Below are 55,085 nucleotides of genomic sequence, written 5' to 3'. Positions count from 1 at the left end.
GGAGCGCAACAGCGCCGCCCCGGTGAGGTTGGCGCTGCCGGTGAGCGCCCACCGCCCCTCCCCCACCGACCACTCCACGAGCTTGCCGTGTCGGGGCACCTTCTCCTCCAAGAGGCGGAGCTCGGCGTCGGTACCGGCGAGCGCCCGAGCGAGGGCGTCACCGTCGTAACTGCCTGAGGACTCCTGCACCCCCAACACCACCCGGACCGGGTCAAGCCGCTCCACCAGGGCCCGCAGCGCGCGGGCGCCGGGGTCGACGAACGGCGCGTACAGGCACAACTCGTCCACTGGACCCGCGTCCAACTGTGCGATCAGCTCCAGGTCGAGGTTGTGCACCACCCGGGCCCCGGTCTCGTCCGGTTGGCCGGACAACAGCAACTCCTCCAGTTGACCGGCCACCTCCGTCAACCGGTCCCCCAGGTACCCGGGAAGGCGCACGGCGTCCGATCCGGCGCACCCGCGCAACCACGCGGCCAGTTCGGTCAGCTCCCAGGGCATCCCGTCGGGGCCGCCGCGCAGCACCGTCCACAGCTCGTCGTTGTGCCCCCACCCGGCCAGGGTCGGGTTGCCCGAGCCGATCGCCGCCACCACCTCGTGGTCGCCGAGCAGCAGCGCCAGCTTGGGGTGGAAGGCCGAACCCCCGCAGGAGGCCAGGGCGTGCGTGTAGTCGCGTCCGGCCCTGCGCACGTCCACGGGGTCGTGCCTGCTCTGGGCGGCGTCGCCGACCAGGGTGACGGCCGCGCCCAGGCCGCGGGCCATGGGTACCGCGGCGCGTTCCAGGAAGGGCAGGTCCATGGTGAATCCGGTGAGCAGGAACTCGCGCAGCGGAGCGCGGTCGGTGCGCTCATTCCACTCGTGGAGCAGGCTCAGCGGGGAGTACAGGCTCATCCGGCCACCTCCAGCAGGCTCGCACCGGTGTCGGTCAGGGCTCCGGCGGGTCCCCGGTCCTCACTGATCAGCCCCAGTTGCAGGGCCAGACCGGCCATCTCGTTGATTCGTGTGGCCGGTTCACCCCGCCCCTCGTCGCCGGTGCTGTAGTACCTGCCGTTGCGCTCGTGGACCTTGGAGAACACGGTGATCCTGCCGTCGTCCCCGATCCTCGTCTTCTCCCGGGCGACCCTCTGGGACTGGTGGAGCATGTCCGAGACCAGCCCGGCGGCGAACTCGGCGACGGGCCGGTCCCACAGGTCGTCCCGGCGCTGGGCCACCCACAGGGGGTTCAGGAACTCCTTGGCCTGCCCCAGGAAGGCCCGGTGGACGTCCCCCTCCAGCTCCCCGGCTCTGCGCGCGCCCAACAGCAGCAACTCCACGTTGAGCCGCGGTTCGTCCCCGTCGCCGGTGTCGAGGAGGCCCTCCTCGGCGGCGACCGGATGCCCGCCCCCGGTGGTGTCGGCCAGGTCCCGCGCGAACGCCCGCACACTCGTGTCCGGCATCAGCGACGCCACCCGGTCACGGAGTTCGTCCTCGGTCGAGCCCGACCCGGAGTCCCCGTCGTTCATGCAACCGGTCACGAACGACCACAGCCGCCGCCAGGCCCCCACCGAGAACCGGCGCAACAGGGTCCCGCGCCAGCCCAGGACCTGGGGGTGGGCGCCCAGGACCGGATCGGCCACCGCGGTGTCCCCGTAGGCGACGGCGGCGCGAAAGGCCCGCTCCCAGTCCCACTCCCAGGACCAGTCCGTGCGCACGCGGTAGAGCGCGGCGGTACGTCCCAGGATCCGCAGGGCGGCGCGCCGGTGCAGATCCTCGTGCTCCCAGGAGTCGGGGTCGTGGACTCCCTGTTCGGAGGCGGTGAACAGGCCCGCCAGCCACGGGACCTCGGCTTCGGTGAGGTGGTGCGCCCCCACCTCGGCCAGCGCGACCAGGCGGTCACGGGACAGGTGGTCGTGCGCGGTCGCCTCGAACAGCGGGGCGAACACCTCACGGATTGGTTCGGGGCACGCGTGCCGCCCGGGCATGGGGAGGGCGTCGCCCCCGGCGGCCACTCCCAGGGACAGGCACGGGCCCCGGTAGTCGGACCAGAACCCGAGCCTGCGCGGCGAGTAGCTGCGGATCGGCGCCTCGGCACTGTGGGCCGCCGCGCAGGCGGCCAGGTCCAGCCCGTCGTCGCCCAGGTGCGGCCGGACCCCGTCTGTGCCGTGCGGTTTGCCCCCGGCAACGCGGTCCTGGACGTGCCCGGCGTCCTCGCAGGCCGCCGTGACGGCCGCCATCAGTACCTCGCCCCGACGCAGGAGCAGGATCCGCTGTTCCTCGTCGGCGTCCACACGTTCGCAGTGCTCGGCCAGAGCCGCGTAGAACGCGTAGGGGCGGGCGAAGTGGGTCAGCGTGGAGACTCCCGGAAGCAGCCGGTCCACGGTGTCCAGAACGGGACGGGCCACCCGGAGCGGGTCGATCCCGCCTCGTTGGTCCAGTCCTCTGCCGGCCCAGACCGGGCCTGTGACGGTCGCTGGCACGAAGGCCTCTCATACGGGGGAACAGGGGGTGCTGGCCGAGTCTAAAGGGGTGGTTCAAGGGCCGCGGGACCGCTGGCGGGGCCCTCAGTGGTAGAAGCCGACGATTCCGTGGTTCCGTTCGGCCGCCGTACGAACCCACCCCAGGACGGTGTGCACGGACTCGCGCATGGAGTGGTCGTCCAGGGCGTCGACCTGTTCGGTGGTCACCCGGGCCGCCTGCGAGGCCGCCGTGCGAACCGCGTCCTTGCTCCACTCCTCCCCGGACTCCTCACCCATCCACAGGTCGTCCATCCTCACCGCGGTGACGCCCAGCTTCCGCAGGACGGCGTCCACCTCCTCGAACCACCAGTGGTACACCGGGCAGAAGGGGCGGTTGTCGAGGAAGGTCCCGTGGAGTTCGCACTCCCCCCGGGTGTACTCGGAGGAGATCCTGTCGAGGTCCACGCTGTAGGCCATCAGTCCAGAGCTCATGACCGGCAACCTACGGTGCTCCTACGACATCGCGGTGCACGGGAGACTCGACCTGCGACCGTTGCCGGGTGATCGGATTCATCGCCCGGAGTAACGGTGCGACCGGCAGACGCGAATCCGCCCCTCTCGCCTGTGCCGGGACAAGCCTTGTAACCGGGCACCGGTTCCACGGAGAGGTCTCGTCTTCCCCCTCGTCGCAGCGGCTGGTCGCCATCGAAGCTCCCGTCCGTGAGGCGGTTGTCCCTGTTCCCGGAACGCCGTACCGGTGCTACCTCTGGACAGGCCGACCGGCACGGAGCGTGCCGGAGGTTTCGCACTCGCGCTCATGCTGCCCGGCGTGTTCGGGGATGCGCAGGGAGAACGCGACGGACACGAATGGCGTTCTCTGTACATCTCAGCCGGGCCTGAACGCGGGCCGATGAGTTCTGTCACTCCGGACGGTCACTATGGGCAGGAGACGACAGCGTTCTCGGAGAGGACACCTGATGACAGAGACGAAGACGCACACCCTGGACGTGCCGGGCGCCGTTCTGCGCTACGACGTTCGGAGCGGCTCGTCAGCCGGATCGCCCGTCCTGCTGCTGATCGGCTCTCCGATGGACGCCAGCGGGTTCACCACCCTGGCCCGGCACTTCACCGACCGCACGGTCGTGACCTACGATCCCCGCGGGGTCGGGCGCAGCGAGCGCGCCGACGGCGGGGCCGGGGGCACACCCGAGGAGCACGCGGACGACCTGCACCGGCTGGTCTCGGCCCTCGGCGCCGGGCCGGTGGACCTCTTCGCCAGCAGCGGCGGCGCCGTCAACGCCCTGGCCCTGGTGGCCCGGCATCCGGAGCAGGTACGCACCCTCGTGGCGCACGAACCGCCCGCCGTCCAGATGCTGCCGGACCGGGAACGGGCACTGGCCGCGAGCGTGGACATCCGCCGAACGTACGAACGCGACGGCCTGGGCCCCGCGATGGCGAAGTTCCTCACGCTCATCAACCACAAGGGGCCGCTTCCGGCCGACTTCACCGACCGGCCCGCTCCGAACCCCGCCGACTTCGGTCTGCCCGCCGAGGACGACGGTTCCCGCGACGACCCGATGCTCGGGCAGCTCATCCCGTGCACCCACTTCCAGCACGACGTCGACCGGCTGCGCGCGGCGTCGACGCGCGTCGTCGTCGGCGCCGGGGCCGAAAGCGGGGGTGAGCTGTGCAACCGGGCGGCCGGGGCCGTGGCCGAGCGGCTCGGAACGTCGGTCGTCACCTTCCCCAGCCACCACGCCGGTTTCCTCGGCGGCGAGTTCGGCATGGAGGGCGAACCCGACGCCTTCGCCGCCGTCCTGCGCCGTGTCCTGACGGAGGGTGCCTGAGGCCCGGCGCCGGATCCGGTCCGGCGCGGGGCGGGTCGGCGCGGGGCGGGTCGGCGTCGAGCCGTGCGGCAGGGGCGAGGAAACCCTGCGGCACGGGCGTAGAAGCCCTGCGGCGCGGGCGAACCCGACGCCCGCCCCGCGCGTCCGAAGGGGTGGCCGTGTCCCGGCGGACCGGAGGCGGCGGGGAGGGGCGCATGGGCTGGCGGAGGGCTTGGGCAGGAGACATCGGACTTCTGTCACCGGGGAAGGCGTTCGTCGTGTTCCTGGCCAGCGCGGCGCTGGCCTGCGTGCTCATCCCGCTGTCGGTTCGGTTCTCAGGCCATGAGCTGCGGGCTCTGGGAGCCGCCTACGGCTGGACCGGTCAGGAGGGCGTCCTTGAGGTCACCGAGTCGGTGCCCCTCTCGGAGGGAGGCTCGCTGTGCCTGGGTGTCTTCCGTTCCGCGGACGGCGGCCCCGTGCGGACCGGCGTCCACCTGTACCTGTCGGGACCCTGTGGGGCGGGGCGCGTGGAGGCGGCCCGCCTCGTCCCCGGCGAGCCGTCCTGGATACTGACCGCGGAGCGGGACCGCGCCTACGCGGACACGGGGTTCGGGAGCGGCGTCGCCATATCGGTCCTCGTGTTCGTCCTCGTCAACCTCTTCTTCCTCGGACTGGGTCTGGTGTTCGCCCAGGGCGCGTCGGCCCTGGGCACCGCGCTTCTGAGGAGGGCGTGGCTGCGGCGCCGCCGGGGCGCGCCCCCGAAACCGTGAGACCCCTGTGAAAGGGGCGCGGGTGTCAGTCGTAGGAGCAGCGGGGGTGCGGGATGATCCCGCGTTCGGGCCTGCGGGGGCGCGGGCAGCGGCCGCGCACGCGGTCGCGGAGGGCCTTGCGGCGCGGGTCGGCCTCCGCGGCGGGGGCGGTGACGGGCGTGGTGTGCGCGGGAGGGGCGCACGGCGCGAGGAGTACGTGGGGGTTTCCCAGCGCGGCGGTGAGGGCGAGTGCGAGGAGTCCGGAGCAGGGGCGCAGGAACCGACGGTGTCGCTCGGGCATGGGCACCAGCCTGACAGCCGTCGCCTTGTGTGGTGATCCGATCACGCAAAGAGAGGTGTCCGGTTCAGGCCAGGGACTGCACGTGTGAACCGTGTTGTGCCCGGGTAACCGGTTCGGTCGGTGAGGCGGGAACACACGGTCCCGGGACGAGCCGGGGTGGCGCTCGCCGCGGCCCGCAGCGTGGCGCGCCCGGAGCGGGCGCGGGCGGAGCGGGCGCGGGCGGAGCGGGCGCGGGCGGAGCGGGAACAGGCGGGGTGCGGGCTCAGCCCCCGGTCGAGCCCTCCATGCCGCTCCCCGTCGGCTCGAACTCGGCCGGGGCGTCCGCGGGCGGGCGGCGGGCCCAGTAGGTGGCCACGAGCGCGCCGGAGATGTTGTGCCAGACCGAGAACAGGGCGCCGGGCAGGGCGGCGAGCGGGGCGAAGTGGGCGGTCGCCAGGGCCGCGGCGAGCCCGGAGTTCTGCATCCCCACCTCGACGCTGACCGCGCGGCGGGCGGTCTCGGGCAGCTTGGTGACCACGCCGACCAGGTAGCCGAGCGTCAGGCCCAGGGAGTTGTGCAGCACCACGGCCAGGGCGACCAGGAGGCCGGAGGAGAGCACGGCGTCGGCGTTGGCGCCCACCACCGCGGCGACCACGACGACGATGCCGAGGACGGACACCAGCGGCAGGACGGGCAGGACCCTCTCCACGAACCGGCGCGCGGCCATGCGCAGCAGCAGTCCGGCCAGGACCGGGACCAGGACGACCTGGAGGATGGAGACGAACAGGTCGCCGGCGGCGACGGGCAGGGTGGAACCGGCCAGGGCCAGGACCAGGAGCGGGGTCAGCACCGGGGCGAGCAGGGTGGAGATCGAGGTCATCGCCACCGACAGGGCCACGTCGCCGCGGGCGAGGTAGACGATGACGTTGGAGGCGGTGCCGCCGGGGGCGGAGCCGACCAGGATCATGCCCACCACGAGCAGCGGCGGCAGGTTGAGGACGTGGGCGATCCCCCAGCCCAGCAGCGGCATGACCGTGTACTGGGCCAGGACGCCGAGGATGACGGCCTTGGGATGTCTGGCCACGATCGCGAAGTCCACGGGGCGCATGGTGAGCCCCATCCCGAACATGATCACCCCGAGCAGCAGGGAGATGTAGGGGGCGAGGAGGGCGGCCTGCCCGGGGGCGGCCAGGCCCACGATCCCTCCGGCGAGGACCAGCAGGGCGAACCACCTGCCGACGAAGTCGGCGACGCGCGTGAGAACTGACATCGAAGGACTACTTCCCGTGGGTATCCGGGGGCGGCGGAGCACCGCTCCCCGGACGGTCGCCGCCGAGAGGGTCGGCCGCCGCGCGGCCATGGTAGTCCCCGCGTTCCGTGCGAGCGGTGGTCAGGGCGGGTCCCGGACCGGAAACGGCTCCGCGTCGTGGGGTTCCCCACAGGGCGCCGCCACCGGGGCGGGTGACGAACCGCCCGGACGGGGAAGAGGCAGTCCATGACCGACATCTCCCCGGACGACGCGGCCGAAGACAGGACGTACCCCGACAGGACGTATCCCGGCGAGGGCCGGAGAGGCCCCCGGGAGTGGCGGTTCGTGTGGCGCCACCGGTACGCCCTCGTGCTGGGCCTGGTCGTGGCGCTGATGGTCGGCGCGTGGGTGGCCCAGAGTTCGGCGCGGCCGCTGCTGTGGGCGGTGGCGGCGCTGGGGGTGGCGGCCCTGCTGTGGTGGTGCCGCATGCGGCTGCGCCTGGCCCGGGAGAAGTGGCGGGTGGCGCGGGTCGACCTGTCGGAGGTCGACCGGATGACCGGTGTGGAGTTCGAGGAGCACGTGGCGGGGCTGATGCGCACGCACGGCTACACCGCCGTGACGGTGGTCGGCGGGGCCGACGACGGAGGGGTGGACGTGCTGGGCCGGGCGCCGGACGGGCAGGCCGTGGTGGTGCAGTGCAAGCGGTGGAACAGCCCGGTGCCCCCGAACGAGGTCCGCGCCTTCCTCGGCGTCCTCGCCACCAGTTACGAGGGGTACCGGGGGGTGTTCGTGGCCTCGAACGGCTTCACCGAGGCCGCCGCCCGTGAGGGCGAGGGGTACATGACCCTGGTGGACCGGGAGCGGTTGGCGCGGTGGATGGGCGGTTCGGGCGCGCCCGAACCGCCTCCGGCGTGACCGCCCCGTTCCCGGCGGCCGCGGTACCCGGTCAGTCCCACCAGAACTGCCAGACCGGACGGTCGACGAGTATCTCGGCGTAGGCCCCCAGGTCGCGGTAGGAACCCTGCCAGAGGTTGTCCGGGCAGAACGCGAAGTGCTCGGCCGCCACGCGCAGCGCCTGCCCGCTGTCGGTCGGCGGGGCGCCGACCGCCAGGGTGAGGCTCGCGAACCCCATGCCCAGCACGCGCGCTCCGAAGCGGCGTTCCCAGTCGGCCACGACGGCCGCGAACACGGCGGTGTCGTTGTCGTAGTTGAGCGGCCCCGCCCACCCGGAGGCGGCGATGGCCTCGGCGCCCGAGGCGGCCGGGACCAGCCCCATCCGCATCCCCGGCACGTGTTCGACGAGGAGTTCGGCGCATTCGGCGGCGGTCCGCTCGGGCGCTCCCTCGGGCACGTCCGCGGCGGGGGCCGGGCCGGGCCACGACGCTCCGTAGGGAGCGGTGGTCGACCGCGGATCGTTGCCCGGATCGGTCTCCTCGCCGGAGGCGTGCTGTCTCCACCACCGGGCGAGCAGTTCCGCCGGGTCGTGGTCTCCCGGTGAGGAGATCCAGCCGGGGAACAGCTCCTGGGACTCCCAGGGCCGTACCGGGTCCCCGTACATCCCTTCCAGCAGCAGCGGCCACAGCCCGGAACGGTGGTGCTCGGACAGGAGCTCGGACCACAGTCCGGCCGGTGCGGAGTCGTGGCTCAGCCACAGCAGCGGCGTACCGTCCTCCGAGGACACCGTGTGTCCGGCCGGAAGCTGTACGGAGAGCGTCTTCTGGGGGTCGTCCATGCCGCGATCGTAGGCGTCGCCGGTGACGGTTCGCGGCGGCGTGGGCGGGCCCGCGCCGCTCCCGGTCGAGGCGCCGCGGGCGTGACCGCTCCGGCTCCGGACGCGGCGGCGACGCGCGGACCGGTACCGGTTCGGACCGCCCCCGGTTCGTCCCCGGTCGGTCGAGCGGTGCGTACGGGCCGGTCAGGTGGCGAGCGCGCGCAGGGGTCCGTCCAGTTCGCGCCGGTAGAAGTCGACGAACCCGTCCGGGTCGGGCCCGGCGTTCTGCATGACCAGGCGGTCGAAGCCCGCGTCGACGTACTTGCGGACGGCCTCGACGTAGCGTTCGGGGTCGGGCCCGCAGACGAAGTGCCCCAGCACGTCCTCCTCCCGGACCGTGGTGGTGGCGGCCGCGAAGTTGACCGGGTTGGGCAGCTCGCTCATGACCTTCCAGCCGGTCAGGGCCCAGCGGGAGGTCTCCAGGGCCGCCCGCGCGGCGGTGTGCTCGTCCTGGGCCCAGGCCATGGGCACCTCGGCGTAGCGGGGGCCGTCTCCCCCGGCGTCGCGGTAGTCCCGCACGATCGCGGACTTGGGCTCGGTGGCGAACAGCCCGTCTCCGTGTTCGGCGGCGAGTCTGGCCGACTGCCCGCCGCTGGCGGCGACGGCGATCAGCGGCGCCTCCTCGGGCAGGTCGAACACCCGGGCGTCCTCCAGCCGCAGGTACTCGCCCTCGTAGGACTGGTAGCCGCCGCCCCACAGGAGGCGGATGATCTCCAGGGCCTCGCGCAGCATGTGGTGGCGCACCTGGACGGCGTCGGGGAACTCCTGGCCGACGACGTGTTCGTTGAGCCGCTCCCCGGAGCCGACGCCGAGGACGAAGCGGCCCTTCGAGAGCAGGGCCAGGGTCGCGGCGGCCTGGGCGATGATCGCCGGGTGGTAGCGCACGGTCGGGCAGGTCACCCCGGTGGCCAGGCCGATCCGCTCGGTCCTGGTCGCGATGGCGCCGAGTACGGTCCAGGCGAAGGGTGAGTGGCCCTGGTTGTCCAGCCAGGGGTGGTAGTGGTCGCTGATCTCCACGAAGTCGAACCCGGCGCGCTCGGCCAGCTCCGCCTGCCGGACGAGTTCCTCCGGTCCGAAGGCCTCGGCCGCCAGTTTGTACCCGATCTGCATGCGTCTCCCCTGTTCGGTGGTGTCGGGCGCCGACCCGCGCACCGCAGGGGCCCGCCCCCGACCGGACCGGTGGGCTGCGGACCCCGGACACCATTCACCCAGGGCACCCATACAACTACCGTCCGGGGTCGCGGGGAGGTTGCGACACACCCGCCGCCGGGTCAGGACCGCGTGACCGCCGGCCCGGGCGGGGCACAGCGCGGAGCCGCCCACGGAAAGGCAGTCAGGCGATCACGGAGAGCAACGGAGAGGGGAAAACGTCTCCTGCCATTATCAATCTATAGCGCACCCCGGGGCTTGCGGCAAGACCCGGGTCGTGCCGCACAATTTCCCTTCGAAACCGGAATCCGCGCGAATTCGGGACGCGCGAAAAACGTGTGCCGTTGTCGGCGCACCGATCACGTACCGACGTCCCAGCACTGGTGGGGCCCGTGGCGCTCTCACAGGCGTCCGTCGCGGGAACGCGGACGTGCGCCCCGACAAAACATGCGGAACCGCCGGTGGAGAGCGATCTCTTCGAACGGGGAATACATGATTGACGTGACCGTGGTCGGCGGCGGACCGACCGGCCTGATGCTCGCCGGCGAGCTGCGGCTGCACGGTGTGCGCGTGGTCGTGCTGGAGAGGCTCACCGAGCCGACCCGGCAGGCCCGTGCCCAGGGTCTGCACACGCGCAGCGTGGAGGTGATGGACCAGCGCGGTCTGCTGGAGCGGTTCCTCGCGGTCGGGAGGAAGTTCCGGGTCGGCGGCATCTTCGGCGGCATCACCAAGCCGTGGCCCGACGGGCTGGACACGGCCCACCCGTACGGCCTGGCCATCGAGCAGCCGGTCACCGAACGCCTGCTCGACGAGCGCGCCCTCGAACTCGGCGCCGACGTCCGGCGCGGCCACGAGCTGGTCGGGTTGAGCCAGGACGAGGAGGGGGTGAGCGTCGAACTGGCGGACGGCACGCGTCTGCGCTCGCGCTACCTCGTCGGCTGCGACGGCGCCCGCAGCACGGTGCGCAAGCTGCTCGGCGTCGGCTTCCCCGGCGAGCCCGCCAGGGTCGAGACGCTGCTGGGCGAGATGGAGGCGACCGAGGATCCGGAGTCGATCGCCGCCGTCGTCGCGCGGGTCCGCAGGACCCATCTGCGGTTCGGCCTCGCCCCGCTCACGGGCGGAGACGGGGACCGGAAGGGGGTGTACCGCGTCATCGTGCCCGCCGACGGGGTGGCCGAGGACCGCACGAGCGCGCCGACCCTGGAGGAGTTCAGGCGGCAGCTGCGGGCCCACGCGGGCACCGACTTCGGTGTGCACTCGCCGCGCTGGCTGTCCCGGTTCGGCGACGCCACCCGGCTGGCCGAGCGCTACCGGGTCGGCCGGGTGCTGCTGGCCGGGGACGCGGCGCACGTCCACCCGCCGACCGGCGGGCAGGGGCTCAACCTCGGTGTCCAGGACGCGTTCAACCTCGGTTGGAAGCTGGCCGCCGAGGTGGGGGGCTGGGCGCCGGAGGGGCTGCTGGACAGCTACCACGCCGAACGGCACCCGGTGGCCGCCACCGTGCTGGACAACACCCGCGCGCAGATGGTGCTGCTGGGCACCGAGCCGGGCGCGGTCGCGCTGCGGGGGCTGCTGTCCAGGCTGATGGACTTCGAGGAGGTGAACCGGTACGTGACCGGGCTCGTCACCGCGACGGACGTCCGCTACGACTTCGGCGAGGGGCACGCGCTGCTCGGCAGGCGGATGCGCGACATCCGCCTGACGCGGGGGCGCCTCTACGAGTTGACGCACGGCGGACGCGGGCTGCTGCTCGACCGGACCGGTCGGCTCTCGGTGGCGGGCTGGGCGGACCGGGTCGACCACGTCGTCGATACCGGCGAGGCCTGTGAGGAGCTGGGCGCGCCCGCCGTGCTGCTGCGGCCGGACGGCCACGTGGCCTGGGCCGGTGGGGACCAGCGTGAGCTGCTCGACCGGTTGCCGAGGTGGTTCGGCGCCGCCGCGGGCTGAGCGCGCCCCCGGGCCCGTCAGCGCCCGCACCTGGGAAAACCGGTTGCGGGCGCGCGTCGCGCCGTGGAAACCTGCCGGGGCGCTCGCGGAGGTAACCGGGCGTCTACGGCGAAACCCCTGTGGAGAGCGGTCTTGGGCTACATCGACGTCAACCAGGTCAGCCACACCCTGCCCGACGGCAGGGTCCTGCTGGACTCGGTGTCCTTCCGCGTCGGCGAGGGGTCCAAGGCGGCGCTGGTGGGCGCCAACGGCGCGGGCAAGAGCACCCTGCTGCGGATCGTGCGCGGCGAGCAGCGCCCCCAGGGCGGCGCGGTCACCCTGGACGGCGAACTCGGCGTGATGCCGCAGTTCATCGGGCACGTGCGCGACGAGACCACCGTCCACGAACTGCTGGTGTCGGTCTCCCCCGCCCCGGTGCGCGAGGCGCACGCGGACCTGGAGGCGGCCGAGGCGGCCATGATGGTCGACGACGGCGAGAGGACGCAGATGCGCTACGCCGCGGCCATCGCCCGCTACGGCGACGCGGGCGGCTACGACGCCGAGGTCGTGTGGGACCAGTGCTGCACGGCGGCGCTGGGCGCCCCCTACGAGCGCTGCCGGTGGCGCGAGGTGCGCACGCTGTCGGGCGGGGAGCAGAAACGCCTGGTCATCGAGGCCCTGCTGCGGGGCCCGGCGCCGGTGCTGCTGCTGGACGAGCCGGACAACTACCTCGACGTTCCGGGCAAGCGCTGGCTGGAGGAGGCCCTGCTGGCCACTCCCAAGACGGTCCTGTTCGTCTCGCACGACCGCGAGCTGCTGAGCCGGGTGCCGGACCGGATCGTCACGGTCGAACTGGGCGCGGCGGGCAACACGGCGTGGGTGCACGGGGGCGCGTTCGACACCTACCACGACGCCCGCCGGGAGCGGTTCGCGCGGCTGGACGAGCTGCGGCGGCGCTGGGACGAGGAGCACGCCAAGCTCAGGGCGCTGGTGGCCGCCTACAAGCAGAAGGCCGCCTACAACTCCGACATGGCCTCGCGCTACCAGTCGGCGCGGACCCGGCTGCGCAGGTTCGAGGAGGCGGGGCCGCCGCAGAAGCTGCCCCGCGAGCAGAACCTGCGGATGCGGCTGCGCGGCGGCCGGACGGGCAGGCGGGCGCTGGTGTGCGAGGGGCTGGAGCTGACCGGGCTGATGCGCCCGTTCGACCTGGAGGTCTGGTACGGCGAGCGGGTGGCGGTGCTGGGCTCCAACGGGTCGGGCAAGTCGCACTTCCTGCGGCTGGCGGCCGGGGGCGGCAGCGATCCCCAGTCGTCGGTGCTGCCGGAGTCAGTGCTGTCGGAGGAGGGCAGGGCTAAGGTGCCGCCGGTGGAGCACAGCGGCACGGCGCGGCTGGGCGCGCGGGTGCTGCCGGGATGGTTCGCGCAGACCCACGAGCACCCCGAGTTCGCGGGGCGCACGCTGCTGGACATCCTGCACCGGGGGCAGGGCACCCGCCGGGGCGTGCCCCGCGACGAGGCGGGGCGGGCGCTGGACCGCTACGAGCTGGCGCCGGCCGCGGAGCAGACCTTCGACACGCTCTCGGGCGGTCAGCAGGCGCGGTTCCAGATCCTGCTGCTGGAGCTGTCGGGGGCGACGATGCTGCTGCTGGACGAGCCCACGGACAACCTGGACGTGGTGTCGGCGGAGGCGCTGGAGTCGGCGCTGGAGGCCTACGACGGCACGATCCTGGCGGTGACGCACGACCGCTGGTTCGCGCGCGGGTTCGACCGGTTCGTGGTGTTCGGCGCCGACGGAGGCGTGTACGAGGCGCCGGAGCCGGTGTGGGACGAGGGGCGGGTGCGCCGCGAACGGTAGGGGCTCGGAACCGGGAGCGTGTCACACCGAACCGGTGAGAACGCCGACTCGACGTGTGGGCGCCGCCGAGGAGCACCGGAAGCGCCGCGGGTGGGGATCGGGGGTCGCACAGCGTAAGGGCTTCTTGACACGGGGCGGGGACCGCACGGCGCGGGAACCGACCACGCGCCGTGCGGCCCGCCGGTCAGGGGCGCAGCACGACCGGGAACTCCCTCAGGCTGGTGACCGAGAGCGCGGACTGCACCCGCAGCTCCTCGTCGGGGACGGCCAGCCGCAGGTCCGGGAAGCGCTCGAAGAGCATCGGCAGGATGATCCCGGCCTCCAGCCGCGACAGCGGCGCCCCGGGGCAGATGTGCGGGCCGTACCCGAAGGTGATGTGGCGCCCCTTGGTGCGCTGCGGGTCGAAGACGGACGGGTCCGGGTCCTCACCGAACTCCGCGCGGTCGCGGGTGGCCGCGCCGTAGTGCGTCATCAGCGCCTCGCCCTTGCGGATGGTCTGCCCGCCGACCTCCACGTCCTCGGTGGCGAAGCGGAACATCATGACGTTGTTGGGCGGGTCGTAGCGCAGCGTCTCCTCGATCACCTGCTCCCACGTCACCTTGTCCGCCTTGAGCAGGGCGAACTGGTCGGGGTGGGCGAGCAGGGCGCGCACCACGTTGTTGAGCAGGTTGACGGTGGTCTCGTGCCCGGCCGCCACCACCGTCAGCAGGGTGATGGTGACCTCGGTGTCGCTGAGGGAGTCGCCGTCCTCCCGGGCCCTGAGCAGGTCGGCGGTGAAGTCGTCGTGCTCGTCCAGGCTGGCGCGCTTGCGGGCGACCATCTCGGAGAAGAACTGGAACAGGGCTCCGTAGATCCGCAGGTGCTCGCCCTCCTCGGTCGTGCCGGAGAAGAGCTTGGCGTACATCTCGCCGAGCTGGGCGTACTCGGCCTCGGCCACCCCGTACAGTTCGCCGATCACCCCCATGGGAACCCGGAAGGTGAACTCCGACTTCAGGTCCAGGGGTTCGTGCGCGCGCGGCTCCAGGGCGTCCAGCGCCCGGGCGGTGATCTCCTCGATGCGCGGGCGCAGGCGCTCCACCCGGCGCGCCGAGAAGGGGCTGGCGGTGAGCCTGCGCATGCGCCGGTGGGCGGCGCCGTCCTGGGCCAGCATGTTGGAGCTGTCGGTGGGGATCGTGCCCATCAGCGGCCAGCCCTCGGGGACCCGGCCGCTCTGGTAGTCGTCCCAGTGGTCGACGCTCTTGACGAACCGGGGGTCGTTGAGGGTGGCGCGGCTGACCTCGTGGTGTGTGGTGGCCCAGGCGCGGACCCCGCCGGGGAGTTCGACCCGGGTGACGGGTCCGGCCCGGTGGAGGCGTTCGCGGTCGGCCTGCACGTCGTCGGGCACGGCGTGCACCAGCGGGACTCCGTCGGGGGTGTGCTGGACGGGGCAGGGCATCACAGGACTCCTTGTGGGGGTGTGGGGGTGAAGGTGACCGGCAGTGACACGACTCCCCGCACCCAGGGCGAGGGCCGCCAGCGGACCTCCTCGGCGGGGATGGCCAGTTCCACGTCGGGCAGGCGGTCCAGCAGCACCTCCACCGCCGTGACCGCCATGACCTCGGCGATTCCCTGCGCGGCGTGGGGGCAGCTGTGCTCGCCGTGGGAGAAGGACAGGTGGGCGTGGTTGCCCCGGACGGCCGAGGAGCGCTCGCCGGTGTGCAGCCGGGGGTCCTTGTTGGCCGCGGCGTAGCCCAGCAGGAGCAGGTCGCCCCTGCGGATGACCCTGCCGTCCAGCTCGACGTCGCGGGCGGCGAAGCGCCCGGCGTTCATCTGGGACGGGGAGTCCTCCCACAGGACCTCGGCCAGGGCCTCGCGGACGCTGCTGCGGGCGCCCGCCATGGAGGCGGAGAAGCGGTCGTCGGTGAGCATCAGGCGCAGCGCGTTGCCGATCCACTCGGAGGTGGTCTGGTGGGCGCCGCCCAGGACGGCGACCAGTTCGGCGACCAGGTCGGCGTCGTCGTAGCCCGCCGGGTGGGCGATCATCCGGGACACCACGTCGGGTCCGGGGTCGGCGCGGCGGGAGGCGACGAGCCGGGTGAACTCGGCCACGATCTCGACGTGGGCCCCGACCGCGTCGGGACCGGCGTCGAACATGGTGCCCATCAGGGTGGTGACCGCCTCGCCGCGGTCGTCGTCGAGGCCGTACATCCAGCACAGGACCAGGGACGGGAGCCGCTGCGCGTAGTGCGTGCGCAGGTCGGTGCCGCTGGAGGCGCAGAACCCATCGACGAGGCGGTCGGCCAGGCGTGCGGTGACCGCGCGCAGCTCGTGCGGGTCGGCCCCGTTCAGGGCGTCGTTGACCGCGGCGGTGCGGCGCCGGTGCTCCTCGCCCTCGGCGGACAGCAGGTTGGGCTGGGGCGCGAGCACCGGCAGCAGCGGCCAGTCCCGCGGCACCCGGTCCCAGGCGTTCCAGCGGCGGGGGTCGCGCGCGAACACCTCGGGGGTGTTGAGGACGTGGTGGAGCTCGTGGTAGCCGATGACCAGCCACGCGGGGACGTCGCCCTCCATGAGCACGGGCACCACGGAACCGTGTTCGGCGCGCATGGCCCGGTAGGAGCCCTGGGGGTCGGCGTTGAAGCTGGGGTCGTACAGCCGGACGGGTTCGGCCACTCTCGGTCCTTTGGGAGAAGGGGGCGGGCGGCCGCTCGGCTCGGCCGTCGGGAACGGGATCGGAAGTCGGGGCTGTGGAGGCGGACCGGGCAGGCGAGCAGTCGGCTCACCGGGCGGCTTCCGTGACCAGGGCGCGGACGTGGCCGACCAGAGCGATGAGGACCTGTTTGGCCGAGTCGCGTGCGCGCGCGTCGCAGCGCAGCAGCGGTACCGAGGCGTCCAGGTCCAGGGCGGCGCGCACCTTCTCCAGGCTGTGCTCGGCCTCGCCGAAGTCGTTGTGGGCCACGACGAAGGGCGTGCCCTGGGCCTCCAGGCGGTCGATGGCGTAGAAGGAGTCCTCCAGGCGCCGGGTGTCCACCAGGACCACCGCGCCCAGGGCTCCGGAGAAGAGGCGGTCCCACAGGAACCAGAAGCGCTCCTGGCCCGGGGCGCCGAAGACGTAGAGCACCGAGGCGGCGTCCAGGGTGATGCGGCCGAAGTCGAAGGCGACGGTGGTGGCGCGCTTGCCCTCCACCCCGTCCACGTCGTCGACGCCGTGCCCCGCCCGGGTCATGGTCTCCTCGGTGCTGAGCGGGCGGATCTCGCTGACCGAGCGGACCAGGGTGGTCTTGCCGACCCCGAAGCCGCCCACGACCGCGATCTTGAGGGCGTACTCGGCGGTGTCGGGCAGGGGGACGCGGGCGGCCTCGCGGGTGCGGTCCGCGGCGGCGTGCGGGGGGTCCGGGGGCGGGGCCGAGGGGGGATCAGAGGTTGTGGAGTGCAACGAGCACCTTCTCCAACACGTCCGGGGAGGCGAGGGGGTGGGCCGGTGAGGGCGCGGGGCGGGGGTGGCGCGCGGTGGCCAGGCCGGTGTCGAGCAGGTCGGTGACCAGGATGCGCACGATCGCCACGGGCAGGCGCAGGTGGGCGGAGATCTCCACCACCGCCGTCGGGCCCCGGCACAGCCGCAGGATCCGGGCGTGCTCGGACTGCATGCCGGGGGTGGGCGCGCTCTCGGCCACGATGAGGGTCACCGCGTCCAGGGAGTCGTCGGCCCCGCCGCTGCGGCCCGAGGTGATGACGTAGAGGCGGTCCGGACCCTCCTGCTGGTGCGGGCGCGTCATACCGGTCCGGCTCCGGCGCGGGGCGGGGTGGTCAGGTGCTCGCCCATCTGCTCGACCAGCTCGTTCATGTTGTGGCCGACCAGACCGGGTTCGGCCTCCTCGGAGGTGATGACGGCCAGGTGGGCGCCGTGTCCGGCCTCGACGATGAACAGCAGGCCGCCGTAGAACTCGGCCATGGCCTGGCGGACGCCGCCCGCCCCGTCGCCGAACTCCACCGAGGCGCTGTGCGCCAGGCTCTGCACCCCGGCGGCGATCGCGGCGAGGTGGTCGGCGCTGTCGGCGCGCAGACCGGAGCTGTGGCACAGCTTGAGCCCGTCGCGGGAGAGAACGAGGGCGTGCCGGGTGCCGGGCGTGCGTTCCAGGAGGCCTTCGAGGAGCCAGGTCAGCGTGTCGAGGTCCATCATGCGTCCTTGTCGTTCGGGCCGCGCACCGCGGAGCGGAACTCGCCGAAGCCCCTCGCCACGGCGGCGGGGTTGCTCCTGCGCGGTGCGGGCCTGGTGTTCTCGACCGCCGCGAGGGTCCGGCCGCGGCGGCGCCGGGGCAGTCCGTCGACGTCCTCCGCGGCGCTCTCCGCCGCGGCCGGGGGGACCGCGACGGGCGTGGGGGCGGTGTCGGGTTCCCGGGCGGCCCCGGGCGGGGACGCCGGGGAGTCGGGGGCCACGGGCTCGGGCAGGGGTTTGACGAGCTTGCGGGGCAGCAGGAGGACGACCGCCGTGCCGCCGCGCGAGGAGGAGCGGAAGGACACCGACAGACCGTAGCGGTGGGCGATCTGGCCGACGACCGACAGGCCCAGCCGGGTTCCGGAGATGGCGGCCAGGTCCAGGTCGTTCTCGACGGCGCGGCGGGCGCGGCGCAGGGCCTCCTCCCCCATGACCAGGCCGCCGTCCTCGACCATGACCGCGATTCCGGCCTGGACCTCCTCGACGTGGACGTGGACCTCGGCGGTGGGCGGGGAGAACCTGGCGGCGTTGTCCAGGATCTCGGCCAGGGCGTGGATGACGCCCTCGGCGGCGAACCCGGCGACCGCCTGCGTGGAGGCGTTGTGCACGCGGACGCGCTGGTAGGCGCCGATGCGGGCCATGGCGCCGCGGACGACGCTCTCCATGCCGATGGCCCGGCCCCAGCGGCGGCCGGAGCGGGCCCCGGTGAGGACGGCGATGCTGTCGGCGACGCGTCCGACCTGGGCGGTGCTGTGGTCCAGGTGCATGAGGTCGCCGAGGACGTCGGCGTTCGCGTCGCCGTCGCCGTGGCGCTCCTGCATCCGGCGCAGGTCGGCGAGCATGGTGGTGCTCAGGGCCTGGACGCGCCCGGCGGCGGTGGCGCAGGCGGCCATGGCGGCCGAGCGCCGGCGTTCGGCGGCGGCGATCTCGGTGGCGGCGGCCCGCAGGACGGCGTTGCCCCCGTGGTCGGCGGGGAGGGGCAGGGCGCGCAGGGCGGTGTCGGCGGAGTCGCCCGCGCGCAGGCGCCGGGCCAGGAGGGGCAGGTGCTCGTCGGCCAGGGAGGCGGTGTCGGCGCGCAGCGCGTCGAGTCGGGCGCCCAGGTCGTGGATCCGCCGGTCGCGCCGGTCGAGCAGTACCGCGAGGGCCAGCAGGAGCACGAGGGGGACCGCGGAGGCGGCCAGGACGGGCAGGGTCCGGGCCTCGGGCGCGGCCCACGGGAGCACGGCCCAGAAGGGCAGCGCCGCGAGGGGGAGGAGGAGCCAGCGCGGCGCGGACGGCCGCGCGGGCACGACTCCTCGGGGGAGGGGGGTCTCAGCAGTCATGGGGCTCCACGTCCGGCCGCGCCGTCGCTCCTGGTTCCGGCACGTGAGGACGCACCGAAGGGGACGTTTCCGGCACGATCTGCACACCTAAAGGAAGAGGATTAATTTCCCCGACCTACGCTTTTCGGTGTACGGCGAGTCAACATACCACCAGACACCTCGGGCGGCCATGTCGGCATAATGGAGTCTTTATCGCACACGGGGGACGTGGAACCGGATTCCCTACCAGAGCGCGGATTCCGGAGAGTGATAATCAGCGGGCCGAGAAGGTCCGACCTTTTCCGGAAGCCATTGTCGAGCGTCCGGCTTTTCCAGTCGTGAACTGCGGGAACCGTGCGGCGGCGGGTTCGGGGGGAAGCGCGGTAAGGGTGGACACAGTGTGACGGGCGGGGCTGACGCGGGACAGACCCGCGGCCCCGGGTGGCCGGGAGCGGCCGCGGGCGGCGGCGCGGAACTGGCCTGAGTCGGCCACGGGTTCCACCGGGGACGGACGCCGACCCTCCGGGGCGCGGCGAGCGCGGCCGACGACGGGACCCCGCCGCTGTTGATTCGGCCCCGGAGGCGCGGCGCCTCCCCCACCAGGCAGGAGGGTGCGCCGGGAAGGCGAAAACGGGGCTTAGCGGATGTTTTTCGCCCCTGGCGGGCGTATATAGAGACACACCCGAAACAGCCAGCCTGGAGTGCCCCAGGTCACATGTGCCACACTCGGCGCACCGGACGATGTTTTGGGATCGGGGTGGCCCCTGGACGCCGGAGGTGGTTCGACCTCAGGTCAGCGGGGAATCTTGACGTGGACCGACGCGTTACACCCCGCGAGACCGCACAAGCGCCTGGAGGCACCCACACGATGGCCGAGCGAGCACTTCGCGGCACCCGGCTCGGGGCGACGAGCTACGAGAACGACCGCAACACCGACCTGGCTCCGCGGCAGGAAGTCACCTACGACTGCACCCGGGGCCACCGCTTCTCGGTCACCTTCGCGACCGAGGCAGAGATTCCCGCCGAGTGGGAGTGCCGTTTCTGCGGCGACCGCGCCCTGCGGCGGGACGGCTCCGGCGAGGAGCCCAAGAACGCCAAGCCCACGCGCACCCACTGGGACATGCTGCTGGAGCGCCGGAGCATGGAGGACCTGGAAGAGGTCCTCGCCGAGCGTCTGGCCCTGCTCCGCGCCCGCCGCCGCGAGGAGGCGGCCAAGGTGGAGGAGATCGCCAGGCAGCGGCAGAGCGCCTGAGGCACCCCGCGACACCCGGGGGCGGCGGACACGGTCCGCCGCCCCCGTCGTCGTGTCGGCTCCCGGGAACACCCGGGCCGCAGGGGTGATCCTGCTCCCAGTGCCGTTGTGGGACGCCCACAGCGGCACTGGAAGCAGGATCACCGCGAGAGGGCGATGTGCGCCCCTCCGCGGCGTCCCCGGCGGGGACGCCGGTCCCGCCGAAAGCTCCGGTCCCGCCGGAAGCGCTAGTCGCGCTGGAAGGGGTCGCGGGTGATGCCCACCAGCTCTTTGACCGACCCGATCACACGGGTGGGGCGGTAGGGGAACTGCTCGGCGGTCTCGCGCTCGGAGATGCCCGAGAGCACCAGCACGGTCTGCAGGCCCGCCTCCAACCCGCTGAGCACGTCGGTGTCCATCCGGTCGCCCACCATCAGGGTGTTCTCCGAGTGCGCGCCGATCCGGCGCAGCGCCGACCGCATCATCAGCGGGTTGGGCTTGCCCACGAAGTAGGGGCGGCGGCCGGTGGCCTTCTCGATCAGCGCGGCGACCGCGCCCGTGGCGGGCAGCGGCCCCTCGGCGCTGGGACCGGTCTCGTCGGGGTTGGTGGCGATGAACCGCGCGCCGCCGCGGACCAGCCGGATCGCGCGGGTTATGGCCTCGAAGCTGTAGGTGCGGGTCTCACCGAGCACCACGTAGTCGGGGTCGCGCTCGGTCATCACGTAGCCGACGTTGTGCAGGGCGGTGGTCAGGCCGGACTCGCCGACGACGTAGGCCGACCCGTTGGGGCGCTGGGTCTGGAGGAACTGGGCGGTGGCCAGGGCCGACGTCCAGATCGACTCCTCGGGGATGTCCAGGCCCGAGCTGAGCAGACGCGCCCGCAGATCGCGGGGGGTGTAGATGGAGTTGTTGGTCAACACCATGAACGGGATCCCGTTCTCGCGCAGCTCCGCGATGAGCTCGTCCGCGCCCGGGATGGGGTGCTGCTCGCGTACGAGCACGCCGTCCATGTCGAATAGGTAGTTCCACTCGTTGCTCACGTGCCCCATTGTGCCGTCAGGGGCAGGGAGCACGCCATTCCCACCCCCTGGTAGGCGAGCACCCTCACACCGGTCCGGCCCCGGCCGCGGGCTCCTCCTCGGGGAAGCGCCCGTCCAGGTGCTCGCGGAAGACCGCCCGCAGGTACTCCCCGTCGCGGCCGCGGGCGGAGTAGCCGACCGCGCTGCCGTCGAGGTGGTTGAGGGTCACGGTCACCCGTCCGCCCCGCTGGGTGAGCCGGGCGGAGCAGATCCGGGACAGGCGCACGGGCTCGCGGAAGCCGTCCGCCCCGCGGCCTCCCCCCGCCGCCGCGGCCTGGTCCCGGGAGTCGGTGGTCCGTCGCGCCCACCGCCGCACCCGCGGCAGGAGCAGCAGGGGGAAGCACACGACGAGCAGCACCGGCAGGGCGTGGAGCGCGAGCGTGGCGAGGATCTCCCCGGCCCCGTAGTAGAGCCCGGTGAGCAGGAGGACGACGAGGCAGACCGCCACCGGCAGGAAGTAGGGCAGCGCCTCACCGCCTTCGATACCGCGTGCGTTGGCCCACCAGACCGGGACGAAACGCGGGAAGAGGCCGATGAGGGCGGTCGTTCCCGTCCACCGGAAGGCCGGTTCCACGCGGCCGTGCACGCTCAGGGGCCGGGTCGTGTGCCCCCGCACGTCCAGGCGCAGGGTGACCAGTCCTCCGGGCCTGGCCCGCACGCGCTCGATCTCCGCCATGGGGTTCCCTCCCGCCGGTGCCGCCGGGTCTACGACGTCCCCGGAGCGGCTCGGGTTCGCGACCGGCGGGCGGAAGCCGGGCCCGGACTCAGATCGGCGGCCAGGGCACCGCCGGCCAGTCCGGCGCCGGGTAGGGGTGGACACCGTGCTGGATGAGCAGGTCCACCCGGCTGCGCACCGCGTAGGCCTCCGGTCCGGTCAGGTGCCGCGCCAGCTCCTGGGACAGGGCGCTGTCCGCGTCGGCGAGCTGGTCGCGCACCGACCCCAGTGCCTCCAGGGCGTCCTGTGGCAGCGGCTGGCCCTGCCACTGCCACAGCACGGTGCGCAGCTTGTAGTCCTCGGCGAGGGAGACCCCGTGGTCGCAGCCGTACAGGTGCCCGCCGGGGGTGGGCAGCAGGTGGCCGATCTTGCGGTCGGAGTTGTTGATGACCGCGTCGAACACCGCCATGCGGCGCAGGTCGGCGTTGTCGGTCTCCCGCGCCAGGGCGACCAGGTCCACGGTGGCGTCGCCGTGCACCCACAGCTGCACCATGCCCTCGCCGAACGGGCCGTCTCGGTGCACCGTGGGCGGGACGATCCCCCAGCCCAGGGCCTCGGAGACGGCGTGGGCGCTGACCTCGCGCCCGGCCAGGGTTCCGTCGGGGAAGTCCCACAGCGGCCGCTCCCCCGCCACCGGCTTGTACACGCAGGCGGCCGAGCGCACGCCGTCGGAGACGGTGCAGTACAGGGTGGCGTTGGAGGCGGCGGTCAGCCGCCCCTCCACGGTGATCTCGCCGGTGCGGAGCAGGTCGAGCCCGACGGCCGGGCTGAGGCCGTCGAACGCGTCGGCGGTGTCCCTCATCGCGGGCCCCCGGGTCTGCGCGCCCGGCGGCCCGCCGGTGGTGTGCTCATCGGCGCGCTCAGACGAGGCTGTCCGGTCGGTAGCCGTTCTGGCGTACGCAGATGTGTCCGCCGGGGTCGAGCGGGCGTCCGCACAGCGGACAGTCCGGGCGTCCGGCGGCGACCACCTTCAGCGCGCGTCCGGCGAAGGAGCGCGCGGCGCCGGGGGTGAGGTAGACGCGCAGGACGTCGCGGTGGGCGGGGGCCTCCTCGGCGAAGACCTCCAGCTCCTCCTCGTCGTCCTCCAGCAGGTCCTCACCGGCGGTCTCGTCGATCTCCTGGGCCTCGATGATGACGCGGGCGGCCTCGGCGTCCCAGGCCAGGGCCAGGGTACCGACCCGGAAGTCCTGCTCGATGGGCTGCTCCAGGGGAGCGTCGTCCTCGGGCGGAGCGGTGTCCTCCGGCGGGGAGCCGAAGCGCCGGTGCACCTCTTCCAGTAGTTCCTCGATACGGGTGGCGAGCGCCTCGACCTGCGCCTTCTCCAGGACCACGCTGGTGATGCGCCCCTCTCCCACGGCTTGGAGGAAGAAGGTGCGGTCTCCCGGCTGGCCCACGGTCCCCGCGACGAACCGCTCCGGCGGATTGAACTGAAAGACGGGCATGCCAAGAACCTTACGGGATGCGGGCCCACCGTTGCCAAACCCGCCGGACGCGCTGGTGGGCCGGGTGGGGCCGAGGGGCCGGACGGGCGCGCGCCGCGCCACGGCGCCGTGGCCCCGATGACTGTCGAGTTCGTCGGTCCGTCCCAGAGGAACGGGCCACCGCACCGGCCCCGGTGGGCCGCCGGGGTTCCTCCGCGGCCCACCGGGGCCGGACGGGGCGCACGGGGGCTTCAGGCCCTGGGGGACCCCTCCGGCCCGCCGGGCCGGAGGAGGGACCGTCAGGGGGCGTCGGCGGGGGTCTCCTGGGAGCCCGCGCCGCCGCCCACGGCCGCGTCGCCGCTGGCCTCGGCGGGGGTCGGCAGGCTCGCGGTCAGGCTCTCCCCCGTGTCGTTGAGCTTGTTGAGGAAGGGACGGGTGCGCGTGTAGGTGATGGAGGTGACCGAACAGGGGTCCACCCGCAGGCGCTGGAACAGGTCCAGGTGCATGCCGAGGGCGTCGGCGACGATGGCCTTGATGATGTCGCCGTGGCTGCACACCACGTACACGGGCGGATCCTGGGGCGCGGACGGGACGCCCGGGGCCGATGCCTCGGACGGGACGCCCGGGGCCTGGGCCTCGTGCGGCGCCGAGAGCAGGCGGGCGTTCCAGTCGCGCACGGCCGCGACCGCGCGGGCCGAGGACTCGGCCAGGGCCTCCCCGCCGGGGAAGCGCGCGGCGCTGGGGTGGTCCTGCACCACGCGCCAGAGGGGTTCGTCGGACAGTTCACCGAGGCCGCGGCCGGTCCAGGAGCCGTAGTCGCACTCCACGAAGCGCTCGTCGGTGGTGACGGGGACGCCGAGCTGCGCGGCGACGGCCTCGGCGGTCTCCTGGCAGCGTTCGAGCGGGCTGGAGACCAGGGCCGCCGGTCGCAGCCCGGTGAGCCGGCCGGCCAGGTGCGCGGCCTGGACGCGGCCGGTGTCGTTGAGGTGGACGCCCTCGGCGCGCCCCGCCAGACGGGGGCCGGTGGCGTCGGTCATCCCGTGCCGGATGAGGAGGAGGGTGACCGCCTCGGGTGCGGGCGGTGGGGGCGGAGTGTCCTGGGGTGCTGCGGGTGTCGCCATGGTCACAGGGTAGGCCCGTGGCGGACGGGAGGGCGGGACCCCGGCCGCGGTCGCGGGACGGTCTGCCGCGGCGTGAGCGGCGGATCCGGGCCACCAGGTTCGAGGAGCCCGTTCCCGGAACCGGAACACGGGCGCGGGCACCGCGAACGCCCCGGTCACGGCCGCGCCGGAGGGGAGCGGCGGGGGTGTGCCCAGGGACGGCGTCGGACGGACGCGGTACTCTCCGCCGCATGGAACAGCGACAGGTGGGCAGATCAGGGCTCTGGGTCTCTCGTACCGCTCTCGGCACGATGACCTGGGGCAAGGACACCTCCGAGGAGGAGGCCGGGCAGCAGCTCACCGCGTTCGTGGACGCGGGCGGCACGCTCGTGGACACCGCGGACATCTACACCGGCGGCCAGAGCGAGCGGATCCTGGGGCGCCTGCTGCGCGCCTCGGTGCGCCGCGAGGACGTGGTGGTGGCCACCAAGACCGGCCACACGCCCGACGGCTACCGGCCGGTGGACGCCTCCCGGCGGCACCTGCTGGCCTCCCTGGACGCCTCGCTGCGACGCCTTCAGACCGACTACGTGGACCTGTGGCAGCTGCACGTGTTCGACCCCTCCACGCCGCCCGAGGAGTCGCTGGCCGCGATGGAGGCGGCCGTGGCGGCGGGCAAGGCGCGCTACGTGGGCACGGGGAACCTGGAGTCCTGGCAGTTCGCGACCCTGGCCACCTGGCAGCGCGCGCACCCCGGACGCGTGCCCCTGGTGAGTGCGGGGAGCGAGTACTCGCTGCTCAACCGGGGCGCCGACCACGGCCTGCGGCCCGCCGCGGCGGTGGCCGGGGCCCACCTGATCGCGTGGTCGCCGCTGGGACGCGGCGTGCTCACCGCCAAGTACCGCAACGGGACGCCGCCGGACTCGCGGGCGGCCTTCTCCCACATGGCGCCGTACGTGGAGCCCTACCTGGACGACCGCAGCCGCCGGGTGGTGGAGTCGGTGTGCACGGCGGCCGAGGGCCTGGGCGTGTCGCCGCTGGCGGTGGCGCTGAGCTGGGCGCGCGACCAGGAGGGCGTGGCCGCGGCGGTGGTCGGTCCGCGCACCCTCGCGCAGCTGGAGGAGATCCTGGGTGTGGAGGGCGTGGAGCTGCCGCCCAAGATCCGCGACGCGCTCGACGACGCCACGGCGCGCCCCGAGCGCTGACGCCCCTCCCTCGCCGGTGCTCCCCGGGGTCCACGGAAACGGGGGCGCGACCGTCCTCGGCGGCTGCGGGGCGTTTTCTCCCCCGGGCCGCGCGAACCGGCGACGCCCGTGCGGTGACCGCGCCCGCCCCACCCGTGCGGTGCGCCCGCGAACGGTTTCACGGAGGGCAAGCCCACAGGCGGGCCCTCTCCCCGGAGCCCACGCGCGGGGAACGCGCGGAGCGGTACCGACCGGCGGCGACGCCCCCGGCGCACGCGCACACGGGGCCGCGCACACGGGGGCCGCGGATCGAGCGCTGAAGGGTCGGCCGTGGCCGCCCCCGGCACCCGCGCACGCGGGGGACGCACCACCGCCCGCCCGGTTCCGGCCGGGCCCGCTCAGCCCCGGGTCGCGGGCGGGATCGGGAAGTTCTTGTCGAACACGTTGTGCGGGTCGTACACGGCCTTGAGGGCCCGCAGCCTGTCCAGGGTGGGCTCGGGGAAGGCCTGCGCCAACACCTCGGGCCCGGTGCGGGTGTCGAAGCTCAGGTACATGCCCTCCAGGTGCTTGTCCAGGTCCGCCCACCGCTCGTCCATGCGCACGGCGCTCCGGGTCGCCGTCATGGCCGCCAGCACGAAGTTCTGCGACCGGTGGGCGTAGGCGGTGGCGTCGGCCGCCAGGTCGTTGACCGCGCCGCCGACCTGTCTGAGCTGCATGAACATGACGTCGCCCGAGGTGAGCAGCCCGGCCAGGCCCTCGGCCGCGTCCGGGGTGACGTGGCGCAGCAGGCCCGAGCGCGCCTCGGGCAGCCCGTGGCCCTGGTGGGGCCCGTCGGGGCGGGCGAGGATCGCGGGGTAGGGCGCGAGCTGGGCGCGCTGGTCCAGGACGGGGCCCACGGACAGGAAGGGCTCCAGCGCCCGCACGGCCAGGTCGGTGTCGTCCCCGGCGTAGACCACCATGGCCTGGGCCGCGGGGCCGCGTCCGCCGCGCGCGGGGCCGGTGGTGAGGAAGGCGGTGACCTCGCGCGGCGCGGCCTCGGCGACCTCGCCCCAGGCCCGGAGGAAGGCGGCGGTGTCGGTCGCGTCGTAGACGAACTGGCCGAGGACCACGTCGCGCACCGGGGCGGCCGTGGCCTCGACGGCGGTGAGCACGCCGAAGTTGGCGCCCGCGCCGCGCATGGCCCAGAACAGGTCGGGGTGGTGGTCGGCGTCGGCGCGCACGGGGGTTCCGTCCGCGGTGACGAGCTCGACGGCGGTGACGTTGTCGATGGTCAGGCCGTGGGCGCGGGACATGTAGCCCACGCCGCCGGTGGTGGCCAGGCCCCCGACGCCCACTCCCCCGTGGTCGCCCGAGCTGAGGGCCAGGCCGTGGAGGGCGAGGGTGTCGGCGACCTCGCCCCAGCGGGCACCGGCCCCGAGGCGGACCAGGCCGGAGTCCGGGTCCAGGACCTCGACGCCGTTCATCCGCGACAGGTCCACGACGACGCCGCCGTCGCCGGTGGAGCGCCCGCTGATGCCGTGGCCGCCGCTGCGCACGTGCAGGTCGGCGTCCTGGGAGCGGGCGTGGGCGAGGGCCTCGGCGACCTCCTCGGCGCTGCCGGGGCGCAGGACCAGTCCCGGTGAGCCCTTCTGCATGTAGCCGTGGCGGACGCGGGCGTAGGCGCGGTCGCCGGGTTCGACGGCGTGCTCGCGCAGGTTCTCGGGGACGCCGTCGTAGTCGATGCCGGAGCGGCGCGCGGCCAGGGAGGCGGCGGCGCGGGCCGGGCCGGTGTCGGTGCCCGCGTCGGCGCGTTCGCGGTCCACGGCCTCGCGCAGGGCGGGGGCGACCTCGGCGCCGAAGGTCTGGATGGTGCGCGGGTCGTCGGTGCCCACGATGAACGTGGAGTAACCGTGTTCGAGGACCAGGGGCAGCAGGTCGTCCACCCACTGCTCGGGCGGGCCCTGGAGGAAGTCCTTCCCGGTGGGCAGGAAGGCGATCTGGGCGAGGTTGAGCATGCGGCGGACCTGGCGGGGGTCGCGCCCGGCGGCCTGCGCGGCCTCGTCGATGGTCCGGTGGGCCTCGGCCATGTCCTCCAGCTTGAGGTAGCCGAGGCTGGGCAGCCAGCCGTCCGCCTTGGCGCCGACCAGGCGCAGCATGCGGGGCTTGTAGGCGCCCAGGCTGATGCCGATCTCGTGGGCGGGCTCGGGGCCGCGCTTCATGCCGCGCACGCGGTGGTGCTCTCCGTTGACGCGGACGCCGCCGCGGGCGTCGGTGTCCCAGGCGGCGCGGATGACGTCGATGCCCTCGCTGAGCGCGTCGACGGCCTGGCGCGGGGTGAGGCGCTTGCCGCCCATGCCCTCGATGCCGTCCCAGAACGCTCCGGCGCCCAGGGCGAGTTCGAAGCGGCCGTGGGAGAGCAGGTCGAGGCTGGCTGCGGAACGGGCGAGCATCGCGGGCGGGCGCAGGGGCAGGTTGAGGACGTTGGCCGACACGCTCAGGCGCGTGGTGCGCGCGGCCACCCAGCTCAGCAGGGTCCAGGTGTCGAGGAAGCCGGGGTTGTAGGGGTGGTCCTGGAAGGTGGCCAGGTCCAGTCCGGCCGCCTCGGTGAGTTCGGCGAGCGCGACGGTGCGGTCGGGGTCCTGCGCCGCGGGTGTGATGAAGGTGCCGAACCTCAGGGGGTGTCCGTAGTCGGGCATGGGGTTCTCTCCTCGGGAGGAAGCCGAAACTAGTTTGTCGAACCAACGATGTTGGCAACAACTTATCTTGTGTGCCACCTATTCCTGGTAGCCTCGGAGCATGGCACTCCCCACTCCGAAGCCCGGCCGGACCCCGGCCGGGAACGCGGACCCGGACACGGGCACGGCCGCCGACACGGGCGCGGCACCGGAAGCGGGCACGGCCGCGGGCCCGGCGCCGGGACTGAGCACGGTCACGGGCCCGGGACCGAACACGGTCGCGGGCACCGCCGCCGACACGAGCACCGACGCGACCGCGGACCCGGGCGCGGGCGCAGGTGCGGAACAGGGCACGGCCTCGGGCACGGCCTCGGGCACGGACCCGGCTCCGGCTCCGGCTCCGGCTCCGGCTCCGGCTCCGGGACAGGACACCAACCTGGGGTGGTCGCTGGCCGTGCTCCTGCGCCGGTGGCACGAGCGGGTGGAGGCGGTCCTGGACGGCGTCCCGCACGGCAGCCGCGGCTACCACGTGCTCACCGCGGTCTCACTCGACGAGCCCCCCACCCAGGCGGCCCTGGCCGAGCGGCTGCTCATCGACCGCAGCGTGATGACCTACCTCCTCGACGACCTGGAGGAGGCCGACCTCGTGCGGCGCCGGGTGGACCCCGGCGACCGGAGGGTGCGGCGGGTGTGCGCCACCGCGCACGGCCGCGAGGTGCTGGCCTCGCTCAGCGAACGCGTGCGTGAGGCGGAGGAGCACATCCTGGCGGGCCTCGACGCGCCCGCGCGCGAGCTGTTCCGCCGGATCGCCCAGCACGCGGCCGTGGCCATCCAGGAGTCCTCCCCCACGACCGACCCGTGCGCGGCCGTGCGCCAGGTCGTCGGTCCGGACGACCCGGTCGGGAAGCCGGGGAAGCGGGAGGGGCGGCGCGGGCGCGGCAACCGGACGAAGCGGGAGTAGCGGGCGGGCCGGGGGCGCTCCCGGGCTCGGGGAGGTTTCCGATGCCAGGGCGGTTCCGGGACGCGTCCGGAAGGCGTGCCGGGTTCGGGCGACGGCGGGCGGACGGGGAGCGTGGCAACGGGCGACCGGGACGGGCTGCGGCAGGCGACCGGGGTGCATGGTGGCGGGCATCGGCGGGCAGACGGCCGGAAGCGGGAACCGAGCGTCGTCGCCAGTCGATAGGCTCCCCCAGAGTCCGTGAACCGTATGACGAGGGGAACCGCCCGAGGTGTCCGAGGCAGAACAGGTCAGTGCCGTCCTTGACCGGATGGGCGCGCCGGGCGCCCTGGCGCCCCGGCTGCTGGGCGTGCTGGGGCCGGGGGCCGCCGCCGCGCTGGACGCGAACCCGTGGCTGCTGCTGCGCCTGCCGCAGGTGACCCCGGAGCAGGCCGACTTCTGCGCCCGCAGGCACCTGGGCGAGGGCGCGCGGCCCGGCGACCCCCGGCGGCTCGCGGCGCTCACCGGGCACGTACTGCGCATGTCCGCCGCGCGCGGGCACACCGTGGTCGAGGAGAAGAAGCTGGCCTCGGTCGTGGGCGGGTTCGGGGTGGCCGATCCGGCCGCCGCGCTGGAGGCGGCCGTGGCCGACGGGAGCGCGGTGGTGCTGGAGAGCACCGACGAGGACGACGACGAGGACTTCGACTTCAGCGAGGGCGGGGTCCCGGACCTGCCCGACACCGAACTGTTCTACGCGCTGCCCGAGGTGGGGCACACCGAACAGCGGCTGGGCGAACAGCTGCTGCGGCTGATCGGCGGCAACGAGCCGATCATGGACTCGATGACCGCGGGTGAGACGGTGGACGCGGCCGTGGAGCGGGGCGGGTTCACCATTTCGGACCGCACGCGCGAGGCCCTGGTGACGGCGACCCTGCGCCCGGTGACGGTGCTGCGGCACGGCCCCGGCGACGCCGCGGAGATCGCGCGGGCGCTGGTGTGCCTGGACGCGATCGCCACCGACAGCCAGGTGGGGATCGCGGTGGCGGCGCCGACCGCGCAGGCCGCGGCGGCCGTCAACGCCGACCTGGCGCGGGTCCGCGGGGAGCGGGCCGCGGGCGGGGGTTCCGAGGGAGCGCGGGCTTCCGGGGATGGCGAAGGAGCGCCGGAGCCCGGGACCGGGGCCGAGTCCGGGGTCGCCGAGGAGACCCGGGGTGCCGGGGAGGACGGAGCGGCGCGGGGGGACGAGGGCGCTGAGGCGGCCTCGGGCGAGCAGGGGGCTCCGGAGGCACAGGTGGTTTCGGAGGCACAGGAGGCTCCGAACGTGCAGGGGGCTCCTGGCGCGCAGGGGTCCGAAGAGGCTGTCGAAGCGCGGGAGGACCGAGAGCAGCCGGAACAGCCGAGCCAGCAGACGCAGCAGGGCCAGGAGGGACAGCAGGACCAGCAGGGGCCCGGCGAGGACGTTCGGCCCCCCGTGCGGGCGGTGTCGCTGCCCGCGCTCCTGGCGCAGGCCCCATTGAAGGCCGGTCTCGTGGTGCTGTGCGAGGCGATGTCGGTGGGCGCGGCCCGAGCCGCCGAGCTGGCTTCGGTGTGCGCGGACGACGCCCACCTGGTGCTGCTGGCCGACCCGAACCAGGCGCCCTCGGCCACGCCGGGCCAGGTGGTGGTGGACATCGCCGCGTCGCGGACCGCGCACGTGGCCGAGGTGGCCGACGACGACGCGCCGGGGCCGATCGCGGAGCTGGCGGCGGGCGTGGCCTCGGGCGGGGTTCCCGAGGTGGAGGCTCCCGGACGCGAGGTGGTGCGGGTTCCGGCGGCGTCGGCAGAGGAGGCGGTGCACCGGGTGGTGCAGCTGGTGACGGACTCGATTCCGCGCGCGTTGGGGATCGGGGCCGAGCACGTGCAGGTGGTGACCGCGCGGGAGGACGGCCCGGCCGGTGCGCGGGCGGTCAACGCCGCGTGCAAGGAGAGGCTGAACCCGGGGCCGGGTGCGCACGGCGGGTTCGACGTGGGCGACCGGGTGCTGTTCACGGCGGAGGGCCCCGGCTACGGGCCCGGTGACACCGGTCATCTGCGCGAGGTGGGCGGCAGTGCCGTGGTGGAGCTGGTCGGCGGCGGTCGGGTGAAGGTGACCGACCCGGCGGCGCTGCGCCCGGGCTGGGCGGTGACGGTGGCCGCCGCGCACGGGGGCCGGTGGCCCGCCGTGGTGGCGGTGTTCCCGCCGGAGGTGCCGGTGTCGCGGCCGCAGGTGTACACGGCGCTGACCCGCGCGACGCGGCACGTGTCGCTGGTGGACGCGACCGGCGGCGGGCTGGAGACCGGTGTGCGGGAGAACGCGGCGAAGGAGCGGACGACCCGCCTGGTGAGGATTCTGCGCGAGGGATAGGCCCGCGGTTCGGGAAGCACGGTCACCGCGCACGGAGGCTCCCGGCCGACCGGAGTGGAGTTGGAACCGCCGGGCTCCGGTCCCGACCCGTTCGCCCTGCGCGCGAATGGCGGTTGGGCGATGCTGGAGTGCAACCGTTCCTGAACAGTGATCAGAAGTGGCCTCGGGGGTCACGCTGGCACCGCACCCATCCCGAACGGTGCTGGATGGGCTGGGTCACCGCGTTCCTGCTCCGTCCGGCCACGCGCATCATGTGCACGCTCCGTGACGGGTGGGCGGTTTCCCTCACGCCCGGAACCACCCGGTGCGGCCTGGACGGTCCGATGCTCCACACCATCACTCCGGTGGTGTGGGGGCGGTGCCGTCCGACGCCGGACCGGGTGGCCCTGAGCGCGCCTGCCGACCGCGATGCTGGCCGCATCGTGCCGGGAGACCTTCCTACGTTTGGTGGATAGGGGTTTTTGCCAGTGCTGGGCGCCCCACCTTGATGTATACGCGGGGTCCACGGCGATGACCGCCACCCCCAGGGTGTGGGCCATCGACACCAGCCGGGACCGCAACCGAGCCGTGGGAAAACCATTGACCAGCCGCCGGAACTTCTTACGCCGCCCGTGCTTTTCCCGAGTCTTCTCGCGGGCGAAGTCCAGGTCCTCCACGGCGATGGCCCGCACACCGCTCGCGGTGGCCCAGCGCAGCAGCCGGGACAGGGCATAACGCACCTGCGCGTCCCGGTGGGACGCGCTGCCGGACAGGTCGAACTCAAAGCGGTGTGGGTTCCCGATCGGGTTGCCGCAGGTGTCCAACCTCCAAGCGGCCAGGTGGTCGGCGTTGGCGTCCACCCCGATCACCCCGTGGGCCAGCGCCGCTTGCATAGGCAGGGCAGGCACCGCCTGCAGGGTCCAGGACGCGCTCACATACCACCGGCTCCGATCCGTATCCAGGTGGATGCGGTAGGCCACCGCCCCATCGGCCTCGACCCGGTCGACCCACTCGGTGCCCCGATGAGCGAAGGCCACCCGGCCCGAGAGCACGTACCGACCATGCGGGGCGTTGGCGTACTCGGTCAGTGGAGCGGGCAGCTTGATCGAGATCTGCCCCTCGGGGGTGATACGGATCGTCTCGTTGCCGTAGCTTTTGCCGGACTCACCATCAGCGGACAGGAAGAAGCGTGCGGCCTCCCACCGGGCCCGCCACCCGGCCTCGGTCAACTGCGCCCGGTCCAGATGGTGACGACTGTTCAGCAACCGCTTACCGCCACGCACCACATGCACCCGCCCCACCTCCCAATCAGCCACCGCCACCGCATAGCGATGCTCCAGGGCGGCCAGGCGTCGGGACTTGGCGTGCCACTCCTGGCGTGAGGCGTACCCGCCCGGAGCACCCCGGGCGCCCTTGGTCCCCAGTGGCTGGGACAACCGGTGGCGCAGGGTGTCGATCCCGGCCTGGAGGCGGTGCAGGTGGGCGGCCTGGCTGCGGCGGGCCAGCGCCCACTGCTCGTTGGAGGCCCTGGTCAGGGCTCCGGCCCACCGCGACGAGGACTCAGGGGTCAACTCCCGTTTGCGGGCCGCCCAGGAGTCCTTGTCGTGGCCGGTGCCGTCCGCGCACCGGGCGGCCAGGTCCGTGGAGGCGAGCGAGCCCAGGTGCGCGCCCACGGCCCGCAGTACCGCCTCGTCCTCAGGGGTGAGGCCCTTGAGCCGGTCACGCACGCTCACTCCGGACGGCGCGGGGGCCGGGAACGGGTCGGCGAGGGTCCGCAACCGCCGCGTGCCGGTACCCGCCATCCCTTCCCACCTCCCGATCCTGCCGGTTTCGTCACTGTGTTCGATACGACCCTAGCCAGAGCCGCAGGTGCTTGTCCGGAGAATCAGCGAACTCCTCGGACAGGCTTTCCTGGGCGGGTCGTCCACCGGGGTGGGGGCACACACCACACACCGCCTTCCAACGGCACATGATCACTCCTGTGCCCTCGTGTGCGTTTGAGTAGCCTTTCGATCCAACAGCAACAACCCCAACGGCCAGTGGGCCTTCCTGGACCCCGACACCGTCCGGGGCATCACAATGGCGCTTGCCGACCTCCTGGAGAAGAGCTGTACATGAGTGAGGACGTGACGGGGCAGCGGTTGCGCCTCGCGCTGGCACGGGAACTGCGCACCAACGGGGTGCTGCGAGGGAGCGGCTGGAAAGAGGCTGTCGAAACGGTCCCGCGCGAGGTGTTCGTGGGCGAGGCCGTGTACCGGCTCGACCAGGAGGGTCTGTGGCAGGTGGTCCGCCGCTCGGACCTGTCGGAGGCGGACTGGCTGACGATGGTCTACCAGGACGACACGTGGGTCACGCAGGTGGAGGGGGTCAACGCCTCCGACCCGCACCCGCCGTCCGTGGGAGCGCCGACATCGTCCTCGTCCCTGCCGAGTCTGGTGGTGGGGATGCTCGAAGACCTGGACGTGCGGGACGGCCAGAGGGTTCTTGAGGTCGCGACCGGAACCGGGTACTCCACCGCGCTGTTGTGCCACCGGCTGGGCCAGGAGCGGGTGACCTCGGTGGAGGTGGACGCCGGGGTGGCGGCGCGAGCCGAGAAGGCGCTGGGCCGCGTCGGCTACCGCCCTCGTCTGCTGGTCCAGGACGGGTACGGCGGCGGCTGGGCCCTGGGTGAGCGTTGGGGCGATGGGGAGGATGTGGTCTACGACCGGATCATCGCCACGTGCGCGTTCCGGTTCGTCCCCCTGCCCTGGCTCGGGCAGGTCGGGCCGGGGGCGAAGGTCCTCGTGACCTTGGCGGGATGGCTGGGCGCCAACGCACAGGTGCTGCTGGAAGCCGAGGAGGACGGAACCATGCGGGGCCGGTTCCTGCCCGTGCAGAGGTCGTTCATGATGGCACGGTCGATGCGGGCACCGGCGGAGGCGCCGCTCGTACTGGGGCCGAACGTGCCCCGGCGTCCCACGGATGTGGGGGCCGAAGTACTCGATGACTGGACGGGGCGGTTCGTGGTCCAGCTCACCGTTCCCGAGGCCGTACCGATGGTGGTGGGGCCGAGCCGCGGTGTGCGCGATATCGGAACCGGATCGTGGGCGTTGGTCGACGAGGACGCGGACGGAACCGGGGTGAGCCAGCACGGGCCGGTCAACCTCTGGGAGCGCGTCGAGAACAGCGTTCGATGGTGGAGGGCGCTGGGTGAGCCCTCGGTATCCGAGTTCGGCCTCACCGTGTCACCGCGGGAACAGCGGGTGTGGCTGGGGTCGCCGGGAGGGCCGTCGTGGAAGCTGCCGGTGTGAGGGGTTCGGTGCCGTAGCAGGGGCGGTGCCAGAGCCGGGGGAGGCGGTCCCCTACCGTCTGCTCGCGTACCGTACGACGGCGGTCCGCGTCTGGAGGACCAGGCGCGGGGCGCCGTCATCCCATCTGGCCGGGGTACTTGACCGCTCGGGCGACGACCTTCGCGTACCTGTCGGCCTGCTCGTCGGTGTGCGCGTACATGATGATCGTGTCGGAGCCGCGGGACCGGACCTCCCAGACCGCCCCCGTGCCGTGGGCGCCGGGCGGCAGGTTGGTGAAGAGGACGTCGGGATAGCGGGCGGACAGCTCCTCGTGAGTAGCCATGGTGGACACCGTAGCCAGGTGTAGCCGGTTGCGGGCCCGGTTTCGTGGTGGATGTGTGGCTGGCGCGGAGCGGGTGACGGGTGGGAAAGGGAAACCGGCCCTGCCCAGGCGCGGGCAGGGCCGGATCGAGGTAGTTCGCTACCGGACGCGCACCGCAGCCAGTAGTGCCGTCCACTCCGAGGCCTCGGCCGACAGGTAGCCAAGCTCCCGGTTCTGGGTGTCACGGATACCGGTGACCGGCCCCTCCGCGACCTCTACGCAGTGACCGCCACCGCCGTCACTGAAGGAGGACTTGTGCCATGGACTGTTCTCGCTGCTCATCACAGACCTTTCATGCTCACATGAAGGATTTCGAGGAACCGCCGAGGAGACAGGGCTCTGGCTACTAGCCGCGCACGGCCGCGAGCAAGGCCGTCCACTCGGAAGCCTGGGCCGACAGGTAGCCCAGCTCCCGGTTCTGGGTGTCCCTAACCAGGGTCTCGGAACCTTCAGAAACCTCAACACAGTTGCCGCTAGCTGCGCTGTAGCTGGCCTTATGCCACACACGTTCCGTCATCGCTCAACCATCTCTCGCACCATCTGAAGTGACGTCGACTCCGAGTGTGCCTCACCCTGGAGAAGCCCGAAAGTTGTCACGCACTCCTGATACCGGTTCTTATCGCTGATCACAGTCTCCCCGGTCATGTACTCAGCAGAAGCCACAGAGGGTTCGTCTGCGAAGGTGTACAGCCGGAAAGGCCCCCCGCTTCCGTAGTGCCTCTTGGTGTCCCGGGGGACGATCTGCACACGCACCCTACCGCCCTCCACCTCACGGAGGACACGCTGCACCTGCTCATGCAGCAGGTCAGGACCACGGTTCCCGACTTGCTGATAGAACACCGACTCAGCGATGAGGAAAAGCACCAGCGGCCGGGTTTCCTCCTCCAGGATGCGCTGCCGAGAGATTCGAGCCTGAACGAGTTCTTCGATGGAGGCCGATGGCATCCCGGGGTAACCATCCTCGAAGATCGCGCGAGCGTACTCCGGTGTCTGAACCAGGCCCGGGAACACTAACGTTTGGAAGTCGCGGATCTGCGTGGCCGCGCCTTCCAGCTCCGGAAGTTCCGCGAACCTGAACGCAGTACGCACCTGACGGCTGGCTTTCTCCCACTCCTCAGCGATGCGCCCTCCGGCTTTCAGAGCTTCGTCCAGCTTGTTGACGTACTTCTCATCGACCTTCCGGGCGCCGGTCTCCCATGAGGAGTAACAGCTTCCGACGACGCCGAGCACCTTGGCGATGTCGACTTGCAGCAGACCAAGGGCATCGCGGTGTTTCCGCATCTGCTTCCCAAAGTGCTTCCACGCGGGATCAGTGGGTCGCTTCGTCACGAGTTCCTCCATGACTTCACTGGGAGAAACATATTACACAGAACTTTCTCCTCACGGGAGGAGTCTTCTGTGGAATCTGCAATCGCACGACGGTTGTGTGAAGTCTCTTGAACTGGCCACTTCACTGAGAGATCGTGTGATCACGGAGAACCGGTTGTGGAATTAGGAGAATTCTTCACACTGCACCGCGGAAGCCTTGTGGTGTGGCGAAAGCCTTGAAATATGACACACCGGACAAAAAGAAGCCCCGACGGCCGAAGTAGAGAGCGACCGCCGAGGCGAAGCGCTCCACCCCGAAACCCCCGAGGTGAAACATGCAAAAGTCTACCGTTCCGCCCATCCCGCTTCCCCGCCGACTGTGCGGAACCGCCACCAAATCAGGCATCCTGCTCGGCTCCGACCTCGGTCACGTCAAGATCGCCCGCCGCTGGGCCGCCCAGGCCACCCGCTCCCGGCCGAGCTTGGCCGAACCCGTCGGCATCACCGTCTCCGAGCTGGTCACGAACACCTTGCGCCACTCGGCCTCCGGGCTCCCCGGCGGCACCATCCGCGTCGAGATCGAACGCACCCCGCGCCACCTCGAACTCCGCGTCACCGATAACGGCCCCCGCCCGGGAGAGAAACCCACCTTCCCGGCCGTGCCTGCGGCCGAACCCATGCGCCCCAGCGGCAACGGCCTACGCCTGGTCGAGGCCCTGTGCTCCTACTGGGACTGGAAGCAGCACTCCTGCGGCGCGATCACCGTCCGCGTCGTCTTCCCCTGGTGACCCACGTGTCCCCGTGAGCGCTCAGCTCTCCATGCTCCGCACCACCCGACCTGTCCCCCGGGCCGGTGCGGACGGGCCGGTGACCTCAACACCAGCCCGAAGCCCCGCCCTCCCCTTCCCCGGGAGGGCGGGGCCACCCCACCAGCCACCCGCACCACACCCAGCGCCGAGTACCGAACCTCTGAAGACACGGAAAGCCCCTCATGCCCGACTACAGCTACCTCCTCGACGGCCGACCCGACGTCCTCACACCCAGCGAAGTCGCCGCCCTCTTCAACATCCGCCCCCGCAGCCTCCACCGAGGCCAATGGGACAACGTCCTCAAACCCTTCCGCACCCCCGGCGGAGCACGCCGCTACCCCAAAGAACACATCGCCACCCTCCTCAACCAGCCAGACCCCCCGACCTCGCCGTGAACCCGCGCGAAGAGCACCCTCCGCCTTCCGCCCTCTCACGCCTCATCGAGACCGGGTCCGGGGCCGGGCTCGGCCCCGGACCCGGGCACCCCCTCCAGCAGACGCCCGCCCTCGATGAGCATCTGACGGACCGCGCCGACCATCCAGACGAGGGTGACGGCGATGACCGTGACGTTCTTGACCGCGAGCAGCAGCGCCCAATAGAGGTCCTGCCCCGAGGCGGGAATCCACAGGGGCACGATCTGCTCGGGGACGACGGAGAAGACGGCGAACAACGCGAGCAGCAGTGCCCCCTGCCACAGCAGGCCGGGCCACCGGTGGTCGAGGAACGCCCGGACGCGGCGGCCGTCGCCCAGACGCCTCCCGGCCCGGACCCGCTCGTCCTTGAGGATCGCGATGCGGATGACGAGGACGATCAGCACCACCCTCGCCCCTTGGGCGAGCACCTCCAGAGCCACGCGCGAGGGCGTCGCCAGCGCGTCGCCCCACAGCGCCACCCCGAAGCGTTCGACCGCCGGGACCAGGGAGAGGCCCACCACCAGGGGGAGGTGGCGGACGTAGAAGGCCAGCGCCCAGCGCGGAGGCTCCAGGGCCAGCCGCAGGTGTGCGCGCCAGGTCAGCTCGGGGATGGTGGCTCTCTCCGTCATCGTCGCTCTCCCGGTTCGCGGTGGCGGTGCCTGTCGGATATTTACTTTAGTTCACTGAACTAAAATATTCGATAGCCTGAAAGAAGTTCACCGCAGGCAGGAGGAAGGCGGTGCAGCGGAGAAGGGGGCGACGGGGCATGGACAGCGGGGACAGCGGGGACAGCGGGGACAGCGACACGACAGGGAATGGCAGCGACCTCGGACGGCAGCTCAGCACCGCCGTCGTGCTCTTCCACGAGGCCGTCGGCCAACGCCTGGGACTGCGCGCGCTCGACCACCGCGCACTGGGCCTGATCGAACGACAGGGCCCCCTCACGGCGGGCGCGCTGGCCGAACTGACCGGCCTGACCCCCGGAGCCGTCACCGGACTCGTCGACCGGCTGCACCGCCTGGGCTACGTGCAGCGCGTCCCCGACCCCGCCGACCGGCGGCGCGTGCTCGTCTCTGCGGACGTCGAGGCGCGGCCCGACCGCGCCGACGCCTTCGCGGGGCTGTCGCGGGCGATGGGCGAACTGATGGCCGGGTACGACGAGGCCGAACTCGCCGTGATCACCGACTACGTCACGAAGACCATCGACATCCTGCACACGCAGACCCGGCGGCTCAGCGAGCCCGAACCAGGGGCGTGACCGGCAGCAGGACCGCGATCCCCGCTCCGGGGGGACAGCGACCTCCGGGAGCGCTTCGGAGACTCCGGCCGTTCCAGGGGGAACACCGCCGCCGCGGCCGGGAACGCGGCCGGGGTCGGCGGTTCAGCGCGCGTACTGGCGGCACTCTCCCGTGAACACCGAGCCCAGTTCCGCACGCAACGCCTCCCGGGCACGCTCGGCGGCTCCCGGCCCGCCCCGGTAGACCTGGGTGGCCAGCCCCTCGGCCACGGCGGCGACGCGGGCGGCGGACGCGGCGGCGTCCACGTCCGCCTCCACCTCACCGCACTCCACGCCGTTGCGCACCGCTCGGGCGATCTCGGCGTGCAGCGCGTCCGCGGTGCGCGCGTCCACCTCGGCCAGGGCCGGGTTCTCCAGGGCCCGTCCGGCGAAGACGCGGATCACCCGGAACTCCGCCCGGCGGGGCTCGTCCAGCGGCAGGTGCTCGGCCAGCGCGGCCAAAAGGATCCCGGAAATGGTCCTCTCGTGCCGGGCGCCCTCGCTGACCACGTCCGCGACGCGGGTGGCGACGGCCGTGCTGACCCGCTCGAACGCGTGCAGCAGCATGTCGTCCTTGGACGGGAAGTAGTGCTGCACGAGCCCGACGGAGATCCCCGCGCGCGCGGCCGTGCGGGCCACGGTCACGGCGTCCAGCCCCCGTTCGGCGATCAGCTCGCACACGGCGCCGGTGATCTGCGTGCGCCTCTGGGCGTGGTCTGCGGTTCTCGGCACCGGATAACCGTATCATGGTACGGTCATAATCGTATGGGTATACGGTTATCGAAAGGCCCCCTCATGCCCCTCCCCCTCACGCACGTCCCCCTCGCCCTGCTGCTCGCCCTGTCCCCCGTGGTCACAGCCCCACCGAACGACCCGGCTCCCAGCGACCCCGCCGACCCCGCCGCAATGGACGCCTACGTCCAAGAACGCATGGCCGCCACCAACACCCCCGGGCTGGCCTACGCCGTGGTCGGCCCCGGGGGCGTCGAGCACCGGGGGACCTTCGGCGTGGACGGCGACGGCGCCCCGGTGGACGAGCACACCCCGTTCCTGTGGGGGTCGGTGGCCAAGCCCGTGACCGCCACCGCCGCGCTGGTCCTTGCCGGGGAGGGGCGTCTGGACCTGGACGCCCCGGTCGAGGAGTACCTGCCGGTCTTCGCGGAGTTCGGCGCCGACCCCACCGTGCGCGACCTGCTCACCCAGACCTCGGGGCTCACCGGGCGCACCGCCGCCGCCACCAGCGACCTGTACGGCGAGCGGGCCCCGGACCTGGACGCGCGGGTGGCGCGCGTCGCCGCCTCGGAGCCGGGGACCCCGGGCACGCACGAGTACAGCAGCGCGAACTACCTCGTGCTGGGCGCCGTCATGGAGGAGGTGACCGGCGACTTTCGCGGGTACCTGCGCGAGAGCGTCCTGGAACCGACGGGGATGGACGGCGTCTTCGCCAGCGCGGCCCAGGCGCGGGAGGCCGGGCTGAGCCCGGGGCACCGCACGCTGTGGGGCGTGCCGGTGGCCGACGCCGACGGTGTGGACGACGAGGGAGCCGCCTACGGCTACCTGGGCGGGGACGTCACCGACCTGGCCGCGTTCGCGCGGGCGCAGGTGGCGGCGAAGCCGCCCGTGCTGGACGCCGCCGCACTGGAGGAGGCCCGCACGGGGCTGGTCCCGGTCCCCGGTTCGGCGCAGGAGTACGGCCTGGGCTGGCGCGACACCGCCCTGTCCGACCTGGGTGAGCCGATCGTCTTCCACGGCGGGTCGACCCCGGGGTACGCGGCGATCGTGGTGGTGCTGCCCGAACGCGGGAGGGCGGTGGTGGTCCTGCAGAACACCTACGACATGCTGCGCGACAACGGAATCCAGGCGGTCGCCTTCGGACTGGCCCACATGGTCGCGGGCGGGGACTCCCCCTCCTCCCCCGGCACCGACCCGCTGTACCTGGCGTCGGTGTGGACGCCCACGGCAGCCGCGGCGGCGCTGGGCGCGGGCGCCGTCGCGGCCGTGCGGGTGCGGCGGCCCCGCAGGTGGGCGAGCGCGCTGTGGTCGGCGCTGGGACTGGTCTCGGTGGCCGCCGCGGTGGGGGTGGCGGCGAGCCACGGCCCGCGCCCGGCCCTGACGTGGCTTCCCGACGTGACGGCGGCGACACTGGCGGCGGGTGCGCTCGGCGCGGCCGTCGTGGTCCTGCGTCTGCTGGCGCACCGGCGCGGCGACCGCGCACGGACCTGACCCCCGGCGCACGGGGCGACGCCGCCGTCATGGCCCCGCACCCTCTGGCGCACCGGCGCGGCGACCGCGCACGAGCCTGACCCCCGGCGCACGGGGCCACGCCACCGTCATGGCCCCGCACCCTCTGGCACACCGGCGCGACACCCGACCCCGGACCGGCCCCCAACACACGAGTCGGCCCCGCCGCGGCCCGACCGGCGGGCCCGGCCGCGGCGGGGTGCGCTCAGATCCGGTCGAGGAAGCCGCCGTCCACCATCAGGTTCTGTCCGGTGACGTAGGCCGCGGCCGGGCTGGCCAGGAAGGCCACCGCGCGGGCGACCTCGTCGGGGTGGCCGAGGCGGCCGTAGGGGATGCGCTCGCGGACGGACTCGTAGAACCCCGGGTCGCTTTCGCGGCGGCGCGCCCAGCCCCCGCCCGGGAACTCGATCGGGCCGGGCGAGACGGTGTTGACCCGCACCCCCTCCCCGGCCCAGGCGCGGGCCAGCGAGGACGCGTGGTGGTTGAGCGCGGCCTTGACCGCGCCGTAGGAGCGCGGTCCGGCGGGCACGGTGGTGTGCAGGGCCGAGGTGCTGGAGATCAGCACCACCGAGCCGCCGCGCTCGGAGGCCAGCAGGTGGGGTTTGGCCGCCTCGGACAGGCGCACGAAGGGCATCAGGTCGGCCGCGAAGCCGCGCTCCCACTGGTCGGGGGTGGGCGCGCTGCCGCCGGAGACGTTGGACACCAGCACGTCCAGGCCGCCGAGCTCGGCCACCGCGTCCTCGACGAAGGAGGGCAGCGCGTCGTGGTCGGTGACGTCCAGGGCGCGCGAGAACACGCGGGCGCCGGTCTGCTCCAGCTCGCGAGCCGCCTCGGACAGCGGTTCGGGGGTGCGCGCGCAGATCGCAAGGTCGGCGCCCTCGGCGGCGAACAGCTGGGCGATGGCCCGGCCGATCCCCCTGCTGGCACCGGTCACGGCGACCCGTGCCCCCTTCAGTCCCAGATCCATTGCCCCGTCCCCTTCGCTCTCGGCTCACACGGCCGCCTGCCGGGGTCGCACGCACCGCTTCGGGCACACGGCGGGCACTCGCCGCACCCGCCCCGCGACAGCAGACGGGCGGGCCGCCCCTGGGGGTGGCCCGCCCGCGTCAACCTATCGCACGCCCACGGCGGGGCACCGGTTCCGGAGGAGCCGGAGCCGGTGCGTTCGGAGCGGTCAGGCCCCGGTGGAGTGGAAGCCGCCGTCGACGTGGACGATCTCGCCGGTGGTGGCGGGGAACCAGTCCGACAGCAGCGCCACGACCGCCTTGGCCGCGGGCTCGGGGTTGGTGACGTCCCAGCCCAGCGGGGCGCGCTCGGGCCAGTGCTTGGCCAGCTCGGAGAACCCGGGGATGCTGCGGGCGGCCATGGTGCTCAGCGGCCCGGCGGAGACGAGGTTGACCCGGATGTTCTGGTCGCCGACGTAGCGGGCCAGGTAGCGGGCGGTGGAGGTCAGCGCGGACTTGGCCACGCCCATCCAGTCGTAGATGGGGTAGGAGACGCTGTTGTCGAAGTCCAGGGCCACGACCGAGCCGCCGTCCTTCATCAGCGGCAGCAGCGAGGTGGTCAGCGACTTCAGGGAGAAGGTCGAGGTGTGCATGGCCGTGGCCACGTCCGACCACTCGGTGTTGAGGAAGTTGCCGCCCAGGGCGTCCTGCGGGGTGAAGCCGATGGAGTGCACGACGCCGTCGAGGCCGTCCACGTGCTCGCCGACGCGGGCGGCCAGGGTGGAGAGCTGCTCGTCGTCGGTGACGTCCAGCTCCAGGATCGGGGGCGTCTCGGGCAGGCGCTTGGCGATGCGCTCCACCAGGCTCAGGCGGCCGTAACCGGTGAGCACGACCGTGGCGCCCTGCTCCTGGGCCAGGCGGGCCACGTGGAAGCCGATGGAGGAGTCGGTGAGCACACCGGTGACGAGGATGCGCTTGCCTTCGAGGATTCCCATGTTCGGGTCGTCCGTCCTGTCTGTGGTCCGTTGCGGAAGGGGAGCCCTTCCGGTGGCTGAAGGGAAAAAAGGGGGGCGGGCCCGGTCAGTGGCCCATGCCCAGACCGCCGTCGACGGGGATCACGGCGCCGGAGATGTAGGCGCCGCCGGGCCCGGCGAGGAAGCCCACCGTCCTGGCGATGTCCTCGGAGGAGCCGAGGCGGCCCAGCGGGACGTTCTTCTTGATCTCGGCCTGGCGCTCCTCGGACAGGGCCGCGGTCATGTCGGTCTCGATGAAGCCGGGGGCGACGATGTTGACCGTGATGTTGCGCGAGCCCAGCTCGCGGGCCAGGGAGCGGCCGAAGCCGACGAGCCCGGCCTTGGAGGCGGCGTAGTTGACCTGGCCGCCGGAGCCGAGGAGGCCCACGACGGAGGAGATGAGGACGATGCGGCCCGAGCGCTTGCGCATCATGCCGCGCACGGCGCGCTTGGCCACGCGGAAGGCGCCGGTGAGGTTGGTGTCCAGCACGGAGGAGAACTCGTCCTCGCTCATCAGGGCCAGCAGCTGGTCCTTGGTGATGCCGGCGTTGGCCACGAGCACCTCGACGGGGCCCTGCGCCTCCTCGACCTCCTTGAAGGCGGCGTCGACCTGGGCGGAGTCGGTGATGTCGCAGCGGACGCCCAGCAGACCCTCCGGGGGCTCGCCGGAGCGGTAGGTCACGGCGACGTCGTCTCCGCCCGCGGCCAGCTCACGGGCGATGGCCAGGCCGATTCCGCGGCTGCCGCCGGTGACCAGTACCGAGCGCGACATAGGGGCTCCTCTTCTCCTGCGGCTGCTGTGATCAGCCACGACGTGGTGTTGCGGGGGGTGGGATCGCATTGCAGCGTACCGAGCTACCCGGCGGTAGACGCAACCGAGGCGGACAGGGGCGCCGATCCGCCCATGTGCAAGGATTCCGGACACGCTGGGGGGACGCCCCGAGCACGGCGGACGGTGGTGAGGTGTGTCACCGCCGCACCGGAACCGGGGAGCCGGTTCCGGCGCCCCGTGGGGGGCGGGCGCTCCGCGCGGCTCGGCCGTGCGCCGAGGACTCGGTCCGGGCCCCTCAGGCCCAGCCCGCGTCGTGGGCCAGGATGGCGGCCTGCACCCGGTTGGACATGCCCAGCTTGGCCAGGATTCGGCTGACGTGGGCCTTGACCGTGGCCTCGCGCATGCCCAGGTCGCGGCCCGCCTCGGCGTTGGACCGGCCCCTGGCCACCGCGAGGAGCACAGACCGCTCGCGCTCGCTGAGCACCGACAGGCGGCGCACGGCCTCGGCACGGCCCGCCGCGGAGTCGGCGGGGGCGGGCGCGGCGAAGCGTTCGAGCATGCGCTTGGTGACGCTGGGCGCGAGCATCGCGTTGCCCTCGTGGACGGTGCGCACCGCGCCGATGAGGTCGCGGGGCGGGGTGTCCTTGAGCAGGAAGCCCACCGCACCGGCCCGCAGGGCGCTGTGCACGTACTCGTCCAGGTCGAAGGTGGTCAGCAGGACCACGCGGGGCGGCCGGGGCAGGGCGGTCAGGCGGGCGGCGGCGGTGATCCCGTCGGTGCCCGGCATGCGGATGTCGAGCAGCACCACGTCGGGGGCGAGTTCCTCGGCCAGGCGCACGGCCTCGGCGCCGTCGCCGCCCTCGCCCACCACCTCGATGTCGGGAGCGGAGTCCAGGATCATCCGCAGGCCGGACCTGACCAGGAGTTCGTCATCGACCAGGAGCGTGCGGATCACCTTCGGAAACCTCTTCCTCCGTACCGGATGGATCGTCGGTTCGCACGATAGCGCGCAGACGCCACCCGCCGTCGGGGCACGCCCCCGCGCTGAGGCTTCCGCCGGAGAGCACGACGCGCTCGTGCAGCCCGGTCAGGCCGAAACCGCTGCGGGGCATGGGCGAGGCCGGGCCCCGCGCGGGCGCGTTGGCCACCTCCACCTCCAGCTGGCGGTCGGCGTAGTGCAGGCGCAGGGTGACGGCGGCGCCGGGCGCGTGCTTGGCGGCGTTGGTCAGCCCCTCCTGGACGATCCGGTAGGCGGTGCGCTGGACGCCGGTCGGCAGCGGGCGGACCCGGCCGCTCTCCTCGCGGTCGATCGGCATCCCGGCGGCGCGCCACTCCCCCACCAGGCGGTCCAGGTCGGACAGGACCGGTTGGGGGGCGGTGGGCGCGGCGTCGGTGTCGTCGCGCAGCACCCCGAGGATGCCGCGCAGTTCGGTGAGGGCCTCGCGGCCGGTGGTGCGGATGAGCCCGGCCGCCTCGACGGTGCGCGGGTCCTCGGCGGAGACCTCCAGCCCGCCCGCGTGCAGCACCATGAGGCTGACCCGGTGGGCGACCACGTCGTGCATCTCCCGGGCGATGCGGGTGCGCTCGGCGGTGATGGCCTGCTCGGCCATCATGTGCTGTTCGCGTTCGAGGCGTTCGGCGCGCTCGTGGAGGCGGTCGATGAGCTGGCGGCGGGTGCCCACCCACAGGCCGAAGGTCATCGGCACGACCAGCAACATGCCGATGAGGAAGACCTGCCCGAGGGGGTTGGCCTCGTAGGCGACGACCATGGCCAGGCTGTACAGGGCGAACCAGCCCACCAGCAGACGCCGGTTGGCCTGGTACACCGAGTACGAGTACAGGGCGATCACGGCCGGGACGAAGTTGGCGAAGCACAGCAGCAGCACGAGCGCGGTGACGAGCATCCACTGCGGGAAGCTCCGCCGCAGCAGGACCGTGGCACCGGCGAACACGACCGGGATCACGTAGAGGACCACCCCGGCGGCCATGGCGAACGCGATGTTCACGTTGGACAGGACCGCCAGGAGCGCGGGGACCAGACCGCCGAACAGGCCCAACTGCATGCTGCCCACCAGTTGCAGGAACCCGCTGAACGGCAGCGGCAGCACGGCGTAGAGCCAGTCGGCGATGGTCAGGCGGCGGGCCCACCACCACTCCCGGTTCTTGTTCCACAGGGCGCCGGCGTCCCTGCTCCGATCGCTCACCCAGCTCCTCATGCTGGGGAGTCTACGGCGGCGCCCCAGGTCGGCCCCTGCGCGCGCCGCGCCCGCTCCTGCCCGGTCCGATCGTCGGTCCGCCCGCGAAAGCCCAGGCGGGCGGGGGCGCGTGGCGGACCCGTGACGGAGGGTGTTCCGGCGACCCCCGACGAAAGTCGGTGCGCCGGCCAGACGAAGGAGTCGCGAACCCGTCCGTCACCGTTCCTTTGGCCGAGTCGCGAATCGGCCCAGCGGGGGACGCCCGGGCCGGTCGCGCGGACCTAGCGTTGTGGACAGCCGCGACGGAGAGCCCGTCCGGCCCGCACACCATCCCCGATTCCTGGAGCTGTCTGCCGTGACCGAGTTCACCGTGAAGCCCGACCCGACGGTCACCTCACCGCCGGTGGTGGTCGCCCGGGGCCTCACCAAGACCTACGACACCGGCGACAGCCAGGTCCACGCCCTGGCCGGGGTGGACGTGGAGTTCCACCGGGGCGCGTTCACCGCGATCATGGGCCCCTCGGGGTCGGGCAAGTCCACCCTCATGCACTGCCTGGCCGGGCTGGACGTGCCCACCTCGGGCACCGTGCACCTGGGCCGCACCCAGATCACCGGCCTGCGCGACGCCGAGCTGACCCTGCTGCGCCGCGACCGGATCGGGTTCATCTTCCAGTCCTTCAACCTGCTGCCGATGCTGACCGCCGAGCAGAACATCCTGCTGCCGTCGCAGATCGCCAAGCGCGGGGTCGACAAGCAGCGCTTCGACCACATCATCGACGTGGTGGGCCTGCGCGACCGGCTCAGCCACCTGCCCGCCAAGCTCTCCGGCGGCCAGCAGCAGCGCGTGGCCGTGGCCCGCGCCCTGCTCAACGCGCCCGAGGTCGTCTACGCCGACGAGCCCACCGGCAACCTGGACTCGCGCTCGGGCACCGAGGTGCTGGAGTTCCTGCGCGACTCGGCCCGCGACCTGAACCAGACCATCGTCATGGTCACCCACGACCCCGTGGCCGCCTCCTACGCCGACCGCGTGGTCTTCCTGCGCGACGGCCGCCTGGTGGACGAGGTCGTCGAACCCACCGCCGAGCTGGTCTCCGCGCGGCTGCTGAAGCTGGAAGAGGCCTGAGGGACATGCTGCGCACCACACTCGCCGGGCTGCGGCTGCACAAGTCCCGGTACGTCACCACCGTGCTGGCGATCCTGCTGGGGGTCATGTTCGTGTCGGGGACCATGGTCTTCGCCGACACCCTCAACGCCAGCTACGAGAAGTCCGTCATGGGCTCGGCCACCAGCGTGGACGCCATCGCCGTCCCGACCGAGCCCGAGTTCGACCCCGAGAGCACGGAACCGCCCGAGGAGCCGGTCCCGTTCACCGACGAGCAGCTGGACGCGGTCCGGGCGCTGCCCGAGGTCGCCGAGGCGGGCGGGCTCCTGAAGGGCGAGGCCGTGCTCCTGGACGCCGACGGCCGCGCGGTCGGCTTCGTGCCTCCCGCCGCGGTCGGGCTGGGCGAGGTCAGCCGCTTCTCCGCCGACGAGGGCTCGCTGCCCGCGAGCGGGGACGAGATCGCCCTGGCCACCTCCACCGCCGAGCAGACCGGCTTCGCGGTCGGCGACACGGTGACCGTGCTCGACGCCGAGGGGGACAAGCGCGACTTCACCCTCACCGGGCTGGTCGAGTTCGGCGTGGACCCGGCCTACAGCATGGGGGGCGCCGTCGTCTTCGACCCGGACACCACCCGGGAGATGGCCGGCGTGAGTGACTACGCCGAGATCGACGTGCTCGCCGCCGAGGGCCACACCCCGCAGGAGGCGGCCGACGCCGTCGCCGCGGAACTGGGGGGCGCGGCCGAGGTGAGCACCGGTGAGCAGTTCGGTCTGGACATGGCCGAGAGCGTGGGCGGCCAGGCGGAGATGCTGCGCGTCGCGCTGCTGCTGTTCGCCTTCATCGCGATGTTCGTCGCCGGGATCGTCATCTACAACACCTTCGCCATCCTCATCGCCCAGCGCCAGCGCGAGCTGGCCCTGCTGCGGTGCGTGGGCGCCAAGCGCGGCCAGGTCTTCCGGTCGGTGCTGACCGAGTCGGTGGTCGTGGGCCTGGTCTCCTCCGCCCTGGGCGTGCTGGCCGGTGTGGGCGTCGGCATGGCCGGTGCGACCTACGGCGGCCCGCTGCTGGGCTCCGGGGAGGCGGTACCGGTGGTGGTCACGCCGACGGCGGTCCTGGTCGGACTGGCCGTGGGAACCGTGGTGACCGTGTTCTCCGCGATGGTCCCGGCCACGCGCGCCACCCGGGTGGCGCCGTTGGCGGCCCTGCGCACCAGCGCCACCGCCGCCGGACTGGAGAAGGGCACCGGCTGGGTCCGCGTCGTCTTCGGCCTGGTGACCTTCGCGGTCGCGGCCGCCCTGGTGGGCCTGACCCAGATGACGGGACCGGGCACGATGGGCCCGGTCATCGTCACCGCCGCCGCCCTCATCGCTTTCGTGGGCGTGGTCGTACTGGGCCCGCTGCTGGTGCGCGGCATCGTGCGCGTGGTCGGCGTGCCCCTGCGGAAGGTGGGCGTGCCGAGCATGCTGGCGGTGGACAACTCCACCCGCAGCCCGCGCCGCGCGGCCACCGCGATGATCGCCCTGACCGTGGGCGCGACCCTCATCACCGGGTACTCGGTGGTCAGCGCCTCCGTCGAGACGACCATGACCCGGATGCTGGAGGAGCAGTTCCCGGTGGACTACCAGGTCTCCCCGCAGTTCTCCATGGAGGGGACCGGGACCGCCGCCGAGACGGCCGAGGACTCCGAGGGAGCCGAGGACCCGGAGGGGAGCGAGGGTTCCGGGCAGCCCGCAGGCGCCGAGCAGGCTCCCGCCGGTGACGAGGAGACCGCGGCCGGAGAGGCTCCCGCCGACGGCGCCGAGGGCCCCGCCGAACCCGCGGAGCCGACCGGGGGCGCGTCCGCCGGTGAGGACTCCGGCGCGCAGGCCACCACCGGGGCCGGGGCGGCCCAGGAGCCGCGCTTCCCCACCATCCCGAACGAGGTCCGGGTGGCGCTGGAGGGCCAGTCCGCCCTGGGCAAGGTCATCGGCCAGCGCAGCGTCTACGTCGACACGGACGGCGGCCAGTCGGTCCCCGTCTACACCTACCCGGGCGCCGAGGTCGGCGTCGACCTCACCAGCGACACCGTCGAGGGCGACGTGACCGACATCGGTCCGGGCCGGGCCACGGTGACGGAGGGCTACGCCGAGGGCGCCGGGGTGGGCGACACCCTCACCCTCCCGGCCGAGGACGGCCGGGACCTGTCCGTGGAGATCGTCGCGGTCGTGGAGGACATGCAGTCCCTGACGGGCGTGACCCTGCACCCGGAGGACTTCGCCGCGGCCTTCCCGTCGGTGGACGAGGACGAGATGCTGCTCATCCGCGCCGCCGAGGGAGCCGACGCCGCCGAGGTGCGCGACGCGGTCTACACCGCGGTCGAGGACCACCCGACCATGCAGGTCGCGTCGGCCGCCGAGATGAAGAACCAGTTCTCCGAGGTTCTGGACATCGCCTTCTACACCATCGCGGCGATGCTGGGCCTGGCGATCATCATCGCGGTGTTCGGCATCTCCAACACCATGGCGCTGTCGGTGCTGGAGCGCACCCGCGAGTCCGCGCTGCTGCGGGCGCTGGGGTTGGCCCGGGGCCAGCTGCGCCGGATGCTGAGCGTGGAGGCCGTGCTGCTGTGCCTGATCGGCGCCGGTATCGGCATCGTGCTGGGCGTGGTGTTCGGTTGGGCGGCCGGGGCCTCGGTCATGCCGGACATGGTCTTCGCCGTGCCCTTCGGCCAGATCGGGGTGTTCATCGCGGTCGCCGTCCTGGCGGGACTGCTGGCCTCGGTGCTGCCCGCCCGCCGGGCGGCGGCCACCTCGATCACGGGGGCGCTGGCCAGCGAGTAGGCGGTCACGCCTTCCGCGGGCGCACGCGTCGCCGCGACGGGAAACGCGAGGGCCCCCTTCCGCCTCCGGGCGGAAGGGGGCCCTCGCTCTCGGCGTTCTCCCCCGCCGAACAGGGGTCGCTCCGCCGGAGGCCGTATCCCGCGCAACGGCCGTGGACGCCGTGCCCCGGGCGGTACGCCCCACACGGTGTGCCCCCGGGCGGCCCAGTCCTCTGAGGGCGCGGTCCTCAGGTGTCCGGTGCGCCGGTGTCCCTGGGGTCCTCGGCGTCCGGAACGTAGCCCGCCGTGTCGGTGGTCCGGTCGCGCTCGTCGTCCCGGTCGCCGTGGGGAGTGTCCGCCGGATGCTCGTAGGGCCTGTCGGGGTGCTCGCTCCGCACGGCCGCGCCCTCGTCGACGTCGGGTGTGACGTCGTCGCTCTCCTCGTGCATGGCCTCCTGCTCGGCGCTGCGGGTCTCCCCTCCCCAGCTCTCGCGCGGGTAGAGGTCGCTGCGCTCGGAGCGCACCGCCTCGTCGATCCCCCGCGGCTCGGACGAGCTGTCGGTCCCCGGCATGTCGGGGTCCTCGAAGTCGTACTCCTGGATGTCGTAGTCGGCCTCGATCCGCCGCTCCCGGGCGACGGCCTTGCTCAGCTCGGGGTCGTCCCCCATGTCGGTGTCCACGTCATAGGGCTCTTCAGTCATGTCCGCCCCCCTTCCCTCGTTAGTCCCGTGCCCCAAACCGGCACACCTATGTCACCGGCGGGCACACGGGACGTCGGGGCGGGCCGGGGGCGGCCCAGCCGAACGCCCCGCTACCGGCGGCGGGCGCGCTCGGCGCGGCGCAGCAGCAGCGGGCGCAGGGCGGCCTCCAGCGCGACGGAACCGTCGAGCTTGCTCTGGCCCACGACGCGATCCTCGAAGTGGATGGGGATCTCCACCATCTTCTGCCCGCGCCGGTAGGCCCGGTAGTGCATCTCCACCTGGAAGGCGTAGCCGGTGCTCTCGATGCCGGGCAGGTCCAGGACGCGCAGCGCCGAGGCCCGCCAGATCTTGAAGCCCGCGGTGACGTCGCGGATGGGGATGGACAGCACGGTCTTGACGTAGGCGTTGGCCCAGCCGCTCAGCAGGCGGCGGCTGAGGTTCCACCGCTCGGACAGGCTGCCGCCGGGGACGTAGCGGCTGCCGATCACCACGCCCGCGTTGGTGGCGTGCAGGGCGCCGAGCAGCTGGGGAACGTAGCCCACGGGGTGGCTGAGGTCGGCGTCCATCTGCACCACGTGGTCGGCGCCCTCCTCCAGGGCGCGGGTCATGCCCGCGACGTAGGCGCGCCCCAGGCCGTCCTTGATGGTGCGGTGGACGACGCCGACGCGTCCGGCGAACTCGACCGCGAGCTTGTCGGCGATCTCGCCGGTGCCGTCGGGGGAGCCGTCGTCCACGACCACCACCCGCAGCCGCGGCAGGTCCAGGGCCATGAGCTGGCCCACCAGCACGGGGAGGTTGTCCGCCTCGTTGTAGGTGGGCACGACCACCGTCACCCGGGAGTCGGCCCACGGCGCGGGGAGCGCCACGGGTTCGGGGGTGACGCGCACGGGCGGGGAGGGCGGCTGCTGGGGAGACGGCTGGGAGGACATGCGCGGCGGCTCCTGCGGATCGGACGGGCGGTGCGGGACGGGCGGAGCGTACGCGGGATACGCGTGTGAACGGTAGGGTACGCGGTCCTTTCCTCCGTTCGCAGAGGAGAAGTCCGCTTTTCCCTCCCCCCTCACTGCCCCCGCTCTTGGGCGACCACCGCGACGTGGACGAGGGCGCCCGTCTCCTCCAGGGTCATCAGCACCTCGGGGTCGGCGCTGCTGTCGGTGACCAGGTGGGCGATCTCCTCGGGGGCGACGGTGGGCACCATGGTGTCGGCGCCGATCTTGGTGTGGTCGGCCAGGACGATGGTCTCCTCGGCGCAGGCGGCCAGGGCGCGGTCCACGCTGGCCACGGCCGGGTTGGGGGTACTCAGGCCGCGGTCGGCGCTGACCCCGTTGCCGGAGAGGAAGGCCCGGTTGACGCGCAGCCCGGCCAGGCTCTCCTCCGCCGCCGCCCCGACCAGGGCCCGGATGGGGCCGTGCAGGGTGCCGCCGGTCACGACCACCTCGACGCCGGCGGCCCCGGCCAGGACGTCGGCGACGCGCAGGGAGTTGGTGACCACGGTCAGGTCGGTGCGGGTCAGGAGCGCGCGGGCGAAGGCCTCGGCGGTGCTGCCGGGGCCGATGGTGACGGCGTCGCCGGGGCGCACGAGTCGGGCCGCGGCGGTGGCGATGGCGGCCTTCTCGGCGGCGCACTGGCCGCTCTTGCCGGAGTAGCTCTGCTCGTGGCCGATCCTGCCGGGCAGGGCGACCCCGCCCCGGCGGCGGTCCACCAACCCCTCGGTCTCCAGGGCGCGCACGTCGCGGCGGATGGTGACCTCCGAGGCGCGGACCCTGACGGCGATGTCGCGCAGGGACATGGTGCCGTTGGCGCGCACGAGTTCGAGAATGCGCTCCCGGCGCTCGGCAGCGAACGCCGGACGGTTCTCCTCGGCCATGGACCCACTTCCGTGCTCTGCTCGGGCACGGGCCACGGTCCCGCGCGACTCCCTAGACTACGGACCCGTCGGCGGTGGTGATCCGTCCGGGCCGGACGGCGTCCTCGGGCGCCGACTGCTCCGGAACCCTCCCGGAGGCGGTCTCGGGCTCCCCGGCCTCCGCGGCGGCCTCCTCCTCGGTGGTCTGACCCCCCTCTCTCAGGAGGGTGACCACGACGATCGCCGTGAGCGCCACCAGACCGACGAGCGCTCCCGCGCCGAGCAGTACCACGACAGACATCTGGGCCTCCCAGGGGACGGGCTGACCTGCCAATAACCGAATTCCCGGTTTGGGTTGACCTCACACCACCGAACGCGGGGGAGATCGGGACACAATGGGGGGCATGAAGCTCGATCCGGCACCCCTGTCCATCGAGGTGTGGTGGGTACGCACCTCAGCCGCCGACGACCGCCTGCTGCGCCTGTTGGACGAGGAGGAACGGTCGCGCAACGCCCGCTTCCGGCTCCAGGCCGACCGCGACCGGCACCTGCTGGGCCGGGCGGTGTCCCGGCTGCTGCTGGCCGAGCGGGCCGACTGCCCGCCCGAGAAGGTGACCTTCGCTTTGCGCTGCCGTTCCTGTGAGGAGAAGGAACGGGCGGGCGCCAGCCGGGGCGAGGACTCCGCGCAGGGCCCGCACGGCAAGCCCCACCCCTCCGGCCCCGCCGAGGGGTGGGAGCTCTCCGTCAGCCACTCGGGTGAGTGGGTGGTGCTGGCCCTGGCCCGCGAGGTGCCCGTGGGCGTGGACGTGGAACGCGTGTCCCCGGCCCGCGACCTTGAAGGCCTGGCGGGCTACACGCTGGGCGAACCCGAGCAGCGGGCCTGGGAGCGCCTCTCCCCCGCCGACCGGGTCGGCGCCTTCTTCCGTTACTGGGCCCGCAAGGAGGCGCTGCTGAAGGCGACCGGCCTGGGCCTGTCCGGCGGGATGCGGCGGGTGCTGGTGAGCCCGGCGGACGCCGCCCCCGCCCTGCTGTCCTGGGAGGGCGGCGGGGCGCCGGGGGCGGTGGCGCTGGCGGACCTGGACGTCGGGGCGGTCCCGGACCGGGGCGGGGAGGAGTACCGCTCCGCGCTGGCGGTGCTGACCGACCGGCCGCTGGAGCTGGAGCCGCGCACCCACGAGGAGACCGTCCGGCTGCTGCGCTCCCGGCCGGGCGGAGGCTGAGCCCCCGAGGGACGGCAGGGCCCCTCGGGGAGGACCGCGTTCCTCGGGGAGAGCGGACCCTTTCGGGGCGGACCGCCCTCCGGCCCCGCGTTCTCGCGGGCCGGGCGGCGGCGTCCTCCGCGCAGGGGGACGACGCGGGCCTCCTCGCGGGCCGGGCGGCGGCGCGGGTCCTCCCCGGGGGAGGTGGTCAGGCTCCCTCCCTGGCCAGGTGGCGGCTGATGACCATGCGCTGCACCTGGTTGGTGCCCTCCACGATCTGGAGCACCTTGGCCTCGCGCATGTAGCGCTCGACGGGGAAGTCGCGGGTGTAGCCGTAGCCGCCGAAGACCTGCACGGCGTCGGTGGTGACCCTCATGGCGGTGTCGGTGGCCAGGAGCTTGGCCATCGCGGCCTGCTTGCCGAAGGGGAGCCCGGCGTCGCGCAGGCGTGCGGCCGACAGGTAGAGCTCGCGGGAGGCCGCGACCTGGGTGGCCATGTCGGCGAGCATGAAACCCACGCCCTGGAAGTCGCCGATGGCGGTGCCGAACTGGTGGCGTTCGCGGGAGTACTCCACGGCGGCGTCGAGGGCGGCCTGGGCGAGGCCGACCGCGCAGGCGGCGATGCCCAGGCGTCCGGAGTCCAGGGCGGACAGGGCGATGCCGAAGCCCCTGTCCCGCTCGCCCACCAGGGCGTCGGCGCCGAGGCGGACGTCGTCGAGGAGGACTCCGGCGGTGGTCGAGGAGTTCATGCCCATCTTGCGCTCGGGGGCCGCCGATCCCAGGCCGGGGGTACCCGCGGGGACGTGGAAGCAGCTGATGCCGCGGGCGCCGGAGTCGGGGGCGCCGGTGCGGGCGAAGAGCGTGTAGTAGTCGGCCTGGCCGCCGTGGGTGATCCAGGCCTTGGCGCCGTTGACGCGGTAGCCGTCCCCGTCGTCCTCGGCCCGGGTGGTCAGGGCGGAGGCGTCCGAGCCCGAGGCGGCCTCGGACAGGCAGTAGGCGCCCAGGAGGTCGCCGCCGAGCATGCCGGGCAGGTGGGCGTCCCTCTGCGCGTCGGAGCCGAAGGTGGCGAGGGGGTAGCAGGACAGGGTGTGGACGCTCACGCCCAGGCCGACCGCGAGCCAGCCCCGGGCCAGCTCCTCCACCACCTGGAGGTAGACCTCGTAGGGCTGGTCCCCGCCGCCGTACCGGCCGGGGTAGGGAAGGCCGAGCAGTCCGGCACCGCCGAGCACGCGGAAGACCTCGCGCGGGAACAGGCCGCCCTCCTCGTCCCCGGCGGCCCGCGGGGTCAGCTCCTTGTCCACGATCTCCCGGGTCAGTTCCAGGAGTTGCTCCGCCTCGGGGGTGTGCAGAGTACGTGCGACCGTCATGAACCTCTCCCGCGCCTGTCCGACATGTGGACACCTAGTA

53 protein-coding genes (1 of these 53 running past the window's edge) are annotated in these 55,085 nt (G+C 73.1%); 17 read left to right on the top strand and 36 right to left on the bottom strand.

What is annotated here, in order from left to right:
* The 3 genes from G011_RS32380 to G011_RS0110320 form a co-directional block, all read right to left on the bottom strand.
* Positions 1-888, bottom strand: the start of a protein-coding gene (locus tag G011_RS32380) for a hypothetical protein (protein WP_019608398.1). The gene continues 1,743 nt to the left of window position 1, outside the view; only the first 888 of its 2,631 coding nucleotides appear in the window; the start codon lies at positions 886-888; its stop codon lies beyond the left edge, outside the window.
* Positions 885-2,378 carry a hypothetical protein gene (locus tag G011_RS29675; RefSeq protein WP_019608397.1) on the bottom strand — a complete coding sequence of 498 codons (1,494 nt, stop codon included), beginning with the start codon at positions 2,376-2,378 and terminating at the stop codon, positions 885-887. The genes G011_RS32380 and G011_RS29675 overlap by 4 nt, the downstream gene beginning before the upstream one ends.
* Positions 2,379-2,537: 159 nt before the next feature.
* Entirely contained in the window at positions 2,538-2,924 is a 387-nt protein-coding gene (locus G011_RS0110320) for a hypothetical protein (protein WP_231391414.1), read from the bottom strand.
* A 485-nt stretch (positions 2,925-3,409) separates the two neighbouring features.
* On the opposite strand from G011_RS0110320, the gene G011_RS0110315 reads away from it, so the two are divergent.
* Positions 3,410-4,279 (top strand): alpha/beta fold hydrolase, encoded by an 870-nt coding sequence (locus G011_RS0110315; RefSeq protein ID WP_019608395.1) that lies wholly within the window; start codon positions 3,410-3,412, stop codon positions 4,277-4,279.
* Between the two features lie 257 nt (positions 4,280-4,536).
* Positions 4,537-5,028 (top strand): hypothetical protein, encoded by a 492-nt coding sequence (locus G011_RS0110310; RefSeq protein ID WP_019608394.1) that lies wholly within the window; start codon positions 4,537-4,539, stop codon positions 5,026-5,028.
* Positions 5,029-5,053: 25 nt separating this feature from the next.
* Here G011_RS0110310 and G011_RS0110305 read toward each other — a convergent pair whose 3' ends face one another.
* Complete coding sequence (locus G011_RS0110305; protein WP_019608393.1) at positions 5,054-5,308, bottom strand: hypothetical protein; 255 nt, start codon at positions 5,306-5,308, stop codon at positions 5,054-5,056.
* Between the two features lie 262 nt (positions 5,309-5,570).
* Entirely contained in the window at positions 5,571-6,557 is a 987-nt protein-coding gene (locus tag G011_RS0110300; RefSeq protein ID WP_019608392.1) for a bile acid:sodium symporter family protein, read from the bottom strand.
* A gap of 225 nt (positions 6,558-6,782) precedes the next feature.
* Here G011_RS0110300 and G011_RS0110295 point away from each other — a divergent pair, with 225 nt between their 5' ends.
* On the top strand, positions 6,783-7,451 hold the full coding sequence (locus G011_RS0110295) for a restriction endonuclease (protein ID WP_019608391.1): 669 nt from the start codon (positions 6,783-6,785) through the stop codon (positions 7,449-7,451).
* Positions 7,452-7,482: 31 nt separating this feature from the next.
* Here G011_RS0110295 and G011_RS0110290 read toward each other — a convergent pair whose 3' ends face one another.
* Positions 7,483-8,268: a DUF4253 domain-containing protein gene (locus tag G011_RS0110290; protein WP_019608390.1), complete on the bottom strand. Its 786-nt coding sequence runs from the start codon at positions 8,266-8,268 to the stop codon at positions 7,483-7,485.
* A gap of 183 nt (positions 8,269-8,451) precedes the next feature.
* Positions 8,452-9,417: a TIGR03557 family F420-dependent LLM class oxidoreductase gene (locus tag G011_RS0110285; protein ID WP_019608389.1), complete on the bottom strand. Its 966-nt coding sequence runs from the start codon at positions 9,415-9,417 to the stop codon at positions 8,452-8,454.
* A 531-nt stretch (positions 9,418-9,948) separates the two neighbouring features.
* Here G011_RS0110285 and rox point away from each other — a divergent pair.
* Positions 9,949-11,403, top strand: a complete 1,455-nt coding sequence (gene rox / locus G011_RS0110280; RefSeq protein WP_026338194.1) for a rifampin monooxygenase — start codon at positions 9,949-9,951, stop codon at positions 11,401-11,403.
* A gap of 132 nt (positions 11,404-11,535) precedes the next feature.
* Positions 11,536-13,236: an ABC-F family ATP-binding cassette domain-containing protein gene (locus tag G011_RS0110275; RefSeq protein ID WP_019608387.1), complete on the top strand. Its 1,701-nt coding sequence runs from the start codon at positions 11,536-11,538 to the stop codon at positions 13,234-13,236.
* 184 nt (positions 13,237-13,420) lie between these two features.
* On the opposite strand, the gene G011_RS0110270 is transcribed toward G011_RS0110275, so the two are convergent.
* The 6 genes from G011_RS0110270 to G011_RS0110245 form a co-directional block, all read right to left on the bottom strand.
* Positions 13,421-14,671 (bottom strand): cytochrome P450, encoded by a 1,251-nt coding sequence (locus tag G011_RS0110270; protein WP_019608386.1) that lies wholly within the window; start codon positions 14,669-14,671, stop codon positions 13,421-13,423.
* Positions 14,671-15,885 (bottom strand): cytochrome P450, encoded by a 1,215-nt coding sequence (locus G011_RS0110265; RefSeq protein ID WP_019608385.1) that lies wholly within the window; start codon positions 15,883-15,885, stop codon positions 14,671-14,673. Before G011_RS0110265 ends, G011_RS0110270 begins: the two co-directional genes overlap by 1 nt.
* Before the next feature lie 106 nt (positions 15,886-15,991).
* Positions 15,992-16,648, bottom strand: a complete 657-nt coding sequence (locus G011_RS0110260; RefSeq protein ID WP_019608384.1) for an ATP/GTP-binding protein — start codon at positions 16,646-16,648, stop codon at positions 15,992-15,994.
* Complete coding sequence (locus tag G011_RS0110255) at positions 16,629-16,988, bottom strand: DUF742 domain-containing protein (RefSeq protein WP_013153773.1); 360 nt, start codon at positions 16,986-16,988, stop codon at positions 16,629-16,631. Before G011_RS0110255 ends, G011_RS0110260 begins: the two co-directional genes overlap by 20 nt.
* Positions 16,985-17,389, bottom strand: a complete 405-nt coding sequence (locus tag G011_RS0110250) for a roadblock/LC7 domain-containing protein (protein ID WP_013153774.1) — start codon at positions 17,387-17,389, stop codon at positions 16,985-16,987. The genes G011_RS0110255 and G011_RS0110250 overlap by 4 nt, the downstream gene beginning before the upstream one ends.
* Entirely contained in the window at positions 17,389-18,750 is a 1,362-nt protein-coding gene (locus G011_RS0110245) for an ATP-binding protein (RefSeq protein ID WP_026338193.1), read from the bottom strand. Before G011_RS0110245 ends, G011_RS0110250 begins: the two co-directional genes overlap by 1 nt.
* 847 nt (positions 18,751-19,597) lie before the next feature.
* Here G011_RS0110245 and G011_RS0110240 point away from each other — a divergent pair.
* Entirely contained in the window at positions 19,598-19,981 is a 384-nt protein-coding gene (locus G011_RS0110240) for an RNA polymerase-binding protein RbpA (protein WP_013153776.1), read from the top strand.
* A 227-nt stretch (positions 19,982-20,208) separates the two neighbouring features.
* On the opposite strand, the gene G011_RS0110235 is transcribed toward G011_RS0110240, so the two are convergent.
* From G011_RS0110235 to G011_RS0110215, 5 genes are all read right to left on the bottom strand, one after another.
* A complete protein-coding gene (locus G011_RS0110235) occupies positions 20,209-21,009 on the bottom strand; it encodes an HAD-IIA family hydrolase (RefSeq protein WP_013153777.1) in 801 nt (266 codons plus the stop codon).
* A gap of 55 nt (positions 21,010-21,064) precedes the next feature.
* Positions 21,065-21,715, bottom strand: coding sequence for a hypothetical protein (locus G011_RS0110230; protein WP_019608382.1), 651 nt, complete (start codon positions 21,713-21,715; stop codon positions 21,065-21,067).
* 88 nt (positions 21,716-21,803) lie between these two features.
* Positions 21,804-22,556, bottom strand: coding sequence for an SCO1664 family protein (locus G011_RS0110225; RefSeq protein ID WP_019608381.1), 753 nt, complete (start codon positions 22,554-22,556; stop codon positions 21,804-21,806).
* Between the two features lie 58 nt (positions 22,557-22,614).
* A complete protein-coding gene (locus G011_RS0110220) occupies positions 22,615-23,196 on the bottom strand; it encodes a DUF3090 domain-containing protein (RefSeq protein ID WP_019608380.1) in 582 nt (193 codons plus the stop codon).
* A 278-nt stretch (positions 23,197-23,474) separates the two neighbouring features.
* The gene (locus G011_RS0110215; RefSeq protein ID WP_026338192.1) at positions 23,475-24,296 is read right to left on the bottom strand and encodes a histidine phosphatase family protein; all 822 of its coding nucleotides are present in this window, start codon (positions 24,294-24,296) and stop codon (positions 23,475-23,477) included.
* A gap of 230 nt (positions 24,297-24,526) precedes the next feature.
* On the opposite strand from G011_RS0110215, the gene G011_RS0110210 reads away from it, so the two are divergent.
* The gene (locus tag G011_RS0110210; protein WP_174547281.1) at positions 24,527-25,480 is read left to right on the top strand and encodes an aldo/keto reductase; all 954 of its coding nucleotides are present in this window, start codon (positions 24,527-24,529) and stop codon (positions 25,478-25,480) included.
* A gap of 377 nt (positions 25,481-25,857) precedes the next feature.
* Here the strand turns inward: G011_RS0110210 and G011_RS0110205 are convergent, their stop codons facing one another.
* Positions 25,858-28,134, bottom strand: a complete 2,277-nt coding sequence (locus G011_RS0110205; protein WP_019608377.1) for an LLM class flavin-dependent oxidoreductase — start codon at positions 28,132-28,134, stop codon at positions 25,858-25,860.
* A gap of 100 nt (positions 28,135-28,234) precedes the next feature.
* On the opposite strand from G011_RS0110205, the gene G011_RS32965 reads away from it, so the two are divergent.
* A complete protein-coding gene (locus G011_RS32965; protein WP_019608376.1) occupies positions 28,235-29,074 on the top strand; it encodes a MarR family transcriptional regulator in 840 nt (279 codons plus the stop codon).
* A 268-nt stretch (positions 29,075-29,342) separates the two neighbouring features.
* On the top strand, positions 29,343-31,433 hold the full coding sequence (locus G011_RS0110195; protein WP_019608375.1) for a helix-hairpin-helix domain-containing protein: 2,091 nt from the start codon (positions 29,343-29,345) through the stop codon (positions 31,431-31,433).
* A 170-nt stretch (positions 31,434-31,603) separates the two neighbouring features.
* Here G011_RS0110195 and G011_RS29665 read toward each other — a convergent pair whose 3' ends face one another.
* The gene (locus G011_RS29665; protein ID WP_051104344.1) at positions 31,604-33,214 is read right to left on the bottom strand and encodes an IS200/IS605 family element transposase accessory protein TnpB; all 1,611 of its coding nucleotides are present in this window, start codon (positions 33,212-33,214) and stop codon (positions 31,604-31,606) included.
* 312 nt (positions 33,215-33,526) lie between these two features.
* Between G011_RS29665 and tgmC the strand changes: the two genes are divergently transcribed.
* Positions 33,527-34,702, top strand: coding sequence for an ATP-grasp peptide maturase system methyltransferase (tgmC, locus tag G011_RS0110185; protein WP_019608374.1), 1,176 nt, complete (start codon positions 33,527-33,529; stop codon positions 34,700-34,702).
* A gap of 115 nt (positions 34,703-34,817) precedes the next feature.
* Here the strand turns inward: tgmC and G011_RS0110180 are convergent, their stop codons facing one another.
* From G011_RS0110180 to G011_RS0110165, 4 genes are all read right to left on the bottom strand, one after another.
* Positions 34,818-35,024 carry a hypothetical protein gene (locus G011_RS0110180; RefSeq protein ID WP_036552507.1) on the bottom strand — a complete coding sequence of 69 codons (207 nt, stop codon included), beginning with the start codon at positions 35,022-35,024 and terminating at the stop codon, positions 34,818-34,820.
* 138 nt (positions 35,025-35,162) lie between these two features.
* On the bottom strand, positions 35,163-35,345 hold the full coding sequence (locus G011_RS0110175; protein ID WP_019608372.1) for a DUF397 domain-containing protein: 183 nt from the start codon (positions 35,343-35,345) through the stop codon (positions 35,163-35,165).
* A 64-nt stretch (positions 35,346-35,409) separates the two neighbouring features.
* Positions 35,410-35,580 (bottom strand): DUF397 domain-containing protein, encoded by a 171-nt coding sequence (locus tag G011_RS30740; protein WP_013153788.1) that lies wholly within the window; start codon positions 35,578-35,580, stop codon positions 35,410-35,412.
* Positions 35,577-36,404, bottom strand: coding sequence for a helix-turn-helix transcriptional regulator (locus G011_RS0110165; protein WP_019608370.1), 828 nt, complete (start codon positions 36,402-36,404; stop codon positions 35,577-35,579). Before G011_RS0110165 ends, G011_RS30740 begins: the two co-directional genes overlap by 4 nt.
* A gap of 302 nt (positions 36,405-36,706) precedes the next feature.
* Here G011_RS0110165 and G011_RS0110160 point away from each other — a divergent pair, with 302 nt between their 5' ends.
* On the top strand, positions 36,707-37,159 hold the full coding sequence (locus G011_RS0110160; RefSeq protein WP_019608369.1) for an ATP-binding protein: 453 nt from the start codon (positions 36,707-36,709) through the stop codon (positions 37,157-37,159).
* Positions 37,160-37,362: 203 nt separating this feature from the next.
* Positions 37,363-37,575, top strand: a complete 213-nt coding sequence (locus G011_RS0110155; protein WP_019608368.1) for a helix-turn-helix domain-containing protein — start codon at positions 37,363-37,365, stop codon at positions 37,573-37,575.
* 35 nt (positions 37,576-37,610) lie between these two features.
* On the opposite strand, the gene G011_RS29660 is transcribed toward G011_RS0110155, so the two are convergent.
* Positions 37,611-38,222: a hypothetical protein gene (locus G011_RS29660; protein WP_019608367.1), complete on the bottom strand. Its 612-nt coding sequence runs from the start codon at positions 38,220-38,222 to the stop codon at positions 37,611-37,613.
* A 137-nt stretch (positions 38,223-38,359) separates the two neighbouring features.
* Here G011_RS29660 and G011_RS0110145 point away from each other — a divergent pair, with 137 nt between their 5' ends.
* Positions 38,360-38,851 carry a MarR family winged helix-turn-helix transcriptional regulator gene (locus G011_RS0110145; RefSeq protein WP_019608366.1) on the top strand — a complete coding sequence of 164 codons (492 nt, stop codon included), beginning with the start codon at positions 38,360-38,362 and terminating at the stop codon, positions 38,849-38,851.
* A 123-nt stretch (positions 38,852-38,974) separates the two neighbouring features.
* Here G011_RS0110145 and G011_RS0110140 read toward each other — a convergent pair whose 3' ends face one another.
* Positions 38,975-39,601: a TetR/AcrR family transcriptional regulator gene (locus G011_RS0110140; RefSeq protein ID WP_013153794.1), complete on the bottom strand. Its 627-nt coding sequence runs from the start codon at positions 39,599-39,601 to the stop codon at positions 38,975-38,977.
* A 63-nt stretch (positions 39,602-39,664) separates the two neighbouring features.
* Here G011_RS0110140 and G011_RS0110135 point away from each other — a divergent pair, with 63 nt between their 5' ends.
* Positions 39,665-41,092, top strand: coding sequence for a serine hydrolase (locus G011_RS0110135; RefSeq protein WP_019608365.1), 1,428 nt, complete (start codon positions 39,665-39,667; stop codon positions 41,090-41,092).
* Positions 41,093-41,315: 223 nt separating this feature from the next.
* Here the strand turns inward: G011_RS0110135 and G011_RS0110130 are convergent, their stop codons facing one another.
* The 5 genes from G011_RS0110130 to G011_RS0110110 form a co-directional block, all read right to left on the bottom strand.
* Positions 41,316-42,077 (bottom strand): SDR family NAD(P)-dependent oxidoreductase, encoded by a 762-nt coding sequence (locus G011_RS0110130; RefSeq protein WP_019608364.1) that lies wholly within the window; start codon positions 42,075-42,077, stop codon positions 41,316-41,318.
* A gap of 207 nt (positions 42,078-42,284) precedes the next feature.
* Positions 42,285-43,049 (bottom strand): enoyl-ACP reductase FabI, encoded by a 765-nt coding sequence (gene fabI / locus G011_RS0110125; RefSeq protein ID WP_019608363.1) that lies wholly within the window; start codon positions 43,047-43,049, stop codon positions 42,285-42,287.
* Between the two features lie 85 nt (positions 43,050-43,134).
* On the bottom strand, positions 43,135-43,839 hold the full coding sequence (locus G011_RS0110120) for a beta-ketoacyl-ACP reductase (protein ID WP_013153798.1): 705 nt from the start codon (positions 43,837-43,839) through the stop codon (positions 43,135-43,137).
* Positions 43,840-44,134: 295 nt separating this feature from the next.
* A complete protein-coding gene (locus G011_RS0110115; protein ID WP_019608362.1) occupies positions 44,135-44,794 on the bottom strand; it encodes a response regulator transcription factor in 660 nt (219 codons plus the stop codon).
* On the bottom strand, positions 44,769-46,055 hold the full coding sequence (locus G011_RS0110110; RefSeq protein WP_026338191.1) for a histidine kinase: 1,287 nt from the start codon (positions 46,053-46,055) through the stop codon (positions 44,769-44,771). Before G011_RS0110110 ends, G011_RS0110115 begins: the two co-directional genes overlap by 26 nt.
* A 334-nt stretch (positions 46,056-46,389) precedes the next feature.
* On the opposite strand from G011_RS0110110, the gene G011_RS0110105 reads away from it, so the two are divergent.
* Positions 46,390-47,157, top strand: coding sequence for an ABC transporter ATP-binding protein (locus G011_RS0110105; RefSeq protein ID WP_019608360.1), 768 nt, complete (start codon positions 46,390-46,392; stop codon positions 47,155-47,157).
* 5 nt (positions 47,158-47,162) lie between these two features.
* Entirely contained in the window at positions 47,163-49,955 is a 2,793-nt protein-coding gene (locus G011_RS0110100) for an ABC transporter permease (protein WP_019608359.1), read from the top strand.
* A 226-nt stretch (positions 49,956-50,181) separates the two neighbouring features.
* On the opposite strand, the gene G011_RS0110095 is transcribed toward G011_RS0110100, so the two are convergent.
* From G011_RS0110095 to G011_RS0110080, 4 genes are all read right to left on the bottom strand, one after another.
* Positions 50,182-50,613 carry a hypothetical protein gene (locus G011_RS0110095; RefSeq protein ID WP_019608358.1) on the bottom strand — a complete coding sequence of 144 codons (432 nt, stop codon included), beginning with the start codon at positions 50,611-50,613 and terminating at the stop codon, positions 50,182-50,184.
* 131 nt (positions 50,614-50,744) lie between these two features.
* Positions 50,745-51,563, bottom strand: coding sequence for a polyprenol monophosphomannose synthase (locus tag G011_RS0110090; protein WP_019608357.1), 819 nt, complete (start codon positions 51,561-51,563; stop codon positions 50,745-50,747).
* Between the two features lie 131 nt (positions 51,564-51,694).
* Positions 51,695-52,501, bottom strand: coding sequence for a DeoR/GlpR family DNA-binding transcription regulator (locus G011_RS0110085; protein WP_019608356.1), 807 nt, complete (start codon positions 52,499-52,501; stop codon positions 51,695-51,697).
* A 52-nt stretch (positions 52,502-52,553) separates the two neighbouring features.
* Positions 52,554-52,781, bottom strand: coding sequence for a hypothetical protein (locus G011_RS0110080; RefSeq protein ID WP_019608355.1), 228 nt, complete (start codon positions 52,779-52,781; stop codon positions 52,554-52,556).
* A 94-nt stretch (positions 52,782-52,875) separates the two neighbouring features.
* On the opposite strand from G011_RS0110080, the gene G011_RS0110075 reads away from it, so the two are divergent.
* Positions 52,876-53,700 carry a 4'-phosphopantetheinyl transferase superfamily protein gene (locus G011_RS0110075; protein WP_019608354.1) on the top strand — a complete coding sequence of 275 codons (825 nt, stop codon included), beginning with the start codon at positions 52,876-52,878 and terminating at the stop codon, positions 53,698-53,700.
* Positions 53,701-53,887: 187 nt separating this feature from the next.
* Here the strand turns inward: G011_RS0110075 and G011_RS0110070 are convergent, their stop codons facing one another.
* Positions 53,888-55,045, bottom strand: a complete 1,158-nt coding sequence (locus G011_RS0110070; RefSeq protein WP_019608353.1) for an acyl-CoA dehydrogenase family protein — start codon at positions 55,043-55,045, stop codon at positions 53,888-53,890.
* Positions 55,046-55,085: the final 40 nt, after the last annotated feature.

This window comes from Nocardiopsis sp. CNS-639 (genome assembly GCF_000381685.1).
Lineage (GTDB): Bacteria > Actinomycetota > Actinomycetes > Streptosporangiales > Streptosporangiaceae > Nocardiopsis > Nocardiopsis dassonvillei.
The sequence above is the reverse complement of the archived record's forward strand: the minus strand, read 5'-3'. Positions and strand labels throughout refer to the sequence as shown.

What these genes read in the sequence shown, in the direction of transcription:
- G011_RS0110305 (WP_019608393.1), bottom strand. Translation starts at nt 5,308, where the DNA reads ATGCCCGAGCGACACCGTCGGTTCCTGCGCCCCTGCTCCGGACTCCTC.
- G011_RS32965 (WP_019608376.1), top strand. Translation starts at nt 28,235, where the DNA reads ATGGCACTCCCCACTCCGAAGCCCGGCCGGACCCCGGCCGGGAACGCG.
- G011_RS0110180 (WP_036552507.1), bottom strand. Translation starts at nt 35,024, where the DNA reads ATGGCTACTCACGAGGAGCTGTCCGCCCGCTATCCCGACGTCCTCTTC.
- G011_RS0110160 (WP_019608369.1), top strand. Translation starts at nt 36,707, where the DNA reads ATGCAAAAGTCTACCGTTCCGCCCATCCCGCTTCCCCGCCGACTGTGC.
- tgmC (WP_019608374.1), top strand. Translation starts at nt 33,527, where the DNA reads ATGAGTGAGGACGTGACGGGGCAGCGGTTGCGCCTCGCGCTGGCACGG.
- G011_RS0110210 (WP_174547281.1), top strand. Translation starts at nt 24,527, where the DNA reads ATGGAACAGCGACAGGTGGGCAGATCAGGGCTCTGGGTCTCTCGTACC.
- G011_RS0110145 (WP_019608366.1), top strand. Translation starts at nt 38,360, where the DNA reads ATGGACAGCGGGGACAGCGGGGACAGCGGGGACAGCGACACGACAGGG.
- G011_RS0110165 (WP_019608370.1), bottom strand. Translation starts at nt 36,404, where the DNA reads ATGGAGGAACTCGTGACGAAGCGACCCACTGATCCCGCGTGGAAGCAC.
- G011_RS0110155 (WP_019608368.1), top strand. Translation starts at nt 37,363, where the DNA reads ATGCCCGACTACAGCTACCTCCTCGACGGCCGACCCGACGTCCTCACA.
- G011_RS0110135 (WP_019608365.1), top strand. Translation starts at nt 39,665, where the DNA reads ATGCCCCTCCCCCTCACGCACGTCCCCCTCGCCCTGCTGCTCGCCCTG.
- G011_RS0110230 (WP_019608382.1), bottom strand. Translation starts at nt 21,715, where the DNA reads ATGGCGGAGATCGAGCGCGTGCGGGCCAGGCCCGGAGGACTGGTCACC.
- G011_RS0110220 (WP_019608380.1), bottom strand. Translation starts at nt 23,196, where the DNA reads ATGCCCGTCTTTCAGTTCAATCCGCCGGAGCGGTTCGTCGCGGGGACC.
- G011_RS0110320 (WP_231391414.1), bottom strand. Translation starts at nt 2,924, where the DNA reads ATGAGCTCTGGACTGATGGCCTACAGCGTGGACCTCGACAGGATCTCC.
- G011_RS0110130 (WP_019608364.1), bottom strand. Translation starts at nt 42,077, where the DNA reads ATGGATCTGGGACTGAAGGGGGCACGGGTCGCCGTGACCGGTGCCAGC.
- fabI (WP_019608363.1), bottom strand. Translation starts at nt 43,049, where the DNA reads ATGGGAATCCTCGAAGGCAAGCGCATCCTCGTCACCGGTGTGCTCACC.
- G011_RS0110110 (WP_026338191.1), bottom strand. Translation starts at nt 46,055, where the DNA reads ATGAGGAGCTGGGTGAGCGATCGGAGCAGGGACGCCGGCGCCCTGTGG.
- G011_RS0110225 (WP_019608381.1), bottom strand. Translation starts at nt 22,556, where the DNA reads ATGAGGGACACCGCCGACGCGTTCGACGGCCTCAGCCCGGCCGTCGGG.
- G011_RS0110175 (WP_019608372.1), bottom strand. Translation starts at nt 35,345, where the DNA reads ATGAGCAGCGAGAACAGTCCATGGCACAAGTCCTCCTTCAGTGACGGC.
- G011_RS0110255 (WP_013153773.1), bottom strand. Translation starts at nt 16,988, where the DNA reads ATGACGCGCCCGCACCAGCAGGAGGGTCCGGACCGCCTCTACGTCATC.
- G011_RS0110235 (WP_013153777.1), bottom strand. Translation starts at nt 21,009, where the DNA reads ATGGGGCACGTGAGCAACGAGTGGAACTACCTATTCGACATGGACGGC.
- G011_RS0110270 (WP_019608386.1), bottom strand. Translation starts at nt 14,671, where the DNA reads ATGCCCTGCCCCGTCCAGCACACCCCCGACGGAGTCCCGCTGGTGCAC.
- G011_RS0110085 (WP_019608356.1), bottom strand. Translation starts at nt 52,501, where the DNA reads ATGGCCGAGGAGAACCGTCCGGCGTTCGCTGCCGAGCGCCGGGAGCGC.
- G011_RS0110285 (WP_019608389.1), bottom strand. Translation starts at nt 9,417, where the DNA reads ATGCAGATCGGGTACAAACTGGCGGCCGAGGCCTTCGGACCGGAGGAA.
- G011_RS0110080 (WP_019608355.1), bottom strand. Translation starts at nt 52,781, where the DNA reads ATGTCTGTCGTGGTACTGCTCGGCGCGGGAGCGCTCGTCGGTCTGGTG.
- G011_RS0110090 (WP_019608357.1), bottom strand. Translation starts at nt 51,563, where the DNA reads ATGTCCTCCCAGCCGTCTCCCCAGCAGCCGCCCTCCCCGCCCGTGCGC.
- G011_RS0110290 (WP_019608390.1), bottom strand. Translation starts at nt 8,268, where the DNA reads ATGGACGACCCCCAGAAGACGCTCTCCGTACAGCTTCCGGCCGGACAC.
- G011_RS29665 (WP_051104344.1), bottom strand. Translation starts at nt 33,214, where the DNA reads ATGGCGGGTACCGGCACGCGGCGGTTGCGGACCCTCGCCGACCCGTTC.
- G011_RS0110295 (WP_019608391.1), top strand. Translation starts at nt 6,783, where the DNA reads ATGACCGACATCTCCCCGGACGACGCGGCCGAAGACAGGACGTACCCC.
- G011_RS0110100 (WP_019608359.1), top strand. Translation starts at nt 47,163, where the DNA reads ATGCTGCGCACCACACTCGCCGGGCTGCGGCTGCACAAGTCCCGGTAC.
- G011_RS0110240 (WP_013153776.1), top strand. Translation starts at nt 19,598, where the DNA reads ATGGCCGAGCGAGCACTTCGCGGCACCCGGCTCGGGGCGACGAGCTAC.
- G011_RS0110075 (WP_019608354.1), top strand. Translation starts at nt 52,876, where the DNA reads ATGGGGGGCATGAAGCTCGATCCGGCACCCCTGTCCATCGAGGTGTGG.
- G011_RS29660 (WP_019608367.1), bottom strand. Translation starts at nt 38,222, where the DNA reads ATGACGGAGAGAGCCACCATCCCCGAGCTGACCTGGCGCGCACACCTG.
- G011_RS30740 (WP_013153788.1), bottom strand. Translation starts at nt 35,580, where the DNA reads ATGACGGAACGTGTGTGGCATAAGGCCAGCTACAGCGCAGCTAGCGGC.
- G011_RS0110245 (WP_026338193.1), bottom strand. Translation starts at nt 18,750, where the DNA reads ATGACTGCTGAGACCCCCCTCCCCCGAGGAGTCGTGCCCGCGCGGCCG.
- G011_RS0110070 (WP_019608353.1), bottom strand. Translation starts at nt 55,045, where the DNA reads ATGACGGTCGCACGTACTCTGCACACCCCCGAGGCGGAGCAACTCCTG.
- G011_RS0110120 (WP_013153798.1), bottom strand. Translation starts at nt 43,839, where the DNA reads ATGTCGCGCTCGGTACTGGTCACCGGCGGCAGCCGCGGAATCGGCCTG.
- rox (WP_026338194.1), top strand. Translation starts at nt 9,949, where the DNA reads ATGATTGACGTGACCGTGGTCGGCGGCGGACCGACCGGCCTGATGCTC.
- G011_RS0110250 (WP_013153774.1), bottom strand. Translation starts at nt 17,389, where the DNA reads ATGGACCTCGACACGCTGACCTGGCTCCTCGAAGGCCTCCTGGAACGC.
- G011_RS0110215 (WP_026338192.1), bottom strand. Translation starts at nt 24,296, where the DNA reads ATGGCGACACCCGCAGCACCCCAGGACACTCCGCCCCCACCGCCCGCA.
- G011_RS0110300 (WP_019608392.1), bottom strand. Translation starts at nt 6,557, where the DNA reads ATGTCAGTTCTCACGCGCGTCGCCGACTTCGTCGGCAGGTGGTTCGCC.
- G011_RS0110205 (WP_019608377.1), bottom strand. Translation starts at nt 28,134, where the DNA reads ATGCCCGACTACGGACACCCCCTGAGGTTCGGCACCTTCATCACACCC.
- G011_RS0110315 (WP_019608395.1), top strand. Translation starts at nt 3,410, where the DNA reads ATGACAGAGACGAAGACGCACACCCTGGACGTGCCGGGCGCCGTTCTG.